Origin of the sequence: Terrimonas rubra, assembly GCF_042686025.1 — a bacterium.
Taxonomy (GTDB): Bacteria; Bacteroidota; Bacteroidia; order Chitinophagales; family Chitinophagaceae; genus Terrimonas; species Terrimonas rubra.
In genome coordinates this window covers 1,545,142-1,602,812 of the sequence record NZ_JBHUOZ010000001.1, presented here as the reverse complement: position 1 = coordinate 1,602,812, position 57,671 = coordinate 1,545,142, and the positions used below count along the sequence as shown (strand labels likewise).

53 protein-coding genes and 12 tRNA genes (1 of these 65 running past the window's edge) are annotated in these 57,671 nt (G+C 40.7%); 39 read left to right on the top strand and 26 right to left on the bottom strand.

The window, feature by feature from the left end; genetic code table 11:
• The 20 genes from ACFS6H_RS06845 to ACFS6H_RS06750 form a co-directional block, all read left to right on the top strand.
• Window positions 1-395, top strand: the final stretch of a protein-coding gene (locus ACFS6H_RS06845; protein WP_386096577.1) for a LegC family aminotransferase. It extends 775 nt beyond the left edge of the window; only the last 395 of its 1,170 coding nucleotides appear in the window; its start codon lies off the left edge, out of view; it ends in the stop codon at window positions 393-395.
• Window positions 395-1,039, top strand: coding sequence for an acetyltransferase (locus ACFS6H_RS06840; RefSeq protein ID WP_386096575.1), 645 nt, complete (start codon window positions 395-397; stop codon window positions 1,037-1,039). Before ACFS6H_RS06845 ends, ACFS6H_RS06840 begins: the two co-directional genes overlap by 1 nt.
• Window positions 1,032-2,051, top strand: a complete 1,020-nt coding sequence (gene neuB / locus ACFS6H_RS06835) for an N-acetylneuraminate synthase (protein ID WP_386096573.1) — start codon at window positions 1,032-1,034, stop codon at window positions 2,049-2,051. The genes ACFS6H_RS06840 and neuB overlap by 8 nt, the downstream gene beginning before the upstream one ends.
• Before the next feature lie 152 nt (window positions 2,052-2,203).
• Window positions 2,204-3,325: a UDP-N-acetylglucosamine 2-epimerase gene (gene neuC, locus ACFS6H_RS06830; RefSeq protein WP_386096571.1), complete on the top strand. Its 1,122-nt coding sequence runs from the start codon at window positions 2,204-2,206 to the stop codon at window positions 3,323-3,325.
• A 14-nt stretch (window positions 3,326-3,339) separates the two neighbouring features.
• Window positions 3,340-4,389 carry a nucleotidyltransferase family protein gene (locus tag ACFS6H_RS06825; RefSeq protein ID WP_386096569.1) on the top strand — a complete coding sequence of 350 codons (1,050 nt, stop codon included), beginning with the start codon at window positions 3,340-3,342 and terminating at the stop codon, window positions 4,387-4,389.
• Window position 4,390: 1 nt separating this feature from the next.
• Window positions 4,391-5,116 carry an acylneuraminate cytidylyltransferase family protein gene (locus ACFS6H_RS06820; protein WP_386096567.1) on the top strand — a complete coding sequence of 242 codons (726 nt, stop codon included), beginning with the start codon at window positions 4,391-4,393 and terminating at the stop codon, window positions 5,114-5,116.
• A complete protein-coding gene (locus ACFS6H_RS06815) occupies window positions 5,113-6,024 on the top strand; it encodes a Gfo/Idh/MocA family protein (protein WP_386096565.1) in 912 nt (303 codons plus the stop codon). Before ACFS6H_RS06820 ends, ACFS6H_RS06815 begins: the two co-directional genes overlap by 4 nt.
• A complete protein-coding gene (locus ACFS6H_RS06810; protein WP_386096563.1) occupies window positions 6,006-6,752 on the top strand; it encodes an SDR family oxidoreductase in 747 nt (248 codons plus the stop codon). Before ACFS6H_RS06815 ends, ACFS6H_RS06810 begins: the two co-directional genes overlap by 19 nt.
• Before the next feature lie 83 nt (window positions 6,753-6,835).
• Window positions 6,836-7,435 carry a hypothetical protein gene (locus ACFS6H_RS06805; RefSeq protein WP_386096561.1) on the top strand — a complete coding sequence of 200 codons (600 nt, stop codon included), beginning with the start codon at window positions 6,836-6,838 and terminating at the stop codon, window positions 7,433-7,435.
• Window positions 7,435-8,664 carry a polysialyltransferase family glycosyltransferase gene (locus ACFS6H_RS06800; protein ID WP_386096559.1) on the top strand — a complete coding sequence of 410 codons (1,230 nt, stop codon included), beginning with the start codon at window positions 7,435-7,437 and terminating at the stop codon, window positions 8,662-8,664. Before ACFS6H_RS06805 ends, ACFS6H_RS06800 begins: the two co-directional genes overlap by 1 nt.
• 125 nt (window positions 8,665-8,789) lie before the next feature.
• Complete coding sequence (locus ACFS6H_RS06795) at window positions 8,790-10,076, top strand: lipopolysaccharide biosynthesis protein (RefSeq protein WP_386096557.1); 1,287 nt, start codon at window positions 8,790-8,792, stop codon at window positions 10,074-10,076.
• A gap of 51 nt (window positions 10,077-10,127) precedes the next feature.
• The gene (gene hisH / locus ACFS6H_RS06790) at window positions 10,128-10,754 is read left to right on the top strand and encodes an imidazole glycerol phosphate synthase subunit HisH (protein WP_386096555.1); all 627 of its coding nucleotides are present in this window, start codon (window positions 10,128-10,130) and stop codon (window positions 10,752-10,754) included.
• A 1-nt stretch (window position 10,755) separates the two neighbouring features.
• The gene (locus ACFS6H_RS06785) at window positions 10,756-11,511 is read left to right on the top strand and encodes an AglZ/HisF2 family acetamidino modification protein (RefSeq protein ID WP_386096553.1); all 756 of its coding nucleotides are present in this window, start codon (window positions 10,756-10,758) and stop codon (window positions 11,509-11,511) included.
• A complete protein-coding gene (locus ACFS6H_RS06780; RefSeq protein ID WP_386096551.1) occupies window positions 11,504-12,622 on the top strand; it encodes an N-acetyl sugar amidotransferase in 1,119 nt (372 codons plus the stop codon). The genes ACFS6H_RS06785 and ACFS6H_RS06780 overlap by 8 nt, the downstream gene beginning before the upstream one ends.
• Window positions 12,622-13,668 carry a glycosyltransferase gene (locus tag ACFS6H_RS06775; RefSeq protein ID WP_386096549.1) on the top strand — a complete coding sequence of 349 codons (1,047 nt, stop codon included), beginning with the start codon at window positions 12,622-12,624 and terminating at the stop codon, window positions 13,666-13,668. Before ACFS6H_RS06780 ends, ACFS6H_RS06775 begins: the two co-directional genes overlap by 1 nt.
• Before the next feature lie 86 nt (window positions 13,669-13,754).
• A complete protein-coding gene (asnB, locus tag ACFS6H_RS06770) occupies window positions 13,755-15,659 on the top strand; it encodes an asparagine synthase (glutamine-hydrolyzing) (RefSeq protein WP_386096547.1) in 1,905 nt (634 codons plus the stop codon).
• A 2-nt stretch (window positions 15,660-15,661) separates the two neighbouring features.
• Window positions 15,662-18,013, top strand: a complete 2,352-nt coding sequence (locus ACFS6H_RS06765) for a DUF4838 domain-containing protein (RefSeq protein WP_386096545.1) — start codon at window positions 15,662-15,664, stop codon at window positions 18,011-18,013.
• A 50-nt stretch (window positions 18,014-18,063) separates the two neighbouring features.
• A complete protein-coding gene (locus ACFS6H_RS06760) occupies window positions 18,064-19,293 on the top strand; it encodes a glycosyltransferase (RefSeq protein ID WP_386096543.1) in 1,230 nt (409 codons plus the stop codon).
• Between the two features lie 269 nt (window positions 19,294-19,562).
• Window positions 19,563-20,456: a glycosyltransferase gene (locus ACFS6H_RS06755; protein ID WP_386096541.1), complete on the top strand. Its 894-nt coding sequence runs from the start codon at window positions 19,563-19,565 to the stop codon at window positions 20,454-20,456.
• Window positions 20,457-20,466: 10 nt separating this feature from the next.
• Window positions 20,467-21,375, top strand: a complete 909-nt coding sequence (locus ACFS6H_RS06750) for an SDR family oxidoreductase (RefSeq protein ID WP_386096539.1) — start codon at window positions 20,467-20,469, stop codon at window positions 21,373-21,375.
• 153 nt (window positions 21,376-21,528) lie between these two features.
• Here ACFS6H_RS06750 and ACFS6H_RS06745 read toward each other — a convergent pair whose 3' ends face one another.
• Complete coding sequence (locus ACFS6H_RS06745; RefSeq protein WP_386096537.1) at window positions 21,529-22,884, bottom strand: hypothetical protein; 1,356 nt, start codon at window positions 22,882-22,884, stop codon at window positions 21,529-21,531.
• Between the two features lie 62 nt (window positions 22,885-22,946).
• Between ACFS6H_RS06745 and ACFS6H_RS06740 the strand changes: the two genes are divergently transcribed.
• From ACFS6H_RS06740 to ACFS6H_RS06705, 8 genes are all read left to right on the top strand, one after another.
• On the top strand, window positions 22,947-24,155 hold the full coding sequence (locus ACFS6H_RS06740; RefSeq protein ID WP_386096535.1) for a glycosyltransferase: 1,209 nt from the start codon (window positions 22,947-22,949) through the stop codon (window positions 24,153-24,155).
• A 104-nt stretch (window positions 24,156-24,259) separates the two neighbouring features.
• Complete coding sequence (locus tag ACFS6H_RS06735; RefSeq protein WP_386096533.1) at window positions 24,260-25,000, top strand: tyrosine-protein phosphatase; 741 nt, start codon at window positions 24,260-24,262, stop codon at window positions 24,998-25,000.
• 105 nt (window positions 25,001-25,105) lie between these two features.
• Window positions 25,106-25,609 carry an RNA polymerase sigma factor gene (locus ACFS6H_RS06730; RefSeq protein WP_386096531.1) on the top strand — a complete coding sequence of 168 codons (504 nt, stop codon included), beginning with the start codon at window positions 25,106-25,108 and terminating at the stop codon, window positions 25,607-25,609.
• Window positions 25,610-25,889: 280 nt separating this feature from the next.
• Complete coding sequence (locus ACFS6H_RS06725; RefSeq protein WP_386096529.1) at window positions 25,890-26,627, top strand: (Fe-S)-binding protein; 738 nt, start codon at window positions 25,890-25,892, stop codon at window positions 26,625-26,627.
• A 137-nt stretch (window positions 26,628-26,764) separates the two neighbouring features.
• A complete protein-coding gene (locus ACFS6H_RS06720) occupies window positions 26,765-28,147 on the top strand; it encodes a lactate utilization protein B (RefSeq protein WP_386096527.1) in 1,383 nt (460 codons plus the stop codon).
• Window positions 28,147-28,758: a LutC/YkgG family protein gene (locus ACFS6H_RS06715; protein WP_386096525.1), complete on the top strand. Its 612-nt coding sequence runs from the start codon at window positions 28,147-28,149 to the stop codon at window positions 28,756-28,758. The genes ACFS6H_RS06720 and ACFS6H_RS06715 overlap by 1 nt, the downstream gene beginning before the upstream one ends.
• A 97-nt stretch (window positions 28,759-28,855) precedes the next feature.
• Window positions 28,856-30,457, top strand: coding sequence for a WG repeat-containing protein (locus ACFS6H_RS06710; protein WP_386096523.1), 1,602 nt, complete (start codon window positions 28,856-28,858; stop codon window positions 30,455-30,457).
• A 637-nt stretch (window positions 30,458-31,094) separates the two neighbouring features.
• Window positions 31,095-32,564, top strand: coding sequence for an MATE family efflux transporter (locus tag ACFS6H_RS06705; protein ID WP_386096521.1), 1,470 nt, complete (start codon window positions 31,095-31,097; stop codon window positions 32,562-32,564).
• Between the two features lie 37 nt (window positions 32,565-32,601).
• Here ACFS6H_RS06705 and ACFS6H_RS06700 read toward each other — a convergent pair whose 3' ends face one another.
• The 6 genes from ACFS6H_RS06700 to ACFS6H_RS06675 form a co-directional block, all read right to left on the bottom strand.
• Window positions 32,602-33,561: an MBL fold metallo-hydrolase gene (locus tag ACFS6H_RS06700; protein ID WP_386096519.1), complete on the bottom strand. Its 960-nt coding sequence runs from the start codon at window positions 33,559-33,561 to the stop codon at window positions 32,602-32,604.
• Between the two features lie 3 nt (window positions 33,562-33,564).
• Window positions 33,565-34,281, bottom strand: a complete 717-nt coding sequence (locus ACFS6H_RS06695; protein ID WP_386096517.1) for a hypothetical protein — start codon at window positions 34,279-34,281, stop codon at window positions 33,565-33,567.
• A 119-nt stretch (window positions 34,282-34,400) separates the two neighbouring features.
• Entirely contained in the window at window positions 34,401-34,775 is a 375-nt protein-coding gene (locus ACFS6H_RS06690) for an iron chaperone (RefSeq protein ID WP_386096515.1), read from the bottom strand.
• Window positions 34,776-34,854: 79 nt separating this feature from the next.
• On the bottom strand, window positions 34,855-36,309 hold the full coding sequence (locus ACFS6H_RS06685) for an RtcB family protein (protein ID WP_386096513.1): 1,455 nt from the start codon (window positions 36,307-36,309) through the stop codon (window positions 34,855-34,857).
• A 216-nt stretch (window positions 36,310-36,525) separates the two neighbouring features.
• Window positions 36,526-37,071 carry a hypothetical protein gene (locus ACFS6H_RS06680; protein ID WP_386096511.1) on the bottom strand — a complete coding sequence of 182 codons (546 nt, stop codon included), beginning with the start codon at window positions 37,069-37,071 and terminating at the stop codon, window positions 36,526-36,528.
• Between the two features lie 100 nt (window positions 37,072-37,171).
• Window positions 37,172-38,272 (bottom strand): slipin family protein, encoded by a 1,101-nt coding sequence (locus ACFS6H_RS06675; protein WP_386096509.1) that lies wholly within the window; start codon window positions 38,270-38,272, stop codon window positions 37,172-37,174.
• A gap of 880 nt (window positions 38,273-39,152) precedes the next feature.
• Here ACFS6H_RS06675 and ACFS6H_RS06670 point away from each other — a divergent pair.
• The 3 genes from ACFS6H_RS06670 (at window position 39,153) to ACFS6H_RS06660 (ending at window position 41,698) form a co-directional block, all read left to right on the top strand.
• Window positions 39,153-39,944, top strand: coding sequence for a glucose 1-dehydrogenase (locus tag ACFS6H_RS06670; RefSeq protein WP_386096507.1), 792 nt, complete (start codon window positions 39,153-39,155; stop codon window positions 39,942-39,944).
• Window positions 39,883-41,070: a helix-turn-helix transcriptional regulator gene (locus ACFS6H_RS06665; protein ID WP_386096505.1), complete on the top strand. Its 1,188-nt coding sequence runs from the start codon at window positions 39,883-39,885 to the stop codon at window positions 41,068-41,070. Before ACFS6H_RS06670 ends, ACFS6H_RS06665 begins: the two co-directional genes overlap by 62 nt.
• A 91-nt stretch (window positions 41,071-41,161) precedes the next feature.
• Complete coding sequence (locus ACFS6H_RS06660) at window positions 41,162-41,698, top strand: DUF6799 domain-containing protein (protein ID WP_386096503.1); 537 nt, start codon at window positions 41,162-41,164, stop codon at window positions 41,696-41,698.
• A 63-nt stretch (window positions 41,699-41,761) separates the two neighbouring features.
• Here the strand turns inward: ACFS6H_RS06660 and ACFS6H_RS06655 are convergent, their stop codons facing one another.
• The 16 genes from ACFS6H_RS06655 to ACFS6H_RS06580 all read right to left on the bottom strand — a co-directional run bounded on the left by ACFS6H_RS06655 (window position 41,762) and on the right by ACFS6H_RS06580 (window position 46,258).
• The gene (locus ACFS6H_RS06655; protein ID WP_386096501.1) at window positions 41,762-42,838 is read right to left on the bottom strand and encodes an AAA family ATPase; all 1,077 of its coding nucleotides are present in this window, start codon (window positions 42,836-42,838) and stop codon (window positions 41,762-41,764) included.
• Between the two features lie 94 nt (window positions 42,839-42,932).
• Window positions 42,933-43,418 (bottom strand): ribonuclease H-like YkuK family protein, encoded by a 486-nt coding sequence (locus ACFS6H_RS06650; protein ID WP_386096499.1) that lies wholly within the window; start codon window positions 43,416-43,418, stop codon window positions 42,933-42,935.
• Between the two features lie 10 nt (window positions 43,419-43,428).
• Window positions 43,429-44,163: a hypothetical protein gene (locus ACFS6H_RS06645; protein ID WP_386096497.1), complete on the bottom strand. Its 735-nt coding sequence runs from the start codon at window positions 44,161-44,163 to the stop codon at window positions 43,429-43,431.
• Between the two features lie 105 nt (window positions 44,164-44,268).
• A tRNA-Trp gene (locus tag ACFS6H_RS06640) sits at window positions 44,269-44,339 on the bottom strand.
• A 3-nt stretch (window positions 44,340-44,342) separates the two neighbouring features.
• Window positions 44,343-44,418 (bottom strand) — tRNA-Phe (locus tag ACFS6H_RS06635).
• Between the two features lie 162 nt (window positions 44,419-44,580).
• Window positions 44,581-44,664: transfer RNA gene (locus ACFS6H_RS06630), tRNA-Ser, on the bottom strand.
• A 94-nt stretch (window positions 44,665-44,758) separates the two neighbouring features.
• A tRNA-Asn gene (locus ACFS6H_RS06625) sits at window positions 44,759-44,830 on the bottom strand.
• 91 nt (window positions 44,831-44,921) lie between these two features.
• A tRNA-Lys gene (locus ACFS6H_RS06620) sits at window positions 44,922-44,995 on the bottom strand.
• A 46-nt stretch (window positions 44,996-45,041) separates the two neighbouring features.
• Window positions 45,042-45,114: transfer RNA gene (locus ACFS6H_RS06615), tRNA-Arg, on the bottom strand.
• 5 nt (window positions 45,115-45,119) lie between these two features.
• Window positions 45,120-45,190, bottom strand: a tRNA-Met gene (locus ACFS6H_RS06610).
• A 7-nt stretch (window positions 45,191-45,197) separates the two neighbouring features.
• Window positions 45,198-45,270 (bottom strand) — tRNA-Ile (locus tag ACFS6H_RS06605).
• 355 nt (window positions 45,271-45,625) lie between these two features.
• Window positions 45,626-45,697 (bottom strand) — tRNA-Asp (locus tag ACFS6H_RS06600).
• Window positions 45,698-45,705: 8 nt separating this feature from the next.
• A tRNA-Gln gene (locus tag ACFS6H_RS06595) sits at window positions 45,706-45,777 on the bottom strand.
• A gap of 75 nt (window positions 45,778-45,852) precedes the next feature.
• Window positions 45,853-45,924 (bottom strand) — tRNA-Glu (locus tag ACFS6H_RS06590).
• Window positions 45,925-45,930: 6 nt separating this feature from the next.
• Window positions 45,931-46,003, bottom strand: a tRNA-Pro gene (locus ACFS6H_RS06585).
• 117 nt (window positions 46,004-46,120) lie between these two features.
• Complete coding sequence (locus ACFS6H_RS06580) at window positions 46,121-46,258, bottom strand: hypothetical protein (RefSeq protein WP_386096495.1); 138 nt, start codon at window positions 46,256-46,258, stop codon at window positions 46,121-46,123.
• A 1,188-nt stretch (window positions 46,259-47,446) separates the two neighbouring features.
• On the opposite strand from ACFS6H_RS06580, the gene ACFS6H_RS06575 reads away from it, so the two are divergent.
• Window positions 47,447-47,872 carry an META domain-containing protein gene (locus ACFS6H_RS06575; protein WP_386096493.1) on the top strand — a complete coding sequence of 142 codons (426 nt, stop codon included), beginning with the start codon at window positions 47,447-47,449 and terminating at the stop codon, window positions 47,870-47,872.
• Window positions 47,873-47,920: 48 nt separating this feature from the next.
• Here the strand turns inward: ACFS6H_RS06575 and ACFS6H_RS06570 are convergent, their stop codons facing one another.
• From ACFS6H_RS06570 to ACFS6H_RS06560, 3 genes are all read right to left on the bottom strand, one after another.
• Window positions 47,921-49,057 (bottom strand): PA0069 family radical SAM protein, encoded by a 1,137-nt coding sequence (locus tag ACFS6H_RS06570; RefSeq protein ID WP_386096491.1) that lies wholly within the window; start codon window positions 49,055-49,057, stop codon window positions 47,921-47,923.
• A gap of 169 nt (window positions 49,058-49,226) precedes the next feature.
• Window positions 49,227-50,813: an FMN-binding glutamate synthase family protein gene (locus ACFS6H_RS06565; protein WP_386096488.1), complete on the bottom strand. Its 1,587-nt coding sequence runs from the start codon at window positions 50,811-50,813 to the stop codon at window positions 49,227-49,229.
• Between the two features lie 222 nt (window positions 50,814-51,035).
• Entirely contained in the window at window positions 51,036-51,650 is a 615-nt protein-coding gene (locus tag ACFS6H_RS06560) for a 2'-5' RNA ligase family protein (RefSeq protein ID WP_386096486.1), read from the bottom strand.
• A 200-nt stretch (window positions 51,651-51,850) separates the two neighbouring features.
• On the opposite strand from ACFS6H_RS06560, the gene ACFS6H_RS06555 reads away from it, so the two are divergent.
• The 7 genes from ACFS6H_RS06555 to ACFS6H_RS06525 all read left to right on the top strand — a co-directional run bounded on the left by ACFS6H_RS06555 (window position 51,851) and on the right by ACFS6H_RS06525 (window position 57,542).
• Window positions 51,851-52,282 (top strand): LexA family protein, encoded by a 432-nt coding sequence (locus ACFS6H_RS06555; protein ID WP_386096484.1) that lies wholly within the window; start codon window positions 51,851-51,853, stop codon window positions 52,280-52,282.
• 138 nt (window positions 52,283-52,420) lie between these two features.
• The gene (locus ACFS6H_RS06550; RefSeq protein ID WP_386096482.1) at window positions 52,421-53,704 is read left to right on the top strand and encodes a Y-family DNA polymerase; all 1,284 of its coding nucleotides are present in this window, start codon (window positions 52,421-52,423) and stop codon (window positions 53,702-53,704) included.
• A gap of 164 nt (window positions 53,705-53,868) precedes the next feature.
• Entirely contained in the window at window positions 53,869-53,997 is a 129-nt protein-coding gene (locus ACFS6H_RS06545) for a hypothetical protein (RefSeq protein WP_386096480.1), read from the top strand.
• A 79-nt stretch (window positions 53,998-54,076) separates the two neighbouring features.
• Window positions 54,077-54,604, top strand: coding sequence for a hypothetical protein (locus tag ACFS6H_RS06540; protein ID WP_386096478.1), 528 nt, complete (start codon window positions 54,077-54,079; stop codon window positions 54,602-54,604).
• 354 nt (window positions 54,605-54,958) lie between these two features.
• The gene (locus ACFS6H_RS06535) at window positions 54,959-55,795 is read left to right on the top strand and encodes a penicillin-binding transpeptidase domain-containing protein (protein WP_386096476.1); all 837 of its coding nucleotides are present in this window, start codon (window positions 54,959-54,961) and stop codon (window positions 55,793-55,795) included.
• A gap of 119 nt (window positions 55,796-55,914) precedes the next feature.
• On the top strand, window positions 55,915-56,913 hold the full coding sequence (locus tag ACFS6H_RS06530; protein ID WP_386096474.1) for a VWA domain-containing protein: 999 nt from the start codon (window positions 55,915-55,917) through the stop codon (window positions 56,911-56,913).
• Complete coding sequence (locus ACFS6H_RS06525; protein ID WP_386096472.1) at window positions 56,910-57,542, top strand: tetratricopeptide repeat protein; 633 nt, start codon at window positions 56,910-56,912, stop codon at window positions 57,540-57,542. The genes ACFS6H_RS06530 and ACFS6H_RS06525 overlap by 4 nt, the downstream gene beginning before the upstream one ends.
• Window positions 57,543-57,671 lie beyond the last annotated feature (129 nt).

Genomic DNA, 57,671 nt, shown 5'->3' with positions numbered 1-57,671 from the left:
TCAAGCATGATATGATTGGCTACAATTACCGGATGCCCAACCTGAATGCAGCATTGGCATGTGCCCAGTTGGAACAATTAGACAATATGCTGGAGAATAAAAGAGAACTGGCAGAAAAGTATAAGCTCTTTTTTTCTGGTAGAAATAAAGAGCAGTTTGTAACCGAAGCTCCTGGCACAACAGCTAACTATTGGCTTAATACCATCATCTTTAACAGCCCCCAGGAACAGCAGGACTTTTTACAATACAGTAATGTAAACCAGGTGATGACACGTCCCATATGGCAGCTGATGAATAAACTGCCAATGTACCAGCATTGTGTAAGCGGTTTATTACCCAATGCAAGCTGGTTAGAAGAACGAGTGGTTAATATCCCTAGTAGCTACCGCCCATAATGCAAAAAAAACCTATTATATTAATCGGAGGCGGAGGCCATTGCCGGTCTTGTATTGATGTTATTGAACAGGAGAATGTGTACCAGGTGGAAGGCATTTTGGATAGTTCATTAAATGCAGGGGAATTAATAGATGGCTACCCTGTTATTGGAAATGATAGTTTAATAGAAGAATTGGTTTTAGCAAAAAAAAGTTTTTTAATTACTGTCGGACAAATTAAAACAGCCCGTATACGTTTAAATATTTACCAAAATCTTTTACAACTAGGAGCCAACATGGCCACTATTGTTTCTCCCAAAGCATATGTTTCATCCAGGGCAACAATAGGTAATGGCTCCATTATTATGCATGGCGCCTGTATTAATGCCGGTGCAACTACTGGTGTTAACGCCATTATTAATACAAATGCCCTTATTGAACATGATGCAACAATAGGTGACCACTGTCATTTATCAACAGGCAGCATTGTTAATGGAACCTGCGTGATTAATGATCAGGTTTTTATCGGCAGTGGTGCTGTTATTGCGAATAATATAACTATAGCCCCCGAAACGATCATTGGAGCTGGTACCATTGTTATAAAAAATATTACAGATGCCGGTATTTATGCCGGAAGTCCTCATAAAAAAATTGCAGATGGCTAAAGTTTTGATAATTGCAGAAGCCGGGGTAAACCATAACGGCAGTATGGATAATGCCCGCAAGCTGATTGACGCTGCTGTTGAAGCCGGAGTGGATATTGTAAAGTTTCAATCTTTCAAGGCCGATAAGATAGCCAGTAAAAACGCAACAAAAGCCACTTATCAGCAAGAAACAACTGACAAAAAAGAAAGCCAGCTGGAGATGCTTAAAAAACTGGAACTTTCTGAAGCCGATCATGATACCTTATTGAACTATTGTAAGCAAAAAGGCATAACCTTTCTTTCTACGCCCTTCGACAATGAAAGTATCGGGTTGTTGCATTCCAAAGGCATTACTATCGGAAAAATTCCTTCAGGTGAAATTACCAACCTGCCCTATTTACTGCAGATGGCACAAACCTTTCCGCATATCATATTATCAACAGGAATGTGCACCATGCAGGAAATAAAAGATGCTTATCTTTTGCTTGTAAACGCCGGCACCTTACCGGGCAATATCACCATATTACATTGTAATACTGAGTACCCAACCCCCATGCAGGATGTTAATCTTTTGGCAATGAACGCTATCAGCAGGGAATTAAATGTGCCGGTTGGTTATTCCGATCATACACTTGGTATTGAAGTGCCAATTGCAGCCGTCGCATTAGGTGCTACTGTTATAGAAAAACATTTTACGCTTGACCGGACAATGGAAGGCCCGGACCATCGTGCATCCCTGGAACCGGATGAACTTAAAGCCATGGTGAGAGCCATACGTAATATCGAGTTGGCCATATCCGGTAACGGTATCAAACAGCCAAGCGCTTCTGAAGCGAAAAATATGGCCATTGCCCGTAAAAGCATCCATCTTAAACATGCATTACAGGCAGGACATATCCTTACAGAAAACGATCTTATAATGAAAAGGCCGGGTACAGGTATTTCTCCCATGCAGTCAGCAAATATAGTGGGCAGGAAACTGGTCGCCGGTTTACCTGCTGAACATTTATTACAATTAACAGACCTGGCATAACTATTATTACCAGGAGTGTTGCCACGGTTTGGCTTTGTTATGTGAAACTTGTTATGAGACATAAATACTTTTAACATTTTACAGTATTCCGAATTATTCGCGAAAGCTTTACCCCAAACTCAATAAAGCCAGCTTTAAAAACAATCTTCATTTTGCACGCTGTTACCGTACTTACCAGTTCCCGGGCCGATTATAGTATATACAAACCCTTGTTGCAGTTACTGCAGCAGGATCCAGATATAAACTTACAAATTGTTGTCTTTGGCACTCATACCAGTAAAGCATACGGTTATACAGCCGATGCTATACGTAAAGATGGTTTTACCATAACGCGGGAACTTGCGTTTGTACTGGACAGTGCCTCCCCTGCCACTATTGCCCTTTCCATGGCAAAAACAGTGGAACAATTTAGCCAGGTTTGGCAACAACTGCACACCAACCTGATCCTTTGTTTAGGAGATCGTTATGAGATGTTTGCCGCCGTTGCAGCGAGCATCCCGTTCTCCATTCCGGTTGCACATATCCATGGTGGTGAAACAACACTTGGCGCTATGGATAATGTATTCCGTCATAGTCTGACACATATGGCCAGTATTCACTTTGCCGGTACAGAAGTGTACAAGCAACGTATTATTGAGTTAACAGGTAATAACAATAATGTATACAACACTGGCGCATTAAGCATTGATAATCTGGTTCATCTTCAATTGCTCTCATTAGCCGAGTTTGAACAACGGTTTGCTGTAAACATGAGCATTCCCACTATCCTTACTACTTTTCATCCGGAAACTGTTTCATATGAAAAGAACGAATTGTATGCCCGGGAACTGGCCGCCAGCTTTAAGACACTTGCAAAAGATTTTCAAATAATTATTACAATGCCCAATGCCGACACAATGGGAAATGTAATAAGGGAAAAATTACAAACCGTAGCCCGGGAGATCCCGGACCGGATTTTTGCTTTTGAAAATTTGGGAACCTTAGGTTATTTAAGCGCAATAAAACATTGTGTTTTATTATTAGGTAATACCTCAAGCGGCTTTGCCGAAGCTTCTTATTTTCCCAAATGGGTAATTAACCTGGGCAATAGGCAGGACGGAAGGTTAATTACAGATAATATTAAAACAATTGCAGTTGAAAAAGAACTGATTGTTGCTACAGCGAACCTGTTGCATCAGCAAGCTGTTCCGGCAATACACCATCCTTATGGCGATGGCAATGCTGCAGTGTATATGCATAACCATATCAAACAATACTTACAGGTTTTATCTTAAATTTTACGCATACCATGCAACAATTAGATAAACATATCATTCATAAAAGTGAAAAAGTAAGAGGCGCCCTTGCCAAGCTGGATAAACTTGCATCAGACGCCATCTTATTTGTCGTAGATGATAACCATAAATTAATCGGGTCTTTAACTGATGGCGATTTAAGAAGAGGATTCATAAAAAACCTGGGCTTTGATGATTCTATATTGGAGTTTATACAGAAAAATCCAATATCCATTACCCGAACTAAGTACACCTTACAGGAACTGGAAGAATATAAGAACAAAAACTTCAGAATAATCCCCATTTTAAATGAAAATGGCGTGATCATCGATATTCTTAATTTCCGGTTACAACAAACAATCATACCTGCTGATGCGGTACTGATGGCAGGTGGCAAAGGCAAACGGCTACTGCCCCTTACAGCCAATACACCCAAGCCTTTGTTAAAAGTTGGCGATAAGCCTATTATTGAATATAATATCGACAGGCTAATAAACGTTGGTATAAAGAAGATAAATATCAGCATCAATTATTTAGGCGAGCAACTGGTAAGTTATTTTGGTGACGGCGCAAATAAAGGTGCAGAAATCAGTTATGCAAAAGAAAAAGAACCGCTTGGAACTGTCGGCTCTATACATCTGGTAGAATCATTTGATCATGATGATATTTTAATTATGAACAGTGATTTATTAACTAATATTGACTTGGCAGGCTTTTATAACACATTCAAAGAGTCAGGAGCAGATATGGCAGTGGCAGCTACTTCCTATCACGTAGATGTACCGTACGCTGTGCTGGAAATATGCGACAATAACTTTGTTACCTCACTAAAAGAAAAACCCCGCTACACCTACTATTCCAATGCAGGCATTTATTTCATTAAAAAAGAAGTGCTAGACCTCATTCCCAAAAACAGGCCTTATGATGTACCAGAGTTGATGGAAACCATACTCAGTAACAACAAAAAATTAGTTACCTATCCCATTACCGGTTATTGGCTGGATATTGGCAAACATGAAGATTTTAAACAGGCCCAGGAAGATATTAAACATTTGAAACTTTAGCATGAGTACATTAATAACCCTGTGCGCCAGAGGCGGATCAAAAGGTATTCCGGGAAAGAATATTAAACCAATTGCGGGTAATCCGCTGATCTTCTATTCAGCCAGGTTAGCAAAGCAATACCAGGAATCTAACCCGGATGTTGATATTGTATTGTCAACAGACGCGGACGAAATAAAAACTGTGGTCAATAGCTTCGGCTTTAATATAGACACCAATTATACCAGGCCAACCGATCTGGCCTCCGATAAAGCAGGAAAGATTGGTGCTATTAACGATACACTATTATACAGTGAAAGAGTACACAAAAAAAAATACGATTTCATTCTTGATCTGGATATAACATCTCCGTTAAGAAACCAGGAAGATATCCAGGGGGCTTTTTCTTTATTGCTTGAAAATCATGATGCCTATAATATATTTTCCGTAAGTCCGGCAAACCGGAACCCGTATTTCAATATGGTTGAGGAAAATGCAAACGGCTTCTTTTCATTGTGTAAACAGGGAACTTTCCTGAGCCGGCAAACAGCACCAAAAGTTTATGACATGAATGCATCCTTTTATTTTTACAGAAGAAGTTTTTTTGAAAAAGGTTTTGCCACTGTTTTTACAGAAAAAACCCTGGTGTATGAAGTACCTCATTTATGTTTTGACCTGGATCATCCTATTGATTTTGAGTTTATGTCTTTTTTATTAACCTCAGGTAAACTTGATTTTGATTTTCGATGAAGGTATTAATAATCGGCTTAGGGTCAATTGCACAAAAACATATTCAGGCAATAAAAAATATTCGCCCTGATTCAGAAATTTATGCCCTAAGATCGACAATTAATGCGGCTGTAATTTCAGATGTTACAAATATTTATAATGCTGACGAAATAGCAAACAGGAAGTTCGATTTTATTGTAATATCTAATCCAACCGCCTTACACTATCAAACTATAAGCGGGTTATTACAATATAATATTCCTCTTTTTATTGAAAAACCCATTTTCGATAAATTACAGGCCGATGAGCTGATCGAAGCTATTAAACAAAACAACATCCCGACATACGTAGCTTGTAACCTGAGGTTTTTAGAATGTCTTATTTTTACAAAGCTTTTTCTGGAAGGAAAAAGAATTAATGAAGTAAATATATATTGCGGCTCCTATTTGCCAGACTGGCGGCCTGGTACAAACTTCAGGGAATCGTACAGTGCAAATAAAGAATTGGGAGGGGGGGCACACATCGACCTGATCCATGAGATTGATTATGCCTATTGGCTTTTCGGACATCCGTCGCAGATAAAAAAGACTTTTCGATCCGTATCCTCATTGACTATTAATGCAACTGATTATGCCAACTATTTATTGGCTTACGATCAATTTACCGCGAATGTAATTTTAAATTATTATAGAAAGGATTCTAAAAGAGAGCTGGAAATAGTATTTGAAGAGGGCACCTGTTTAGTTAATTTATTAAATAATACGGTTACGTGGAACGAAGAAATAGTGTTTGAATCGGCACAAAAAATTGCCCATACCTATACCCTTCAAATGAAATATTTTATTGAGGGTATCACTAATAACAATTTAAGTTTAAATACTGCTGCAGAAGCTTATCAAGTTTTAAAAATATGCCTAGAGGAAGAGTAGAAGGAAAAGTAATTATTGTTACGGGCGGCAGTGGATTAATCGGCACCGCCATTGTTGATCACCTGAAACAGCATAATGCCATTGTTATCAATGCAGAAATAAATGCTGAGACAGATATCGATTCCGGTAACATTAAATGTGATATAACTGATGAGGCATCCATCAATAACTTACTTGAACTCGTTCTTACCAAATTTGGAAGGATTGACGGACTGGTAAACAACGCATACCCAAGAACAAGTGATTGGGGCGCAAAATTTGAAGATATACCCATAGAATCATGGAAGCAAAATATTGATATGCAGCTTAACAGCACATTTGTTTTATGTCAGAAAGTTTTAAAACAAATGCAACTGCAACATACCGGTTCTATTGTGAACATAGCATCCATATATGGTGTAGTAGGCAACGATTTTACCATTTACGAAGGCTATGGAGGTACTTCTCCGGCTGCATATGCAGCAATAAAAGGTGGTATTATAAATTTTAGCCGGTACCTGGCGTCCTATTACGGCAAATATAATATAAGAGTAAACTGTGTTTCACCTGGTGGAATAAAAGACAAACAACATCCGTCTTTTATTGAACGCTACGAAAACAAATCGCCGTTAAAAAGAATGGGAGAAGCACATGAAATAGCACCGGCTGTTACTTTTTTACTATCAGAGGAAGCTTCTTTTATAACAGGACATAACTTAATGGTAGATGGAGGATGGACAGCAATATGAATACAATCTATAAAAGAGGCTTCAGGAGCAGTATTAGCGTGAATGACCTTACCCGGCTGGTAACCAAACAGCTTAATACTTTTGTGCCCGACCCGGATCATATTAATGATAATACTTTAACACCATTTGTATATACAGCATTAGAGCGCATACGTACCTGTTTTGAGGGAATAAATAACAAGTATTATAATGATGGTGAGGATGTTTACTTCAACCATCTTCATTCAGATCATTATTGTTCATTTGTTTACCTGTTGAGTAACGAATGTTATAAAAACGCTAACATACCGGTGGCCACCAAATTATTTTTACTTAACAAATACCTCCACGGATTAGACCTGTATTTTAGTGTAACGCTTCCCGAAATTTTTATGCTTGTGCATCCGGTAGGGGCAGTTATTGGTAATGCCAGCTACGGAAATAAAATAGTTATTTATCAGAATTGCACCATAGGGTCCGTTTATAAAGACGGGAAATATATCTACCCAACATTCGGTGAAAATGTAGTCTTATATTCCCGTGTTTCTGTTTTAGGAGAGTGTTCAATAGGCAGTAATGTAATTTTTGGAGCCAATACTTTTGCTCTTAAAGCAACCATACCGGATTCCTGTATTGTAACAGGCTTCAGTCCCGCATTATCTATTAGTACAAAAGATAAAATACAGGTTCAATTTTTTGTATAATGGATAAGCAAAGCCTTATAATTGTTGGAGACTTTAATCGTACTGATTTTTTGTATGTGGCAAAAATTCTGAAGGATAACTACAAGATCTATTTCCTGGAATATACATTAAAATCGGAAGTAGAAAGAGATGAATATAAACAGTACGGAGAGGCCATTTTCTGGAGCGATTTTATCAGCGCCCAGGACCTGATTAATAAGATTAAACCTGTAAAAGTTTTATTTTACTTTATAGAGACATTTAACCATGTTGCAGTAAATGTTGCCTGTAAAGTAGCCGGGATAAAAACATACCACATTGAACACGGCATAAGAAGTCATGAGTTTTTAAAGATGGACTTTTCAATACCACCGTTGAGTCTGACGGATAGACTAAAAAACTATGCGGCAATAATCAGTACAATCAGGACAAGATTTAAGGGACGCCAATTTTTTAAAAATACTGTCAAAAATCTTCCATCAGTATATGCCGACTTCCTTATTCACTATTTTAATATCCGGAAGAAAGAATCCATAGCAAAAACTTTTGAACTCGTAAAAAGTGAATACAGGCTGGCGGATGAGTATATATCATTTAGTCCAAAAATATTTGATTTTCATATACTAAACGATCATTTACCGGCAACTTATCCGGTTAAGTTTATTGGGTGCCCTTCTTTCGATTACCTGGCCGAATTAAAGATTGAAAACCCGGGTAATGAAACTATCCTGTTCATTGACAGCGGGTTTGAGACGCAACTACTTTTTGGCTGGAACGAAGAAAATAAAAAGGAATTTTTACAACATTTGCTCGGTTTTTCTGAGTCTACAGGTAAAAAACTCCTGATCAAGATACATCCATATGGTAACATTGAACTTTATAAAGAACTTATCCATAATAGAAATGCTTCCATCATTACTAATGCTCAATTTATCGACAGCATACAGAGTTCGACCATAATTATTGGTTTTTACTCTACATTACTGATGCCTTTAATGGCCATGAAGCATACTGTTTGTTTTTCTTTAGAAATGCATCCGGCTTCTGTTGCCAAGCCCCTTTCTGATTTTCTGACAAAAACAGGAGCTTCATTGCAAATTAAGAAGTGGGAGGAATTATATATCGCCTACCAGGATATTGATACATTATATCAACAGCAACTAATGAAGAAAGATGAATTTATTAAAAACTGGTTATATAAATTTGATGGTAATTCGTCAGAAAGGTTCATCCAGGCAATACAGTCTTAATTTGCAGGAACACTTTTATAAGTTTAACAAAAGATATTTTTTCAGGTTAGCATATTACCCAAACACCGATCATTCAATCGTTATTAAATAATTTTAATTTTTATGCTAAATATTTCATTTATCAAATGAGTCTTTTCCGGTTTAAAGGATTGATCAATATCTCAATTTATCTGATTGTCAGTGTTATATCAGCAGGAATCAACTTTTTTTTACTTCCGGTTTTGTCATATCACTTATTACCGGCTGATTATGCCATTATTTCACTTTTAAATACTTATGTTCTCCTGCTTATGCCCCTCGTCAGCTTGTTAAGCTATGGGATTTTAGGCGTAGAATATTATAAGATGAAAGATAAAAGGGAGTATGCACGGCTGTTTTCGTCGGCCCTTTTTGTTCCGGTTGTCCCAACTCTGTTATTACTTCTACTGTTGTTGGCAGGGTTCCGGTCTTTAGCAGTAATCATGGAATTGCCGGCCACCGGATGGTTGTATGTGTATATGGCTGTCTTTTGCTTTGTACTAAACGTGGTGGAGGTAGCCAACCTTTATCTGGTCACCGCAAAAAAAGCAAAACTGTTTGCCATATTTAATTTAAGCAAGGTAATCCTGGAAGCCTTGCTTACCCTGTACTTTGTAGTATATCTGAAACATGGCTGGGAGGGAAGAATCCATTCCTGGTTTATCGTTTCAGTCCTTTTTTCTTTTATTTCATTCTTAATTTTTTATAAAGAAGAGCTTTTATCAATTCGTATTTCCCGTAAATATATGTGGCTGGCTATCACTTTTGGAACGCCGCTTATCGCTCATACAATTGGAAAATTTATTGTAAACCAAAGTGACCGTCTGTTTATTGCCAAAATGATAACGCTGGAAGAAGCAGGTATTTACAATGTTGGTTATACCATTGGGGCTATGATAATGATACTTATAAACGCGTTATCAAATTATTATTCGCCGGTTGTAATGGAAAACCTCCATAAACAGGAAGAGGGAGGTTTGATACGGATTGTAAAAGCTAATTATCAGTTTCTGATCATAATGGTATTGGGTTTTATTGCACTCAACCTGGCATCGCCATTTATTTTTAACTGGTTCATTAGTAGTAATTACGGGTCGGCCACACCTTACGTTTTTTGGATAAGTCTCGGTTACCTTTTCTGGGGAGGATATATGTTGTTTGCTCCCGTTATTTACTATCGGCATAAAACCAAATTCTTAGGTTATCTATCGGTAATTAATGTAGTTTTAAATATTGCCTTAAACTTTGTTCTCATTCCAATTTGGGGAGGAATAGGTGCCGCAATAGCCACTTTAATATCCTTTTTAATCTTATTTATCATCATAAGCGCCAAAAGTAATTCGCTTATCAGGTTACCGTGGGCCGCGGTTAAATTTAAAGATGCCTTTAAATAACTGTCCGCACCTGGTATATTTCGCTATTTCCAAAACAATTTTACTATAACCATGTCAACCCCGCAAAAAATCGCCATTGTTAATTACGGAATGGGGAATATCCACACCGTATATAAAAAAATTCAGCAAACCAATTCCGCCCCAACCATTGTCTCTACAGCCGAGGAATTACTGAATGCCGATAAAATTGTATTGCCGGGTGTAGGGCATTTTGCCAAAGCCATGGAAAACCTGCAACGGAACGGCCTGCTGGATGCGCTTAACGATCTCGTACTTCACAAAAAAAAACCTGTATTGGGCATATGCCTGGGGATGCAATTAATGTCAAAATTTAGCGAGGAAGGAGATGTGGAAGGTCTGGGATGGATTGATGCAAAAGTAATGCGCTTTCAAATTAAAGATCAGCTAACCCATAAAATCCCGCAGACCGGATGGAATTCAATACAAAAGCACGGTGACAGTCCCTTACTGAAAAAAATTGATGATAACGCTGAGTTTTATTTTCTTCATTCCTACCATTATCATGCACCTTCGTACACGAATGTTATAGCCAGTACGGTGTTTGAATATGAATATATTTCAGCTGTACAAAAAGAAAATATTTTCGGTACACAATTTCATCCTGAAAAAAGTCATGATACAGGTCTGCAACTGCTTAATAATTTTATAGCCTTATAATATGTTTCGACCAAGAATTATACCGGTACTACTCCTGAACCAGGATCACCTTGTAAAGTCTACCCGTTTCAAGAATTATAATTACATAGGAGATCCTATTAACGCCGTAAAAATATTCAATGAATTCAAAGCAGATGAGCTTGTCTTTTTGGATATATCAGCGTCAAAAAATAAACGTTTAATAAATATCCAACTTGTACAGGAAATAGGTGAAGAGGCCAATATGCCCTTTTGTGTAGGAGGAGGCATTACAAAACTTTCCGATATAGCACAACTTATTGCAGCCGGTGCAGAAAAAGTGATCATAGGTTCTGAAGCAGCTATAAATCCGGGGTTTATCAAAGAAGCGACAAATGAATTTGGCACTTCCACTATCGCCGTATGTATGGATGTAAAATCAAGCTTTCTTAAAAAGCAAAAAGTTTGGTATTTAAATGCGACAGAAAGTACTAAGTATACACCACTGGACTTCGCTAAGTTAATGGAAGACAATGGAGCCGGCGAATTGATCATTCAATCGGTAGACAATGATGGCCGAATGGCTGGTTATGATCTACCTCTTGTTAATGAGATATCGAGCCAGGTAAAAATACCAACAATAGCACTGGGGGGGGCAGGAAATATACAACACCTCAAAGAGGGATATTTAAAGGGACATGCTACCGGACTGGCAGCAGGAAGCATGTTTGTTTATATCGGATCTCACAAAGGTGTATTAATAAATTATCTGGAAAATCGTGTAAATTTTTATGACTAAGCAAAGAGATTATCAGCAATGTACCCGTTGTGTGATGGATACAACCGATCCTGAAATTGTTTTCAGTGAAGAAGGAATATGTAATCACTGTACTGATTTTATACAAAAAAAGGAAGAGGTTCGCCAACTCAAGAAATTGGGCCAGGAATACCTTGATACAATTATCAGCAAAATAAAAGAGAAAGGTAAAGGCAAGAAATATGATGCATTACTGGGTATTAGCGGAGGAGTAGACAGTTGTTATGCTGCCTATTTACTGAAACAGTATGGCATCAGAACATTGCTGGTACATTTAGATAACGGATGGAATACCAATGACGCTGCTATTAACATCAAACAAATTGCAACACGTCTTGGATTTGATTACATGAGTTATGTACTGGACTGGGAAGAGTTTAAGGATATACAACTATCCTTTTTAAAGGCTTCGGTTGTAGAAGCTGAAACACCAACGGACGTCGCTATACCCGGGTCCCTGCATAAAGTAGCCGCGAGCCATGGTATAAAATATATAATCAGTGGGGGAAACCTCGCCACAGAAGGTATATTACCCAAACTTTGGCACTATAATGCAAAAGACACTAAATACTTCAATTATATTCAAAAAACGTATGGTAAGCTGAAGCCCAAAAAGTTCCCAAATTTCAGTTTCGAAAAAGAGTTTTATTATAAAATGATCAAAGGCATAAAGATCATTTATTTATTAAACTATGTTGCCTATGATAAAGACGAGGCTAAACAATTATTAATAGATGAGCTGGGGTGGAAAGATTACGGTGGTAAACACCATGAGTCCGTTTTTACTAAATTTATTCAATCCTATTTATTGGTTAAAAAGTTCAATTTAGATTATAGAAAAGCTACTTTGAGCAGTCAAATAATCAATAATGCCATTACCAGGGATGAAGCGTTAGCAATTCTGAAAACGCCTGCTTACAACGAAGAAGAGATAGCAAAAGACAAAATATATATTGCCAAAAAACTTTCCATATCAATGGATGAACTAGAGCAGATAATTGAAAAGCCCGGAAAATACTATTATGAATATCCGAACGATGAAAAGCGGCTTACAATGATATATAATTTGTACCGAAAATTCTTTTCCAAATAATGAAGATATTACACTTTATTGATAGCTTAGGATATGGAGGAGCGGAAACCTTATTGACAAATTATATTCCGGAGTTGAAAGAACACGACCATGTAATTGTAACTTTCTCTGATACAAATTTTTACCGGGAGATCACCAATCAATATGCCTGTTATAACTTAGACGGCAACCCCGTAAAGAATCTCTTTAAAATAGTAAGCAGGTTAAAAAAAATAATTGCAAAAGAAAATATAGATATTGTTCATAGTCACTCCTACTGGACCAATATAATTTCTAGGTTAGCAACGCCAAAGAGAAAAAAACTCATCAATCATTATCATTTTGCCGATTTTGATACTATGTTGAGTAATTATAAGGTGCGGCTTCAATTAATTATTGACAAAACTATTGGTCACCGGAACCTTCGGCGGGTTGCAGTTTCAGACTATGTGTATGGTATTCTGAAACAACATTTCCCTAAAGGGCAAAACAGTTGTTTACCTAATTTTGTAAATACACCGGCCAATAGTGAGCTAAAGTTATACCCCTATACAAAGGGTACACCCTTAAAAATTGTTGCGGTAGGCAATATTATTCACGAAAAGGGATATGATGTGTTGTTACCAGCTTTTGAAAAGCTGAAACAATATCCCATTAAAATGGATGTTTTTGGTGAAGGTGATAGCATGGAAATATATATCAATGAACTGCACAGGAGAGGCATTACGGCTCTAAAGTTTTGCGGTAAACAAAAAAGCACACCTGCATTATTACAACAGTATGACCTGTACTGCTCCTGTTCTACTTCCGAGACATTTGGCATAGCTTTAATTGAAGCAGTTGCAGCAGGTTTACCGGTTTTAATTTCTGATATTCCGGCGTTTAAAGAAATAGCACCAGATTCAGCGTATTTCTTTAAAAAGGCTGACAGCGATGATTTTTTTAATAAGGTTACAGACATATATCAAAACGGTATTACAGCAGTTGCAAGCGAATATAAATATTTGTTACAAAAATACTCTAAACCCGTTTTTTTAGAAGGGCTGCGGGATATATATCAGCATTGATATACACTCACCTAAATATTTTAGGAACTTATTTGTAGTTACTTAACCCTTGAGTTACAATATTTAATTAATAAGAAAGACGAAATATGTGTGGGATTACAGGGCTTATCGATTTTAAAAATAAAAGTACATTAGCGAATATTAAAGCAATGACTGCCAGTATGCCCCACCGGGGTCCTGATGGCAATTCAGAACACTTTATTGAAAAGGGCAGCTATTCAATAGGCTTAGGGCATCGTCGTTTATCTATTATTGACTTAAGCCACGCGGCGGACCAACCGATGTTTTATGAAGATCTTACCATCGTGTTTAATGGCGAAATATACAATTACCAGGAAATAAGGGCGGAGCTCATTCAATTGGGTCATACGTTTGTTACACATTCCGATACAGAAGTGATTTTACATAGCTGGAAAGAATGGGGTGAAACATGCATTCAGAAATGGCACGGTATGTTTGCCATCGCTATCTATGACAGCTCAAAAGAACAAATCATTTGCATTCGTGACAGGGCAGGCGTTAAGCCTTTTAATTATTATTTTAACAATGATCTTTTCTTATTCGGATCAGAGCTAAAGTGTTTAATGGCACATCCCGCATTTGAAAAAAACATCAATGCGGCGGCAGTTGGATCCTATTTACAATATGGCTATGTATCGGGTCCTTATACAATTTTCGAACACACGCATAAGCTGCCCCCCGGGCATTTAATGAAATTTAATCTCAAGAGCAAAGAGATTGAACTAAAACAATACTGGAACGTATACACTTATTACAACCAGCCCAAGCTGGATATCAGTTTAAACGAGGCGATCACTGAAACTGAAAAGATATTAGAAAAAGCATTCCAGTACAGGATGGTAGCCGATGTTCCGGTAGGTGTTTTTTTAAGTGGCGGGTATGACAGCTCCTGTGTCACTGCACTTTTGCAGAAAAACAGTACAGAGAAGTTAAAAACTTTTACCATTGGCAGTACCGATGACAAACTAAACGAGGCCCCTTTTGCCAAGCAAATAGCACAACACTTAGGAACAGACCACACTGAGTATTTTTGCACTTCCAAAGAAGCCCTGGATATTATACCGGAGCTGCCGTTCTATTATGATGAGCCCTTTGCGGACAGCAGTGCCATACCTACTATACTCGTAAGCCGTCTTGCACGCCGGGAAGTGACGGTAGCCCTTTCGGCAGACGCGGGAGATGAAATTTTTGCCGGTTATAACCGGTACGACTATGTTAGCCGCTATGGTAACAAATTAAGAAAAATTCCTGCTTTTTTACGGAAAACCATGGCCACAGGAATGAACCTGGTATCCTCCGAACAAATCCCTGTTTTAAAAAACAAACCTAATTTTCATAGCCGCTATGACAAATTAAAGAACCTGCTACTCGATCCGTCGCCAAATGAACTATTGAAAAATTTAAGTATAGTTTTCAGTGATAAGGAAATTGAAAACATCATGAATAAGCCCACTAAAAGTTTAATTACCGCACATACCAGTGATGAGTTAAAGGAGGCTTTTTATGATGAAGTATCATACATGATGGCCATCGACTACAAGACCTATATGGTGGATGATATTTTACAAAAGGTGGACCGGGCAACGATGAGTGCAAGCCTGGAAGGCAGAGAACCCTTCCTGGATCAGTCTATCATAGAATGGGCAGCCAGATTGCCTATCTCGTATAAATATCATAACGGATCCAAAAAATATATTCTCAAACAAATTGTTCATAAGTACATACCACAGTTCATTATGGAGCGTCCCAAAATGGGTTTTGGCATCCCGGTACAAAAATGGTTAAGTGCCGAACTAAAACCCCTGGTTGAAACATACCTGGGCGAAAAGAATCTACAAAAACACGGCCTGTTTAATACAGCTACAACCAATAAACTGGTTAAGGACTTTTTTAATGGCCGAACTGAAAAATACCTGCAGATATGGTATTTATTAATGTTCCAAATGTGGTATGAAAAATGGGTGGATTAAAAATGTTAAAATACCTGAAGCAGTTCGCAGCTTTAATATTATTATTCGTCAATATAGTTTTTAACTGGCAGTGCGCATCTGCCCAGAAAAAAATTACACTGACCAATAAAACAAAAATTGTTTATTCCGGTACAACAACAGATGCCATATCTGATTTACAAAACTGTTTAAACAATTATGATGTGGGGGAAATAAGCATTGCTTCTACCGAAATGGAGAACAGGACAGGGCAGGAATTTTATCTATCGGTACAGGATAAACGTACTGTGATACAGTATACAACCCAACAAAGCCTTGAAAATGCCATTTATACCTACCTCGACCTGTTAGGATTCAGGTGGTATGGTCCGGGAGATAACTGGTTCATTAAACCCGCCAAATTACCCGCGATCAATGTACAGGGCGCCTGGATTAAACCATCGTTCAGAAACAGGGATTTTTTTGGCACAGGCGGCCTGGACTTTAACGAAAAACCCTTTTTTGATCCTCAGAACAATTATAAAACCAAATGGCTGGCCTGGAAAAGAAGGAATAGGTTTAATGTGGATTTTAATACAGAAGGACATACGGGCCATGCATTTTACTTACAAAATAAAGCATTGCTAACGGCTAACCCCAATTGGTTTACCAATACAAACGGATTACAAAACGGGCGGATAAAGATTGAAAACCCGGCAGCCGTTCAGGCCTATAAAAACTGGGTACATACTGTTTATAAACAGGCAAAAACTCCCTTTATCGCGTTAAGTGTTGATCCCGAAGATGGCAGAGGCGGCAGTGACGACCCCTTACCACAAAACATGAAAGGTATTAAAAATCACGCTGACAAATGGTGGTGGCTGGCCAATGAAGTGGCAAAAGATTATACCAATAATAATAAAGTAGTTATTACCGCCTATGCTTACGGCGACGGAGCAACCAATGCGCTGGTACCCTCCTTTAAGTTACGTAAAAATGTATACCCGGTAATAATCCCCTACGCTTTTCAAAAAGCATACTTACCCGATGAGATGGTAAGAGTATGGGCAAATTCTGTAGAAGGCAATATGGGCATATATGACTATTGGAATATCACCCAATGGAGCCTGGGCATGCCACAGTTCAATATTTACGATATACCACGCAAACTGAAATTCTGGAACAAAAATAAAATAGACGGTATATACCTGGAAACAACAGATGCCGCCGGCCCTATGGGTCATGCTTTGTGGTTAGCCGGACAACTACAATGGAACAGTAACGCTGACTTTGAAAAATTGTACCGCCAATATTTAACGGATTGTTTTGGGAAAGCCTCAGACATTATGAAAAAAATGTTTGACCGGTGGAGTTTAAACTATCAAGGCGCCGGAGAAGTATCATTAACCTTTCATGACTTAAACGAGGCTGCTGCCAAAGCTGGCGAAAATACACCAGAATGGAAACGTATTAATGAGTTAAAAGCTTATGCACTTTTTATTAAACTTTATTACGAACATGATGGTTCACAGGCCAGCAGGGATAAAATATTCAACTATTTATACAGTATTCACCATTTAATGATGGTACAGACCGCTGCGTTTGTTGGCCAAAATTACATTGCCCCGTTTAACCTGAACAAGATAGAAGGCAGGGCCGCAGCTATTAACAGCAGCCAGATCGAAAAAGAGTTTAGCACTACCCTGAAAAAAGTTCCGGCAAAATTTGCCATCAGTGAAAAAAAGTTTGACCCTTCAAAAGTCGGGTTTATAGAACCCATTCCTGATATGGCCTGGCGTTTTGGCCGCATCTCAGCGAATTTTTATTTTGTGGCACCCTTCTCTGGAAAAGTTCAGCTGGATGCCGGTGCACAGGGAGAAACAAGCCTGCGAATATTTACAGATGATCAATCTATCAGCAATGAAAAAATTGGAAAAGAAAATTACAGTCATACTGAAATAATTAATAACGAGACCTATTACCTGAAAAAAATAACGTTCACGGTTGAGAAGAATAAAAAGTATTATGTGCAGTTAAGTAATGGTTTTAACCGGCTCAAGGTAAACACACAGGGAATTGTTTTGCTTAAAGTACCCGGTCAGGAAGATTTTGACAATTTTGCTTACCCGGCACAATACTTTTATGTGCCTTCTGATGTAACCGAAATTATTTTTTTTGATGCACAGCCGGAGGGCACAAATGGCAGGGGCTACCTGATTGCCCCCAATGGTGAGCAGTTGAAGAGAGTAGCTACAGGAGTAAAAGATATTTATAAAGTTCAGGTACAGCCAGCATGGAGAGGTAAAATATGGACCGCCTTTTTCGGACACCCGACCTGGAGTTTCAAAAATATTCCTAACATCACCAGTTTGCAACGTTTTTCCTACCAGGAATAACCACAGCCCGTTTAACAAAAAATACTAATAATTTTTACAACAAATATTCAATGAGTGTTCCGGTATTATACCTCTCATACGACGGCATGACAGATCCGCTGGGTCAATCGCAGGTTTTACCATATATATGCGGTCTAACCCAACAGGGATATAAGTTTACACTTATCAGTTTTGAAAAAAAAGAAAGATATGCCACTGACAAAGCTATCATTGAAGCAATTTGTCAAAAAAACAATATTGAATGGCACCCGTTAATGTATACCAAAAAACCGCCCGTTTTATCAACCATAAATGATATACGACAAATGAGACGGTTAACTACCCTGCTGCATAAAAAGACTAACTTTTCCATTGTTCACTGCAGAAGTTATATAGCGTCCCTGGTTGGTTTAAGGATGAAAGAAAGATATGGAACCCGGTTCATCTTTGATATGCGGGGGCTTTGGGCCGATGAACGGGTGGATGGCGGCCTTTGGCCTCAATCAAATTTTTTATACAAAACAGTTTATCGCTTTTTTAAGAAAAAGGAGATCGCTTTTTTAAATAATGCCGATCATACGATCTCGTTAACGCATAATGCAAAAAAAGAAATTCTTAGCTGGCCACAATTAAAGTCATCTGCAATTCCCCTGACCGTTATCCCCTGCTGTGTTGACACTGAACATTTTAATCCCGGGAAAATCAGTGAAAACGATATCCTAAGCTTAAAAGACAGATTGCAGATAAAAAGCGGGCAAACCATCATTGCCTATTATGGGTCTATTGGTACCTGGTATTTATTAAACGAAATGCTTGCCTACTATCAACAACTGTTACAAAACAACGCTGATACAATATTTCTTTTTGTAACGCCGGATCCTCCTGAATCCATATTTAAAGTTTCCAGGCTATTGGGCATACCCGATAATCATCTCCGGATCGTTTCTGCCAAACGAAATGAAATGCCGGGTTATATAGCCATATGCGACTACTCCATATTTTTTATTAAACCTTCTTATTCAAAAAGAGCTTCCTCCCCAACGAAACAGGGCGAGATCATGTCAATGGGTAAACCTATTATCTGTAACAGCAATATGGGAGACACTGATTTAATTGTTGAAGAGTACGCTTCGGGCTATGCAATTGATCATTTTACCAATTCTGAATACAATAAAGGGATTGACAAGATGAAAGACCATCATTCTTTCGATCCAGAACATATACGTGCCGGAGCATTGAGCTACTTTTCACTCGCCAAAGGCGTGGAACAATATGCAGCTATTTATAAAGGACTTTTATAAAAGGCTTCCTTTCAATAAAAAAGTTTGATCATTAGCAATACTGCAAACAGATTTAGATCATAAAAATGCACAATCGGAAAAAAAAGGTTTTAGTTCTCTGCCCCAGTCCTCGCGGAACTGCTGCTACGCAAAGATTAAAATATGAACAATATATACCGGACCTGGAAAAATCGGGGTACCAGTTTACCATCTCTAACTTTCAATCCAGCAGGTTCTGGAAAATTATTTATAAACCCGGCCATACCTTAGAAAAAATTTTCTGGGTTGTTATGGGCTATTTACGCAGGACCTTTGATTTGATGCGGGCCCCGTTTTACGATATTATTTTTGTGAACTTATGGATTACCCCACTTGGTCCGCCCCTGTTTGAAAGACTCTTTTGTGTTTTTAGAAAGAAAATAATATATGATATAGATGATATGTTATTTAAAACAGGTTCAGGTCATGGGAAACAAAGTTTTATTCAAAAACTAAAAGGCACCAAAAAGCCGGTCGTTTTAATGAAAAATGCAACCTATGTAATCGTATGTACACCCAAACTTGAAGAAATTGCCCTCAGCCTTAATAAGCATAAAAATGTGGTAGACATCTCCTCTACTTTTGACACCCGGAGATTTGTTCCTGTTAATAAAGAAGCTTCCGGTAAACCCTTAGTTATAGGCTGGACAGGTACACATAGCACCCTTCCTTTCCTGGATCTTATTCAACCGGCATTATCTAAACTGGCGCAGGAACGTTCCTTCACGTTAAAAGTTATTGCCAATAAATACTATCAAATGGAGGGCGTTCCTACAGAATATATTGACTGGAACGCAAATACAGAAGTCATGGATTTACATACTTTTGATATTGGTTTATATCCTATACCCGCTAATGAATGGAGCCTGGGAAAAAGTAGTTTAAAAGCACTTACCTACATGGCGATAGGCATTCCGTTTGTGGCAACGGCATATGGAACTAATTACAGGATCATGGAGGACGGAGTACAAGGATTTATGGCTCTGGAACAAGACGAATGGGTTGAAAAATTAAAACAACTGATAGACGATTTTGAGTTAAGAAAGAAAATGGGAGAAATGGGACGCAAACGTGTGGTAGAACAATATTCAACTGAAGCAAACTTACCCAAATATTTAAACGCATTTAAAACAATTACCAGTTAATTCAACAAATATGAGTACAAAAAAGAGAATCTACATGGCCGGTGTAGGAGGCATGTTAGGCGAAGCATTTTATATGAAATTCAAGGATGAATATGATATTAAATGCACAGATATTGATGTAAACGAAAGTTGGCTTTCATACCTCGATTTCAGGGATTATGAGACTTACAAAAAAGATGTATTGGATTTCAAACCCGATTACCTTTTTCATATAGGTGCTTTTACAAGCCTTGAGTATTGCGAACAAAATGTAGACGAAACTTACAGAACCAATACCATTGCTGTTGAAAACGCAGTGTACATTGCCAACGAGCTGGATATTCCCTTATTGTATATATGCACGGCTGGTATATTTGACGGGGGCAAGGATGTTTATGATGACTGGGATTTACCTAATCCGCTGGGACATTATGCACGCAGCAAATATGCAGGCGAGTTGTTTGTAAAGGAAAATTGTAAGCGATACCTGGTTTGCCGTGCCGGATGGATGATGGGAGCTGGTCCTAAAAAAGACAAAAAGTTTATCCAAAAACTTATGGCACAAATCAAAAACGGCCAGAAAGAATTGTTTGTTGTGGATGACAAATTAGGCACACCTACCTATACGCATGACTTTGCCAATAATGTGAAACTATTGATCCAAAAAGAATACTGGGGTTTATATAATATGGTATGCGGGGGTATTACCGGCAGGTTTGAAGTAGCACAGGAACTGGTTAAGATGCTGAACCTTGATAGTGAAATAAAAGTTACCGCGGTAAATTCCGATTACTTTAAAGACACTTATTTTGCAGCTAGGCCACCTTCTGAAAGACTATTGGATAAAAAACTTGACTTAAGAGGGGTTAACATCATGCGAGACTGGAAGGTCTGCCTGAAAGAATACCTCGAAAATTATTATACTGGTTATTTAGATTAGATTAAACGCACAGGAGCCTTCTTTATGAAGGCTCTTTTTTTATAATAAAATCATTACGCAGGATAGTATAGCTATGCTCGTACTTATGCTGCTCCGCTAAGTTTATAGTATTCTATTGCGCTGAATATAACAGGAAATGGTTCACCGGGTAAATTACAAACCCAGTTTAGGCATTAACCTTTTACCTCTGGGTACTCCCTTGTAGTAAGTAAGCATAAGGAATAACAGGTAAAATGGCAGGCATGGGATTTTATACCTCGATAATGCACCGAAATTATAGGATGTAACCCCAACCGCAAAAGCAAATATCAGGGCAAAAATGATACAAAACTGGATAGTTGGATCTGTTACTGTGATCCTGTACACTTTAGCCAATCCTACCGCGAACAATACTTTTAAAGTAAGAAGCAAAAACAAAAACGCCTCCAGGGCCGAAAGAAGAACAATAACTTTCCCCGACTCCCATAGATACGGCCTGAATAAAGTAACATTAACAGCCAAAGGGAACTTTGTCAGCATCCCAGTAAACGAATTATCAAACTCTCCCAGCGAATAACCTGAACCCTCATCACCCGACGAGTATAATATCCAATCACGGGTTGTAGCCGCCGTAGCCTCCAGATTATCCAGTGAGTATTTACCTAAGGCCTCCTCGCCTAAAGACTGCATAATCAGCATTGCCCCTCCTGCCATTAAAACAACACTGGTTAACCGTAAAAAAAAGCGACTTCCTCTATTATTTATTTTACTGGTATATATAAATAATATCCACAACAATACCGCCGGTAAAAATGCCAATAAAATATAAATCTTAATGGTGGCCACCAATAAGATACTTACCCCTCCTAATAACAGGTTCGATAACCTGAAGTCGTATTTAACTAAGATCCGGAATACACTATATGTAAGCCAGCCTAAGGCAAATAAACAGATCGTATCTTTAAAAACACCGGACCCCCAGATAAAAGTAGAGGGTATAAATAAAGTGGCAATAGCTATCTGACCAGTTAAATGTTTATACAGCGTTGCAAAGGTTCTGAACAAAGCCCATACGCCCGTGAAGGATATAGCTGCAAACAGAACTGCGGCCGGCAGGTAAGTACCCAATAAAAAAAGGCTGAAAAATGCCGTTACTGAACAAACTGCATAACTTCCCGGATCACCATACCATACCAGCCTGGAAGTATAAGCATAGTATTCGGGATCTAATGCATCCGGGATTCTGAAAACCAGCTTCATCCATTTGACAAATGATTCATCAAAAGCTGAATTAATAATTTTTGACTGTAAATAATATTCTGTCGTATCCCCTCCCCCATAATAATACACATACACCATGGAAATAAATAAGGCACCAAAAATCTTCACCGTTAAACCCGGTATAAAATATTTACGCCAGGGATGGTTTACGGGATAATGCTTATTCCGATATTTGTAGGCAATTCCATAGACAATTGCCAGTACAAATGGTAAAATTGCATAATCTAATAAAGTAATGTATTCCGTCACTAAGGCCTTATTATTTTGGCAATATTAGGAACATTTGAGTAATAAGTAATCTATAAAATAACATGCCCCGTATTTTACGTATACATAACCGCATTGTAATCGGAGGCCCGACGCTTAACGTGCTTAACCTGACCAAGTATCTGGCACCCGGGTATGAAACCATGCTCGTGGCCGGAGAAAAGGAAGACCATGAAAAAGACGCCTCTTCCCTGGCCCATGCTATGAATATTGAACCGGTACTGGTTTCAGAAATGGGACGCTCCGTATCAGCCAAAAATGATGTTGCCGCCTATAACCGTATAAAAAAGCTGATCAAGGAATTTAAACCCGATATTGTACACACCCACGCGGCAAAACCCGGACTGATAGGCCGGCTGGCAGCCGCCAGCTGTAAAGTGCCAGTTATTGTACACACGTTTCACGGACATGTATTTCACTCCTATTTCAGTAAAACCAAGACAAGGTTAATTATTAATACAGAAAGATACCTGGCCACCAAGGCCAATGCCATAGTGGCCATCAGTGAACAACAGAAAAAAGAACTGGCCCTGGATTTTAAGATCGCCAGGGAAAAAAAATTCAGGATCATCCCACTGGGCTTTGAGCTGGACCGTTTTACCCTGGACCAGGACGAAAAAAGACACCGCTTCAGGAGCGAATTCCAGGTAGCGGACGATGAAATTGCCATTGGTATTACCGGCAGACTGGTGCCGGTAAAGAACCATGAGGTATTCCTGAAAGGCTTAAGTCATGTTTTACAAAATACCAGTAAAAAAGTCCGGGCCTTTATAGTCGGAGATGGTGAAACCCGCCAGCAACTGGAAGCCTGGGCCACCGCGCTCAATATACCCTATACCGCTGCCGGCGATAGCTTTGATGTGACCAAACCACTGGTTTTTACCTCCTGGAGAGGTGATATTGATGTGATCAATGCCGGACTGGATATTGTTACCCTTACCTCCCTGAACGAAGGAACTCCGGTGAGCCTGATTGAAGCACAAGCCTCCAACAAGCCCATTGTTTCCACCCGGGTGGGTGGCATCCAGGATATTGTGATAGAAAATGAAACGGCCCTCCTATCCGGTATCCATGACCAACAGCTGTTTTCGGATAACCTGTTACAATTAGTAAACAATGACGACCTGAGATATAACCTGGGTCGTAAAGGCAGCGACTGGGTAATGAAAAAATTCAGCGCCCAGCGCCTGGCAAATGATATGGACCATTTATACCAGGCCTTGCTCCGTAAAAAAAGAATTCACGGCCGGTAACAATTTCTTCATCCGCAATCCCGTTCAACCCGTTACAATATTGTAAATTTGTTATAATTGTTATTGCAATAACAACAGCTTAAACGCTCTGGCAATCCATCAACATGTTCAACTTATTTGGTAAAAAAAAGCCTGCAACTCCTTTCGATTTTTCCCAGTTGGGTACCGACATGCATTCACACCTGTTACCGGGTATTGATGACGGGGCCACCGATATTGAAAACAGCCTGGAACTCATAAAAGGTTTACACGCCCTGGGCTATAAAAAATTTATTACCACCCCTCATATCATGGCTGGCATGTATCATAATACGCCAGCCATCATTAATGACAGGCTGGCCCTGGTAAGGCAGGCGCTGGAACAACACAATATCCCCGTTACCATACACGCCGCAGCAGAGTATTTTTTAGATGAACATGTGGAAGAGTTACTGCAAAAAAAGGAGCCGCTCCTGACCTTAAGCGAGAACCTGGTACTGACGGAGTTTTCTATGGCCCAGCCGCCGATGAATATAAAAGATATCCTTTTTGAGATGCAAATGCAAGGTTATCAACCTGTTATTGCCCATCCGGAACGTTATACCTACCTTATTCAAAATAAAAACTTTTACCACGAACTAAAAGATACCGGCTGTTATTTCCAGCTGAATATTCTTTCACTTACCGGGGGCTATGGGAAAGTGGTAACCGAACTGGCCCAATACCTGCTTAAAAACAATTTTTACAACCTTTTGGGTACTGATCTGCACCATTTGCGCCATTTAGATGCCCTGCATAACCCCGCATTAGCTGAACCCATAAACAAAATACTCAGTACCAACCAGTTACTAAACCAGTCATTATAAATGACTTGGGCAATGTGAACAGGACGTTAAACCTTACAAAATACTCAACCTTTCCTTGCCGGTAATATAAAAAGTTGTAAATTTGGTCAACTAAATTGACGATATATGGCAGATAAGAAGTTTAACGAGATGTTGGTTGATAATGCGGATTTCTTAAAACCTTTTGCTGTTAATCTGACCAAAGACACAGAAACTGCAAACGATTTATACCAGGAAACATTATATAAGGCATTAGCCAATCATGAAAAATACAATTCGGGTACCAATATTAAAGCATGGTTATTTACCATCATGCGTAATATTTTTATTAACGATTACAGGCGTAAAGCCAAACGCAAGACTATTTTCGACAACACGGCCGAAGATTACCTGATCAATATGAAACAGGTATCTGTTGCCAATGGCGCCGAAAGCAGTATACGTGAAAAAGAAATTAAACAGGCTATCAACGAGCTCCCTGAAATTTTTAAAACACCCTTTATGTTATACTTTGAGGGTTACAAATACCAGGAAATAGCCGAATACCTGCACGAACCGCTGGGTACTATTAAAAGCCGTATCCACTTTGCCCGTAAATTATTAAAAGAGCAGTTGCACCGTTTCGCTTAAAGAAACGTTCGACTAAGGATAAGAGATATGAAAGATTTTTCATATCTCTTTTTTATACCCCTACCTATTGCTTTCCCTACTTTACAGGTATTTGATTATGGCGGCCGGAATTACTCTTCCGGTACACATTACCCAATTTTCAAATTACCAAATTCCCTAATTTGCTCCATCCCATCCCGGAATAATCCATCCCACCACAGCAAAGCCCATGATACTTAACCCATGAGATTATAGTATATTTCCATTTTATTTATGTACCCCGGGTACCAGTATCATCATCATGAACGTAGCATTATTTATTCCCTGTTATATTGACCAGTTTTATCCACAGGTGGGTATTGCCACATTACAGCTTTTGGAAAAACTGGGAGTGAATGTCAGCTTCCCGTTAAACCAGACCTGTTGCGGCCAGCCAATGGCCAACAGCGGTTTTGCCAGCCTCAGCGGTAAATGTGACCAGAATTTTGTCAGCAATTTTGCGGATGCCGATTATATTGTGTCTCCTTCCGGAAGCTGTGTGTTACACGTAAAGGAACATTTGCATGATGACAAGCGCAAAGTTGCAGCGGAAAAAATAAGGAATAACGTATATGAGTTGTCGGAGTTTTTGGTAGATGTATTAAAGGTTGAAAACATCAGGGCCAGCTTTCCGCATAAAGTAGGTTTTCATACCAGCTGTCACGGCCAAAGAGGTTTACATCTATCCTCCATGACCGAGCTCGTAGCACCCAGCTTTTCCAAACCGGAACAGTTATTAAAACAGGTGAAAGGCCTGGAACTATTACCTCCTACCCGACCCGATGAATGCTGTGGCTTTGGTGGCACTTTCTGTGTATTTGAAGAAGCGGTAAGCGTAAAAATGGGCAAGGACCGTGTAACGGATCATGCACAGAATGATGTGGAATATATTACCGGCGGTGATGTGAGCTGCCTGATGCACCTGGAAGGGATTTTAAAAAGGCAGGGCAGCAAAGTAAAAACAATACACCTGGCAGAAATACTGAACAGTGAAGTGTAATTTGATAATTTGAAAATGAAGAGCCGATACCCGAGCTCTTCAAAAACTGTAGTGTAGCAGACTGATTTTATTGCCTCCGCACTATTAAGGTGGAGGAAAAACTGAGCAGGAAAACAAAAAACAAAATTCTTTAGGCCATGGGGCAGACAGGAAATACATTAACACATGCGCAGGCTTCAGAAAAGTTTATAGCCAATGAAGCCCGTACCGACTGGCACGATGCCACCCTGTGGTTTGTACGCCAGAAAAGAGATCGCATGGCACATACCCTGCCTGAATGGGAGCATCTGAGGGAATGGGCTTCGCAAATAAAAATGCATACCTTATCCAAATTGGATGAGTACCTTATTGCCTTTGAAGAGAATGCCCTGGCTAATGGTGTACAGGTACACTGGGCAGCCGATGCTGAAGAGCATAACCAGATTATTTTAAAGATTGCGCAGGAGAACGCGGTAAAGAAAATTGTAAAGAGCAAAAGTATGCTCACCGAAGAATGCCACCTGAACCCCTACCTGATGCAGCATGGCATATCGGTGATTGATACCGACCTGGGTGAACGTATTGTACAATTACGCAACGAGCCACCCAGCCATATTGTATTACCCGCTATACATTTAAAGAAACAGGATGTAAGCGATACCTTTCATGAACACCTGGGTACCGAACAGGGTAACTACGATCCGCAGTACCTGACCCATGCTGCCCGTAAATCATTACGCAATGATTTTTTAACGGCTGATATGGCCATCACAGGCGTAAACTTCGCCGTGGCCGAAACCGGTGGTTTTGTGGTATGTACCAACGAAGGAAATGCGGATATGGGCGCGCATGCCAATAAAATACATATTGCCTGTATGGGTATTGAAAAACTGATCCCCACCAGTAATGACCTTTCTGTTTTTCTGAGACTGCTGGCACGCAGTGCCACCGGTCAACCCGTTACCACTTATTCAACCCATTATTACAAGCCACGTCCCAACCAGCAAATGCATATTGTGATCGTGGATAACGGACGTAGCCGGCAATTGGGTCGTGAAGATTTCCGTAATTCCTTAAAATGTATCCGCTGTGCCGCCTGCTTTAATACCTGCCCCGTATATCGCCGTAGCGGCGGACATAGTTATCATACAGCGGTAGCCGGCCCCATCGGCTCTATCCTTAATCCAAATATGGATATGGAGGCCAATGCGGATCTCCCCTTTGCCTCTACCCTTTGCGGATCCTGCAGTAATGTATGCCCCGTAAAAATTGATATACATAACCAGCTATGGAAATGGCGGCAAAAATTAAGCGCCGAAGGTTATGTAGCAACAGGCAAAAAAGTAGGCATGAAAGGGATGGCCTTTGTGTTGGGTAAACCAGGCTTATACCGTTTCTCCGGCAAAATAGCCCGGATGGTATTAAGATTATTTCCCGGCCTGGCGAAAAGTAAAAAAATGAATCCCTGGTACAAACAGAGAGAAATGCCGGAAGCGCCCAAACAAAGCTTCAGGGAATGGTACCTCAAAAATAAAAAGTAATGAGCAGCAGAGCATCCATATTAGCAGCAGTGAAAGCCAATAAACCGGAAGCGACACCCGCCCCGCCGGTAATGCAGCTGCATAACAGCACGGCCATTCAATATGCTAATGCCATAGAACAGTTTAGCACTGTTGCCGGCTCTATCGGTGCTGTAGTTCATCATGTACCCGATCTCACAACCATACAAAAAACATGGCAACAACAGTTACAGGATGGACAGCGTGTTGTTAACACGATTGCGGCTATAGGCCCTGTTGATAATACGGTTGATATAGATACACCAGCGGCCCGGTTAGAAACGGTGGATACAGCCTATATCACCGGCAGCCTGGCAGTAGCTGAAAATGCGGCCATCTGGGTAAGCGAAAAAAACATGGTGAACCGCGCCCTGCCATTTATTTGTAAACAACTGGTATTGGTAGTATACGAAAAACAGGTAGTGCATAATATGCATGAAGCCTATAGCATATTACCCGTAGCCGAGGATGGTTATGGCGCTTTTATAGCCGGTCCTTCTAAAACGGCAGATATTGAGCAATCCCTGGTGATCGGCGCACACGGCCCCCTCGGTTTAACCATTTATATTGTAGCCAATACCGGCCAGGTATAAGCAACCAAAGAAAGACCGTATCACCCTTTTTGAGTATTGGCTGTACCAATAGCCTGTTATACTTTTGTTCGTTTGTACAAGTACCAAATCAAAACGAATGAAACAGGCCACCCTCTTAATCAGCATCTTATTATTATTTACCGGATCTTATGCCCAGCGCAGCAGCGACAACCCCTACGACCAGGTAGAAGATTATTCAGAAGGACTGGCACGGGTAAAACTCGACGGTAAATACGGTTATATCAACCTGTCCAAAAGGGAAGTGATTGAAGTAAAGTATACCCAGGCAAATGATTTTAGTAATGGCCTTGCAGCCGTAAGCGAGAATGGTAAAACCTGGGGGTATATCAATACATCCGGCAAAAAAGTGATCGACTTTAAACTGGACGATGCCAAAGATTTTGACAGCAAATATGCCTGCGCCAAAAAAAACGGGAAATGGGGCATTGTAGATAAATACGGTAATACCGTGGTTCCCTTTAAATACGATGAAAGTTTTTACCTGAATGAAGATGGCTACGGACGGATCGTTGAGAACAAAAAATACGGCGTAGTGAAAGACAATGGGAAAGTTGTTGTTACACCGATATATGATGACATGGGTTATTTTTTTGCACTGGAAGACAATATTATACATGCCAAAAAAGACGGAAAATGGGGCTTTATCAATATTGCAAAAGGTAAAACGGTGATCCCGTTTGAATATGACCAGGCCAGTATTTTCTCCGAAGGATTATTCCCCGTAAAGAAAAACGGTAAGTGGGGTTATGTTGATGCCGATAATAAGGTAGTAATACCTATGATGTATTATAGTGCCGAGCGGTTCAAAGGCGGCGAGGCCAAAGTGGCCATACGGGATGGTTATTACCTGGACAGTGATGATTACATTTTTATCAATAAGAATAATGAAAAACTGGGGCCCGGAAACTGGTTATTCCTCTATCATAAAGGCAGCTACAACAGTACCCAGTTCTGGAGCAGCAATAAAAGTTTTCCTTCCGATGATATTAAAAAGAAATGGGACGAAGGCTTTTATATTACCTCTCTGCGATACGGCTTTGATAATAACTTTTTCCTGGTAATGAGCAAAAACACCACGTACAAGGGACAAAGATGGGCCACCCGCGAAACCTTTGATGAGCTGAATACAGAATTGAGTAAAATGTGGAACGGTGATAAAGCCACGCACCCCAAATACAGGATCACCTACCTGAGTTATATTAACAACAAATGGTTAATGATAGCCAGTGAAGGAACCTATACCAATACCAACCAGCACCTGTTCCGTAAAAAAAGTTCCGGCGGGCTGTATTTTGGTAACTATATATCCTTTCCTATTACTACTATTGAAGAAGAATGGAAAAAGGGACGATATGTAGACGCTATTGCCCTCAATCCTAAGGACCTTGAATATGTATTTACCGTAAGCGATGCCTCCTATTATGTAGACCAGAAATACGAAAGTTATTCGCACCTGAAAGAGGACGAATTAAAGGCCTGGGCCAAGAAGGATTATTTTCCTTCGCAGATCGTAAAACACGATGGAACATACCACGTGATTTATACAAAATATACCAAAGGTTATAAATACAGCGACCAGGAAGTAATTGTATCGGAAACCCTGCCTACCCGAAACGTTAAAGGTTTTTGGGACAAGGGTTTTACCATTACCGATATCCACAGCTTTGAACGCAAATAAACCCAGAAGCCATACTCCTTATTCCTTAGCCTGCAGCTATTGTTGCAGGCTTTTTCATGCCCCTGTAAATTTCTGATACCGTAAGGTTTTTTCTATTAATCGGAACCCTGATAGCGCTATGCCGAAGTACATTTATCCTGTCAAAAAATTAATATAAAAATATTAGTCTATTATTTTAGTAGACTAATATTTTACCACTATATTTGCAGTCAATTATTAACACAATTCTCAGCCCCCAAAGGGTAAAGATTTTCCATAGCAAACAGTTGTTTTTACGGCCGGTGTGTCTACACCGGCTTTCTTTTTAATCACAGCGCACATACACAAAGCCAGCTAATTTACCCCTTAGATTACGCAGAAAAGACACTGCTGATTGTCGCAAATCCTCCTTTACATTTGTAAAAATGCTCGCAGAAACGGAGTATTTACTGTTAGCCAATTATTTTAACCGGTATTGCCTGTATAAAAAATATGGCGGTTTCGGGAACAAGCAGTAGTTTTGCAGCATCAAATCAGAAACCATGAAAGTTTTTTAGGGTTCGCTCCATTGTAAACCAGGACCCGTTTTATATTGCTTGTTTGTTATTGGGTAACAGCCCCGTTACCTGCTTTATTTACGTTTAATTTATTGATCATTATGTTAGCAGAGAAACCCGCTACCAATAAGGTATCCCGTTTGGTGTCGGTAATTATAAAGGCCTTAAAAGGCGAAGAAATGGATTATACCCAGGGCAACCTGCGTAAAGCCGTTATTTTACTGGCCATCCCCATGACACTGGAGATGGTGATGGAATCGATATTTGCACTTGTAGACACCTATTTTGTAGGCCATTTGCCCAATGCCAGCCAGGCCTTGCAAATTGTTGGCCTGACCGAGTCGGTGATCACGATCATTTACTCTATTGCCATGGGCATGAGCATGGCTGCTACGGCTATGGTGGCCCGCCGTATTGGGGAGAAGGATAATGAAGGCGCCACGAAAACCGCGGCCCAGATATTATTACTGGCCAGCAGCATCACCATCCTGCTCAGTGCCATGGGTATGATCTATGCCAAAGATATCCTGTTGGCCATGGGAGCCAGTGAAGCAAATGCCACAGCCGGCAAACAGTTCGTACAGATCATGATGGGCAGCGGTATCATCATTATGTTACTGTTCCTGATCAATGGTATTTTCCGGGGCGCTGGTAATGCGGCCATGGCCATGAAAAGTTTAATGCTGGCCAATATCTGTAATATCATTCTATGTCCCATACTCATAAACGGTTTAGGCCCTATACCCGCACTGGGTTTGAATGGGGCGGCATGGGCTACTACTATCGGACGCGGTATTGGTGTATGTTACCAGTTATACCATATGTTTGGCGGCAAACATAATATCAGGATCAGACCACATCACTGGAAAATACATTTGCCTATTATACGGTCACTGGTAAAATTATCGGCCCCTGCTACTTTACAGTTTATTATTGCCTCCTGCAGCTGGCTGGTTTTGGCCCGGCTGGTAGCCACTACCAGCACTGCCGGCCAGGTAATGATCGAGCATGGCGGAGAGCTGATTACCACCGATGCCGGATCGGCCGGTTACCAGACAGCCTTACGTTTAATGATGTTCTTTATTTTACCGGCCTGGGGCTTAAGCAATGCAGCTGCAACCCTGGTTGGTCAGAATTTGGGTGCCAAACAAATTGACCGTGCCCAGCAGTCTGTAATGATCACCATGAAATACAATGTTATTTTTATGGCCATTGTTACCGTCCTGTTTTTTGTAGGTGGCAACTGGTATGTATCGCTGTTTACCGAAGATGCAGGCGTAAGGGCTTATGCTACCGAGGCCGTGCATATTGTAAGTGTGGGCTATGTTTTTTATGGTATAGGGATGGTTTTACTCAACAGCTTTAATGGCGCCGGAGATACCTGGACACCCACCATTGTGAACTTCTTCGGCTTCTGGATATTCCAGATACCCTTTGCCTATTTTATGGCGGTGACCATGAAACTCGGCCCCACCGGTGTTTTTATTGCTATACCGGTGGCAGAAACCTTAATTACTATTGCCTCCTTTATTTTATTCAGAAGGGGTAAATGGAAAACGGTGAAGGTATAATAACCATGTAACGGGAACTACAACAATGAGGATAGGTTTAGAACTGTAAGGCTTTGCCCTGCTGCGGGTAAATAAGTTTAACACCCGGCTTGTTCTGCTGTTGTAGTTCCTTTTTTATTACCTGTTCATTATTGCTTTTAGGCTTCATGTGGGTAATAACTACCGGTAAATCTTTTAAAGCATTATTACGTTTACACATTTTTGAAAGAACGGTCAACTCCTGCATCAACAGTTGTGGGGTTAAATGACCGAATAATAAATTTTCGGGCTGGCTATCGGGGAAAGATACTTCAATCAGTATCCCTTTTAATTTACGCTGATCAATTAAAGGCGCTATGTTTTGCCACAACTGGTATAATTTATCTGATTGTTCTACCCGGTCAGCACCGGTATCGCCCAGGTACAGTATGTATTGTTCTTTATGCCGTATAAGCGCTGCCGTACTTTTCTGCGGATTTACATGTGATAACTCAAAAGCTTTTAACTGCATGTCAGTCCCCTCAATATCTATTTCATTGATAGAATCCAGGCGTTTATAACTGTATTTCTTTAACAAAGGTGGTTCCCCTTCATTGGTAAAATTAGCCCAGCTATCCCAGGTAAAATATTTCTCCCGTAATACTTTTATTACTTCCGGTAAAGCATAAATGGGTTTGGCAGTATCTTCCGGCGAATTAATGATAAGGCCCGCTACATGGTCCAGGTGACCATGTGAAATAAAATATCCTTTGATATTATTCTTTAGTACTGCGGCAGTATTAGAACCGGCTATTTGTTTATTAGCAACCGCTTTCTGTAAACCATAATAAACAGTACCTGCATCCAGGCACAAAAAATTTTGCTGTCCTTTCGGTGCAACCAGGTAGGCCGATAAGTTACTCTCGTCGCTACCGCCTTTTGTTCCTAACGGAATAACGGTAAAAGCCGTTTGTGCCAATAAAAAATGGGCATGTAAACTCAATACAGTTAACAGTACCCATCTTCTAATTAAGATCATATATTACCTGATATTAAAATTAATACCAAAAGTAATGAAAGAGTTCTCCTGAAAAAAATCGTCATTCGTTAAGTTAAGTGATCCGCCAAACTGTAGCTGCAGTTTTAATCTTTCCAAACCACCCCTTATTGTTAAGGCCGGCTCAAACAAAAAGTTACTTTTATTATCTTTTAAATAAGCCACCTGGTTTTCACCTCCGTAGATCAGGTCACCTTTTATATTGTTGTATAAAAGATTGAGAAATCTTGCAGAAACAGCGGCTTCAAAGTATTTTGTCTTATAGCCGAAATTAGCCTGTAAGCCATAGCGGAAAATATTGGCGGATATATCCCCTTTTGTTCCGGGATTTGCATCCACTGTAGAGGGAAAACGGTTTTCCATACTACCAAACCCTAATAAGCCAAAGGTTTCCAACGCCAGGTTATTGTTGAATGGTTTATAATACCCTCCTCCCAGTTCAACAAAATTCCCCGAACCCCGGTCACCGTTATCCATTTCGGCCGGTTTAAATAAACCGCCATTTGCCATAATACTGATGCTGTTGGACACAGCATGTGCGGCATGCAGTTCATACTGTCCTTCGGCACCGGAGGCAGTAATATTTGTTTCGCCTTTCTGCGTGAGTAAGGGAACGTTGTGGGTATTAGGCATGTAATAACGGGGGTTGCAGCTAAAGAGGAGTATGCTGCCGGCGAGCATAACAAGCAATGTGTGTTTCATATCACGGGTTTTAGTGAACAAAATTGTTTTCAACTATTTAACTCGTGGTGGTTATCCTGTATACCAAATATACAATAATTAATACTATTGCTTTTACCCGTTATTTTTTACATGGTTGGTTACTTCTTTTTAGCTTTCAATTGTGCTTTTACTTCTTTTACCCGAAACCTGGTAATATCTGCGATCAGCTCTAATGGCATAGGCTCACTTAGCGGAAACTGTACTGAGCCCTTACTCTGTTTATACTTTGCCAGTTTTTTTTCAAAAGCAGCATGGCCGGTTGGTGTGGCGTAAAAGCCGATATGTGTTTTATAACCGGCAAAATAAACAACCGGTTTACCACCTATTTTATAAGCGGGCATGGCATAACTTATTTCTTCTGTTGCGTCAGCTGCAGCAGCTTTTACCACACCCCTCACCTGTTGTAAAACCGCTTGTATAGTTGCTGTAAAGCTTTCAATATAGGCATCTACTGATGCTGGTACAGGCTTCATCATTTCCGTTTTTGGTATTGCTAATGTATTAAAATACATGCACAAAAAAAGCAGCATACTATTGTATACTGCTTTTGTACTACTCGCCCACTATATCAGGACGTTCTTTCTTACTCCAGTTTCTATGCTTGGCCCCATCCATCTTTACAATTTTCGGGGTAAACCTACCCACTACATCCACCAGGGCAGTCTGCGATTGCATCACCACATTAATATCCTTATAGGCAAAGGGTGATTCATCCAATCCGCCACCTAATAATGTAACGCCAAACTTTTTCAGTTCTTCTTTAAACTGTTTATCGGTAACAGAGGCAATGGCACGGGTACGGCTCATTTTACGCCCGGCACCATGCGATGCTGAGTTCACGGAAGCCGACTCACCTTTACCTTTTACAATAAAGCCGTCAGCAGTCATCGAGCCCGGTATAATACCCAGCACATCTTTACCCGCCGGTGTAGCCCCTTTACGGTGTACGATCACTTCGCGTCCTTCCCATATTTCTTTCCAGGCAAAATTGTGGTGGTTCTCCACCATCTTTACCGGCTTACGGCCTAACTGTTTCGCTATCTTATCATGTATCACATGGTGACAGGCTGAAGCATAATCACCGGCCAGGTTCATGGCATTCCAGTATTCAATACCTTCCTGCTCGTCCAGTGACAGCCAGGCCAGGTTTTTGGCATCCTGTGGCAAACGGCGTTTGCTGATGGCAATTTTAGTGTAATGGTTGGCAATATTGGCACCCAGCGCACGGCTTCCGGAATGGGTTAAAAATCCCACGTAGTGGCCGGCAGGTACGCCTAATACCGCATCCTTTTCTTTTACTTCAATAATACCAAACTCAGCAAAGTGATTACCCGAGCCGGATGTACCCAGTTGTTTCCATACACGGCCATGCAGGTGTTTCAGCAACGGCAAAGTATAAAATAATGCATGGTCCATAATATCGTGGTTAGCTGCACGGTCAAACTGGGCACCGCTACCAAATAAAGTAGCTTCTCCTAATTCCCTGGCAAAATAGGATTCCTTATCGGTCAACTCTTTCGGATTAATATCAAAAATGCTCAAACACATACGGCACCCGATATCCACGCCCACACCATAGGGTATAACCGCGTTATCAGTAGCCAGTACACCACCAATAGGTAAGCCATAACCGCTATGCGCATCGGGCATTAAAGCCCCGGCCACCGATACAGGTAATTTAGCTGCCTGGTACATCTGGTGCATGGCTCCTTCTTCAATATGTTCCTGTCCGAATACATTAAATTGTATCCCGCTTTGGTTCAGCGAAATACTTTCGCCATCCAGTAAATCTTTCTTCGGAATTAATTTTTCGGCAATTAATCCCAGCACCGCATCGTTTTCATACTCTACCGGTGCAGCCAATATTTTTTGTAATAATGCCATCACATCCTCCTTCGCTTCATGTTTATAATGCTTTTGCATCACCGTCATGGCAACGCTTATCACCGGCCCTTCCGGGTACCCGATGCCTCTTAAATCCTTTCCTGTTAACTTTAACTTGCTCATATCATTTTCTTTAACAACACAAATCTCTTACCTAACTGTGTAATCTTTTTGCACAGCATAAATATTTTTTATTTACCGGCTTTTATACCTTGATTGGGCTGATGTTGCAACGTCCGTTCGGGGTTCGGTTCGCTAATTAACTGACTTAGCAGCAGAGTTTACATCCTACACACTCTAAAGAGAAATGAATAAACCTGATAAAACACCAATATTTTTTTACAGATGTTTCCTCATCATTTGCTCATAAAAATGCTGATCCGTTGGATTCTTAATAAAAAACTTTGCCATTCCAATATTATCGCGTACAAGTTTGTCATGAATAATTCGATGTGCCTTTTTAATTCTTAAGTAAATATTAATATACTGCTGGGCAGTTCGAATAACTTCACTTGTTTTAATATCGCTTATCAGATAACGATGAACAATGACGTTCCTTTTATTATAAAGGATATTTAATTTGTATTCTACCTCCTTTGAGATTATTTTAATATTTCTTGCCTTTTTGTAAATGTCTCTTTCAGATATGTATTTCTTCTGCCTTTTTCCTTGAAACAAAAGCATTGGGTCTACGATTGCACTCCCTGTTTCTATTTGATTCTTCATCACAAGTGATAGTCGAAGAAGCCCATCAATTAAAGTTGCAGATAAACAAACTTGTTCAATGAAAGATGTTTTTGATTCGATTACATCTGCTAGTAAATTATGAGCGGCAGTTACGCCGCTTAGAAAATTCGAAACTAAAAAATGTCTTGATCTTGCCATCCTAAAGAATTATTATTTTGACTATCTCCAATATACTACTAGTTATTAGTTTTTAACCAAAGAAAAAACATCCGGCACTATAACCGTACCGGATGTAAGACTATTTATCGCGTACAAACAGCTGTTTCAACTGGTCGACCAGCATACCATTTCCGCTTACGCTGATATTGCTGATCTTATCGGCAATTTTCTCTACATATTCCATTTCCTTCAGTTTCCATAACATGGCATTGTCTTCCATCAGTTTGGCAGTGTTTAACAGGCTGCGGGTGCTGGCAGTTTCTTCACGACGCATGATACTATTGGCCTGTGCTTTTTTCTCCGCTACCAAAACCTGGCTCATAATATCTTTCACATCGCCTGGCAATATGATATCACGGATACCAAAATCACTTACCTGTACTCCTAATTGTGCCGCCTGTTCCTTTACTTTCTCCATTACAAAAGGGGCAATGCTTTCTTTTTTATCCAGTAACTCATCAAAAGCATAGCCGGCAATATACTCCCTCATGGCTAATTGAAAAGCTACGTATAATTGTTTGTCATACTCCTTGTTATACAACAAAGCCTGTTCAATATCCACCACTTTGTATTGGGCCCATGCATTAATACGTAAAGCCGCTTTATCCCTGGTCAGTATTTCCTGGCCATTTATTTCCAGCTGCTGCTGACGGGTATCCACTTTTCCTACCTGGATAGAAATACTATTCTTCCACCAGTAATACGTACCTGGCTCCAGTTGCTGTACAAACTTACCATCCACAAATAACAAGGCTTTTTCAAAGCTCTGAACTTCGCTGTTACGTACCCAGCCACTTAGCGGAGCTTTACTTAATAAAGCACGGTCTATAGTATCCGGGATAACAGGCTTACTGATATCCGCAACAATATAGGAACGGTTGATCACTGATTTCCAGTAAGCATAACGTCCGGCAGTCAATACCGCTTTCAATAATCCATTTTCATACTGTAAGGCAATTTCATTATCTTTTACCTCTATAATATCCAGCATAGCTGCCAAAGCTTCATCCTGCAATAATATATCCAGCTCTACCGGCGCTATAAATGGTTTGGTAATATCAAATAATTGTACCTTTTCTCTTTTCCAGAACCAATAATTGCCTTCTGTTACCACACGCTGGTATACATCATTTTTAAAAACCAAACCTACCTGGTAGGCATTTACTTTTACCTTTCTCATATTACTTGTTTTTGATCTTAATTAATAATAAAGCCTGTTTAACACACCGCTATCCTTTAGCGGAACCGGGTATACGTTTATGTAAGCTATATGTTGTAAAACAAGCTGTATTATCCAACGACAATAGAGTATTGTTTGTTAACTAAAAGCCGCTATAAACGGAACACCAGGTTGCAGGCTGTAAAATAGCTGCAGCTCAACCCAACTGGTGCATTACGGCCCCCGTTGTTATACCTCCGTATGTTTCACCGGTAGGTATAGTCTGCTGCAGGCATGTTAAACCCGGCTTTATTGGAATGTCGCCATTTGAGAAGCGGCGTACTTCTTAACGATACATTATCAGTGTATTGCTCTACCCATTGAGCTACCCGGTTTTACCCGGGGCGGGACTCGAACCCGCAGCTTGTCTGTTGCTCTGACCCCTGAGCTATCCCACTAATGAGAGAGGGAATCGAACCCCCGACCGACAGGTTATGGCGATATATGTACTCTTGTAATAACAGCATACAGGTAGTTACTACGCCTGCACTGTCATGATTCTCGGAAACATTAACCTGGTTTATGTACAACAGGCATATATCGTCTTGCCGTTAAGCAAGCTTTTTATTCCAATAAGGAAAATATGTTTAAGAACTGTTTTTGTGTTTGACAATACAAACTTCAGAAACAACTGTGCAATCTTTATGCACAGTAAAAAATATTTTTCACTTTTTTGAAAAACCTCTCTTACTAAGGCTTTTTATGTAAGAGTAATAGCAGGATCATGTATAGTTTCCAACTAGGGCAGATCAACCTAAACATTGACTTACATCATTATTTAGGTGCCGGAAATGTGTTTACTTTAAGTATTGAAATAAATTATTCATCAAATATTGCAATTATGAAAAAGTTAGCGAACAAAGTGGTAGTTATTACCGGTGCAGGTATGGGATTAGGTTTGGCTACTGCTATTGAAGCAGCAAAAGAGGGAGCTTCCCTGATGCTGGTAGATTATAATGAAGAAAAATTATCAGAAGCGGTTACCGCGGTTAAAAAAGCAGCGGCAGATGTAAAAGTGATCAGTTTTGCAGCCGACGTATCCGACGAAAGCAAGGTAAAAGCCTATGTGGCCAAAACGGTAGAAACTTTCGGTACTATTGACGGGTTTTATAATAATGCAGGCATTGAAGGCCGCCAGGCACCATTGGACAGTTACGACCTGGACGTATTTAAAAAAGTGATTGATATTAACCTGATGGGGGTTTACTATGGCCTGCGTTATATTATACCAATCATGCAGCAAAAAAATTATGGCCGTATTGTGAATGTGGCTTCCGTTGGCGGCATCCGTGGTGTACTGAACCAGACACCTTATGTGGCCAGTAAACATGCCGTATCGGGCATGACCAAAAACGTGGCCCTGGAGTACGGACGGTATGGCATTACCGCCAATGCCATAGCACCGGGTGCTATCTTAACACCGATGGTAGCTGAGGCATTTAAACAGATCAACCCGGATGATCCTAAAACTGCGGAGACCGAGTACGCCAAAGCCAACCCTACCAAACGCCTGGGCCTGCCGGAGGAAGTGGCCAAAGTGGTGGTATTTTTATTAAGTGATGACGCTTCCTATGTCAGCGGGCAGACCATCGCTATTGACGGTGGCCAGTCCGAGGTATACGGAAATGTATAAACCTGTTAGCCGTTCAATTAAGCCCGTATCCCTGAGGGATACGGGCTTTTTGTTACCCTTTAATTTAAAATATTGTCCTAATTTCCGCCAAAAGAAAAATCCCATGCCGGTAAACAGGAACGCATTGATCCGCTATCGTACCATTGACAAGTGCTTACAGAACAGGCGACGTAAATGGACCATCGACGACCTGATAGACGCCTGTACCGAAGCCCTGTATGAATATGAGGGTATTGATAAACCGATCAGCCTGCGTACCATCCGCCTGGACCTGAATGCTATGCGCAGCGAACAATTAGGTTATAATGCGCCCATTGTTGTAATCGATAAAAAGTATTATACCTATGAAGACCCGGATTATACCATCACCAATATCCCCCTTACCTCACAGGACCTGAATACCCTGCAGGAAGTATCGCACCTGCTTCGCCAGTTCAAAGGTTTCAATCATTTTACGGAGGTAAATGAAATGATCAGTAAACTGGAGGACAAGATATACAGTGAACAGCATCACCAGAACCCCGTGATAGATTTTGAGAAAAACGAATTGTTAACCGGGCTGCAATGGCTGGACGTACTGTATAAACATATCATTGAGAAGAATACGCTCCTTCTTACCTATCAATCTTTTAAAGCCAGGCAGGCGGGCGAGCTGGTTTTTTATCCCTACCTGTTGAAAGAATACCGCAACCGCTGGTTTTTACTGGGAATGCATAAAAAAGATAAACAATTACTTACCCTGGCCCTTGACCGTATACAAAAAATTGAACCCAGGCCGGATGAAAAATTCAGGACCAGCACTGATTTTGATGCCCAGACACATTTTGATGATATTATTGGCGTATCCCGCAGCCCGGGTCAAAAGCCGGTAACGGTAAAGTTTTTTACCGATCATCACCAGGCGCCCTATATTATTACCAAACCCCTGCACCATTCCCAGGAAATACTGGAAAAGAATAAGGAGGGGGTGCTTTTCCAGTTAAAAGTGATCCCCAACCTGGAGCTGGAAAGAGAATTACTCGGCTTTGGAAATGGACTGAAAATACTCAGTCCTGCCTCGCTGGTGCGCAGTGTAAGTAAGAAGATAAGGCTGATGAACCTGATGTACGGTGCTGAATACCCATAAAACCGGAGTTTGGCATTCTTTTCGCTGTACAACAGCGCAAATTAAAAAACACTAGATTTGCATTCAATATTTAAAACACAAAAAGCTACAAATGAAAAAGATTCTTGCAATTGCTGTATTTGCCACCGTATTTACAGCCTGTAACAATGAGGCAGAAAACAAAACAACTGCTGACGATACCCTGAAAGCAAAAGAGGTAACCGCTACTTACACCAGTGCCGATGGCGATTTAACCTGGAAAGAAAGCAAATTATACATTTATAAAAACGGCGAATGGGTATTGGTAGAAAAAGATATTACCCTGGCCGACGGAACGGTGATCACTGTAAACGGTGAAGTGAAAAAAGGTGATAAAACCATTCAATTAAAAGAAGGCGAGAAAGTAACCACTGTAGGTGAGTTCATCGACAATACCGGCAAAAAAGTGGCCAATGCCTGGGAGGCTACTAAAGAAGGCGTAAGTGATGCCGCCGATAAAGTGAAAGAAGGCGCTGAAAAAACAGGTGAGAAAATTAAAGACGGTGTAAAAGAGACCGGCGAAAAAATTAAAGATGGTGCGGAGAAAACTGCTGAGAAAGTAGACGCCGGTGTACAAAAAGCAAAAGAAGATCTGAAGAAAAAATTATAACCTTCTTAGTGATAACAATAAAAGATCCGGCCAAAGGCCGGATCTTTTATTTTACGCCGTCTGTTAATTTGTCAATTGCTCCATAATCCTGAACCCGATTATTTCAGCCTGTTTAACAGGTTCTGTTTGTTCGTTCGGATTAGCCAGCTCGGCAATGGTCATCGGGTTAGTGATAACCCTGCTATGCCCCAGGTGTTTACTTAAGGCCTGCGATTTCGCAATACCAAGTTTACCAAATTCGTACCGGGCAATTAACCGGCCCTTTCGCAGCAGGGCTTTATCCACCAATGTAAGTTCACTGTTAAAAGTACAGATCAGCTGTACATTTAAAAAATCGGCTAACAGGCCATCCGAAATATTCAACAGGTTAGAAACGGAGGAACTGCTGTTATGTTTACGATCCATGATGATATTTTCGGCATCTTCAATGATCAAAACCGTATTCGGATTGTCAATCAACAATTCAATAAAGTCGGGATTCATTAAATTACCCGCCACCGAAGGAGAAAGAAACAATACCCTTTTTTTTAACCGGCCTACCAGGTAACGCAGGTAAGTTGTTTTACCTGTTCCGGGTAACCCGTGTAACAGCACTATACCTTTATCATTATTCTTTTTTAACCGCTGCTGGATGGTCGTATCCACCGCTTTAAAATCGTCCTCGTAAAACAGGTCCAGATCTAGCTTTGTACGTTTTATTTCCATTGCCTTTAATTCCAGCCTGTTACGGCTTTGTACAATCAGGTTGATCTCCAACGGCTGTCTCCGCTGTTTTTCCTTGAACTGTAAAACCAGTGTGGCTATTTCCTCTACTAATTCCGCCCGGCAACCGTCGTGCAGAATTTCGCAATAGTCATCGTCCAGCTCCACCAGTATGTTTTGTTTAAAAATAAGAATTGTTTTATCAAACTGGAATTTCCTTTTATTCCGTTTATACCACCTGGTGGTATGAATATTCTGGATGCTGCCTGCATATTTTTCTCTTATTGCTGCAAACGCTTTTTCCCCGTCTACATAATTGACAAAATTGATGCTGGGCAAGGTATTAAAGCAATACAGGAACAATGTTTTCGAATCAATAAATGAATCTGAAAACAGTTCATTGGCATTCATTACCTTTTGTGTAAATAAATTGTCCATGATTAATTTTTTAAAATAGTAAATAACATTTGTTGTCAGTATTTACTATTTCATTACACGAGTTACCATAATATTCCTTTTTTACTTTTATTAATTATTGCACCACTTTATTGGCACAGCTGCTACTGGCAAAGGCATCAGGTTTAGCTTTAAAGGCAAAACCCATTCCCATGATATAACCCATCGCTTCTTTTAAAGCATCGTTACTTTTAAAGTTTGGATTGGTATTAATGTCCACGTGTAATTCCAGGTCCACATTAAACCGGGAAAAGACACCTGACAATTCATACGCCACCGCCACACTCTTATTCACTTCCATCAACATACGTTCTTTCACCGGCATGTGCCTGTGCTCGTATTCGTTGTGTATATACATAAAACCACCTTTACCTTTACGCACAAATACAATAACAGTAGCAAATTCTACCAGCCGGCCCTTTACCTGGCTATCGGTGCCTATACATACTTTTAACGCATGACCTGCTTCGTGCTCGCGTTGCAAGGCATTTGTAATTTCTGCTGTAATCGGTATCCTGATACGCTGGCCATTTAATTTCCGCCACTGTTGCTGCTGTTCCATTGTTTTAGTTTTATGTTTCTTTGATCATGTCTATTATCCTTGTAACCGGTTTGTTTTTAAAATCATTATTCGGAATATCTTTATCAACAAAATGATAATACCTATATTTCCCGCCTATAATTTTTTGTTGCCGTTTTTCGTAGTCATTTCGCTTTAAATAATTATCTATCTCCGCAATCCGTTTATTGATGGCTGCATCCATTTTTCTAACCTTGTAAATGATATGCGGCTTTACTACCAGTACAAAACGCCAGGGTTCAACAAAGGCATAGCGTAAGTATGATTTACCGCTACTATCCATACAGAAATAAGCATAAAACATTTGTTTCTCTGCTTCAGTAAAACCCAGCCTGTTAAAATGTAGCTCATCCGGCTCTAATAGTCCTTGTTGCCTGACCACATATACTTTACGGCCAAACTTTTTACGTTTTACAGTGAAATCTTTTTTCCAGCTGTAATGCACTGTATTTATCTTTTTTAAAATCGATGTAAAAAACTCAGCATGTTTATTATTCATCACATCTTCCCGCAGTACAAAATACCGTTTCCAACCCTGTTGCACCGGAGGGTTTAATAATTCCCAACCGAGCTGCCAACGTTGCAGATACAATGCTTTTTGCTCCTTATGTAACTGAATTAAGTATTTATCAAAATCCTCGTACTGCATTCTCTTTTTTTGCCGGGCAGTACGTAACCGGTATTGAAGAATGTCTTCTCCAAATGTTTTAATAAGTTTTGTGTCCATAATGCTTTAATTGGTTCCGTTCGAAAACTGTAATGCCATGATGGCATTTTCCTATTGCTCATTATGAACTGTAAATTCCTTTTCATGTTTATTATTTTATTGTTGCACGGGTTGCAGGAATCGAACCTGCATCAGCGGTTTTGGAATCCGCCGTAATACCATTATACCAAACCCATCTGTGGTGCTCCAAGGAATCGAACCCTGATCTTTAGCTCTTCAGACCAATGCAAATAGAACCATCTCTGCCAAAGCACCATTTGTTTGCCATAAATATTGACTGATCACTAATCCTCATCATCGAATTCATTTATTGCAAACTGCGGAGAGCGCAGGATTCGAACCTGCCTGGGTGTTATCCCAACCTCAGCTTAGCAAGCCAGTGCCATACCACTCTGCCAGCTCTCCCTATTATTATTGCGGAGAGGAAGGGAATCGAACCCCTGAGCCTGATAAGGACCCACTGTTTTCAAGACAGCTTCCTCGACCAACCGGACCCTCTCCTTTGTGTGAGTAGTAAGATTCGAACTTACTATGCCGTTAAGCACCCGATTTACAGTCGGGCCCAAACCTCCGGCTTTGGTGTACTCACCTGTTGCGGATGAAGAAAGATTCGAACTTTCAACCTGTTGCTTAACAGGCAACTGCTCTGCCATTGAGCTATTCATCCGTTTCTGAGTCGCGCAGAAGAATCGAACTTCTTTCTCCCGGTTTGCAGCCGGGTGCATACAGCCAGTCTGCCAGCGCGACATTCATGTTAGTTGGCCCGGTGAGACTCGAACTCACAACCCTCCGGTTAAAAGCCGGATACTCTGCACAATTAAGCTACGAGCCAGTATATGTAATTAATAATTAGTAGTTAAGAATTAATAATTTACCTGTTGGTTCAGAGAGATTCGAACTCCCGTTTCTTCATTCGTAGTGAAGTGTGCTGCTCCATTGCACCATGAACCATTTTGTCGCGGCTACAGGATTCGAACCTGTAACTGAAGCGTATGAGACTTCCGGGTTACCATTACCCCAAACCACATTGCCTGTTAACCTGAACAGATTTGAACTGTTAACCTTGAACGTATAAGGTTCCTGCTCTGACCATTGAGCTACAGGTTATTTTTAATTAATAATGAATAATTAAGAATTAATAATTCATTATTAAATTACTACTGTACGACCTTCAGAATTGAACTGAATACCTTCACCCGCTACTTACCTCTCAGAAAGAAAGGGGAGTGAACATGTTACCATTACACCAGGCCGTATTAAGTTTCTGCCGTTTATATGCTCACCATTTGCTGAACAGCGAACAGGAAGCACAAGTGTGCGACGCAACAAAAGCTGATAGCAGTACTGCAGCTGACTACATTATCAATTTTGTTATTTAATCACTGGTTGACACCGGGGATCGAACCCTGTTCCCCACATTCACCCTGTGGTACTTTACCAGATAAGCTAATGCCAACGTATGCGGTTTGTACGGGAATTGAACCCGTAGCAACAGATCGACAATCTGTGATGTTAACCATTACACCAACAAACCATTTATTGTTACCAGACCCGGATTTGAACCGGGAATACCAGCCTCAGAAACTGGTGTGTTGCCTGTTACACTATCCGGCAGTTTGCGGCCCGTGTGAGCTGTACACTCTTTGTGCCACCAGGTTATTATACCCGGTAACATTAACGAACCGTACGCAGTTTGTATGGGGATCGAACCCATATTACAAGAATGAAAATCTTGTGTCCTGACCATTAGACGAACAAACCATTTAGTATAGGAGACAGGATTCGAACCTGCAGCCTCTTCATTCCAGGTGAAGTATCCGGCCAATCGGAATGCTCCTATAAGTGAGTGAAGCTTACGCTTCACTACTGTTTTCATATTGGGTTTAATGGTACGTCGTTTTAAAGTATCCCCGCTGCATCTCACGGGGTATACTCATTCCTCCTCTGCAAATTATTTTCAGCGTAACAGGAATTCAGCCGGATGCACACCTGATCCGTATGCGTTACTGTTAGCCATTGTTTCTTTTTTTTGTTTTACTTCATTCAGCTTGCTGACGATTAAATGCACCAGCAATACCATTAATAAAAACTGCATATTTACCTGCCTTTTTAAACGGGCATAAAAAAAGCCCGGTCTTTTTTACGACCGGGCTTTCAAACAGGTATAACTATACCTATGCTCGAATATACTCCGGCCAGTCAATGAATTTATTTTCACGGTCACCTATGGGCATACTACTGCCATTTGATGTGATACACCATGATAACAGTGAACAAGTATGCTTCACCTCTTTTTTAAACTGATATTGTTGTTCGATCATTTTCATTTTATATTAAGCAACAATACTACCCATCTTTTCCACGATCATTATCATGAAAAACCAATAAAAAACCCCGCAATCGCTTGCGGGGTCTGTATTTGAATGATGTAGTAGTTACATTTTATCCAGCAGCATACATGCCCCGCTTATCATACAATAGTCACCTATGGGACTAAAGCGATTTGCCGATTCAATATGTAATTTTACCTGTAGCATGTTGCTGTTTTAATTTGTTTTGCCCTGCAAAGATGAAAACTTTTTCCTGATGTGTCCAAATTTTTGTGAAAGTTTTTTTAAAATTATTTTTCGGGGTTAGCAAAATTGTAATTATAAATTTATCTTAACCCAGTACTGTCATAACAAAAATTTATTATTCAGCCAATACATATACGTAATAATATTTTTTGATAAAAACAAGCCCGCGACACACTCTTATTGAAACTATGCAAATAGGTTACACAGGTAAAGCGATACAGGAGATGGCATGGGATATAATCCCGAAGTATTTAGTAAAGTAATTAATGGAAGCCCCCGGACTAAAGCCAGGCAAAAAGAAAAAAAAGAATAATTGTAACCGATTGTGAGAAAAAAATTAAAAACTTTTCCCCATTTCCACGTTACAACATTAAAAAATAGGACCTGAGCCAAATGCAATACCAGCAAAGGTTTCAGCTTACTTTTTAAAAAAATTATAAAACTATTGGAGAACAGTTAAAAAAAATACCTCATTCGTGGTATTGCATATTAATAAAATTAAGAGTAATCTTGTACTGGTTTTTCATAGGATATTGGATTTTAAAACGGGGCAGCATATCTATGCAAGCCCTTTTTTTATGCCCTTCCTCTTTGAATGATAAAAGATACCAATTGCCGAATTGTTAAAGGAAATACAATAGTTAATTTTACACGGAAACTACCTGTGTAATTTCTTTTCTTCCTTCATCTTTTAAAAAAATAATTTTATGCGTACTTATTTATCCATGCTTTTAGCAGTTTTATTAGTGATTACTTCATGTGCAACCGGGAAAAAAGCAGGCGGTACGGCCCAGCCGCTGACCAGTACCAAATGGGTATTGACCAGCTTTACGGATAACGGGAAAGACAACAAGGTAAGTAATAGCCGTGCGTTTATAAAGTTTGATGACAGCAAACAAAGTGTAGGCGGTAACGGTAGTTGTAATAATTTCGGAGGCAGTTATACCCTCGACGGGAATAAACTGTCGGTAAGCAAGGTTTTTTCAACGAAGATGTTTTGCCAGGACGTACAAAAAACGGAAGACAGTTTTTTACGCTTGCTGGAAACCGCTACGCGTTACGAGATCAAAGGCGATCACCTGACCATTTATAATGCCCAGGGTGCTATATTACATTTTACTGCTGCAGTATAACCGGCAAAATCATAATGCAGGCTGATCAGATGATCAGCCTGCATTATTTTAAAACAGGGAGGTCTGCTGCCCCGGCCTTCTGAATTTGGACTGATCCAGGCTCCATTCCTCGGCATTCATACCATAAAGTTTACCGTATTTCTTATACTGCTGCGCTACAATCTGTGCAATGGCCCCTTCGCCGCGCATGCGCACACCCCAGCGGGTATCGTTTACCTTTCCATCATGGCTTTGCTCTATCAGGTGCCATACTTTATCGGCCCTGTCCGGAAAATTTTTATACAACCAGTCGCGAAATAAGAACTGGATAGCGCCGTTTAAACGAATAAAAGTATAGGCCGTAAATGTAGCGCCGTTATCAGCGGCTGCTTTCATTATACGCTGCATTTCATGTTCGTTTAAACCGGGTATCATAGGGCCCATCATAATACCCATACGTACACCTGCACTGCTTAACTCGTTGATCACTTTCAGTTTTTGCTTCGCAGTTGTGGTACGTGGCTCCATGGCACGGCGCAGGTCTTCGTTAAAGGAAGTGATAGAGACCATGGCCGAGACAATTTGTTTTTTTGCCATTTCCTGTAATACATCCTTATCCTTGAGAATCCAGGAATTTTTGGTCAGTATACCTACGGGCTGGTTAAAGTCGTTACACACTTCCAGCAAACCACGGGTCAAACGATATTTCTGCTCAGCCGGCTGGTAACAATCGGTATTACCGCTTAACATAATAGGCGTAGCATCCCATTTGGGATGCATTAAAAATTTACGCAGTAATTCGGGAGCGTTTTTTTTCACAATGATCTTTTGCTCAAAATCGAGCCCGGCGCTGTAACCCCAGTATTCATGCACATTTCGGGCATAACAGTAGATACAGCCATGTTCGCATCCTGCATAGGGATTCATGCTATACCCCATGCCTACATCCTTGCTCTCTACTTTATTGACAATGGTTTTTGATTGTTGTTCGATGTATTGAGTAGGCAGGTTAGCTTCCTCCCAGTCATCTATTCCTTCAATATGTTCGCGGGTCCGTTCATCTTTTAAAAAACGGTTCTTCGTGTTGAATTGAGCGCCCCTGCCCAGCTTATAGACATCAGCCTCTGAAGGGTTGGCCACTTTTACTTTATAATGATCCTGTTGTAAGGGTTTATTCGGGGATTGATCTGCTTCGTTTACCGGCATAACAAAAAATTAAAAGGTGAAAAATAAAAACACGCTGAGCCAGGCCACAAAGAATGCAGCCAAACTACAGGTAGTTAAAGTAAACGAGGAGGAAGTAAGATGAGATCTAAGATCTTAGATCTGAGATCTGAGATTTAGGATTTTAGGATAGTAGTGAGTATTCAGTTTGCTATGCCCATTTATCGGCTGAGGCATTTTGGTAGTCGCGCTGGTATTTTTCGGGAATATTGCCCTGTAACATAGAACCCGGTTCTACGGATGGGAATATTTCTTCAAAAGTATGCATCTGGTTCAATGATATACGCCTGTAAATATGCGACCGGGTGATCTGGCTCATATGATCGATACCCGCAGCGCCCATTAATTCTACAAAGTTTTTAATGGTCAGTTGCTGGTAGTTGGCCACCCTTTGTTTTTTATCGCTTACCACCAGTCCAACGGATAATGACGGATCCTGTGTAGCCACACCTGTAGGGCATTTATTGGTATTACATTGCAATGCCTGTATACAACCTAAAGCCAGCATCATGGCCCGGGCACTGTTACATATATCGGCCCCCAGTGCCATGGCACGTACCAGGTGAAAGCCGGTAATGATCTTGCCGCTGGCCACCAGCTTTATATGCTCCCTGATGCCCAGTCCCACCAGCATGTTCTGTGCAAAAGCCAGTCCATCCAGCAAAGGCGCTCCCACATAGTTGGAAAACTCCTGCGGAGCTGCACCGGTACCGCCTTCCGCACCATCAATGGTAATGAAGTCGGGGTAAATATCCAGTTCGATCATGGCCTTGCAGATAGCCAGAAACTCACTTTTAATACCTATACATAATTTAAAGCCCACGGGTTTACCACCGCTTAAGGTTCTTAGTTTATGAATGAACAGTATTAACTCACGCGGCGTTTTAAAGGCCGAATGAAAGGGAGGTGATGCCACGGTAGTATGCGGCTCTATGGCTCTTATCTTGGCAATTTCAGGGGTGTTTTTTGCTGCGGGTAATATACCGCCATGCCCAGGTTTGGCACCCTGCGAAATTTTCAATTCAATCATTTTTACATTGGGCAAAGTAGCACGCTCCGTAAACTTATCCGCATCAAAACCACCTTCATTGTTCCGGCAACCAAAATAACCGGTACCTATCTGCCAGATAATATCGCCCCCATGTTTTAAGTGTGCCGGGCTTAAGCCACCCTCACCTGTATTGTGGGCAAAGCCCCCGATCTGTGCCCCGGCATTTAAAGCTTCAATGGCATTACCGCTTAGTGATCCATAACTCATGGCCGATACATTCAAAATGCTGCAGGAATAAGGCTGGGTACAACCTTTATTGCCCACCAATACCCTTGGATCATGGTCCATTTTTTCAAAATCCTTCGGCGCAATGGAATGGCTTAACCACTCATATCCTTCCGCATACACATCCAGCTGGGTACCAAAAGGCATGGTATCGGTTTCTTTTTTTGCACGCTGGTATACGGTGCTCCTGTCTACCCTGTTTAAAGGGCGGCCATCAATATCCGATTCAATAAAATATTGGTATACTTTAGGCCGCAGTTCTTCCATTACATAACGTAAGCGCCCGAATAAGGGATAGATACGCATGATAGCATGCTTTTGCTGCGACATATCATAATAACCCAGCAAGGTTAAACCCAGTACAATGACAAAAAGCGGGTACCAAAAAGGACTCAGAAAGATCGATAGCAAAAGGGTTGCTACTAACAAAACGGCTGAAACAATGACAAACTGCTTTCTCATGTCTATCCTGTATAAAAATGTGGATCGGAATAAACGACAAAGATGGCGAATGTTTTGGTATAAACTAAAGTAAAAAACAAAATTATTACACCAGCCCTGTATTTACCGGTCTTTAACCCGTATTCCAGGGTATGCCGTTGACCATCACCCATTTTATTATTTCGTATTGTGTCATAGGGAATATATTAAAAAGTAAAAAAATAAATCATATGCCAGGGGTATTTATCCAAATAAACTACCCTGTTCCTGTGCCACCGTTGTATGTTCAAAAAGAAAAGTTTTTACCCGTTCGTATTGCTGGGTATGTAATGGTCGCCGCAATAATAACATACCCGTTGCTATAAACCGGCCGGTAAAGGTTTTATGACTGTATTCCAGCCAGCCTTTTTCGTATTGCCAGGGCTTGAGTTTACGGGCAATGGTAAGATGTGGCTCCATTATAAAATGGGGTTTGTTATCATCATTTAACTTCATTAAACGCTGGGCATTGGTCCTAATATTTTTTACCAGTGTTTGTACCGGCACTTTGGATGTTATATTTATATAGATGGTATGTGCGGGAAAGCTACCATAGTTTTTTAACTCAATTTTGATAGGTTCCTGTGCCATAGCAATGGCCTGTAACCTTTGTACCAGGCGCGGCTGCACCATTTCATATTGTAAAAAATTAACCAGGGTAAGATGCGGCTTTCCCCAGCGGGCATGAGCGGCCTCGTAGTTTTTGGCAAATGCCTCTTTCTCCTGCATGACCTGTTGCTGCAGGGCTTCGTGCGGGTGTAATACCAGCAGGTATTCATATACCTGGTAATTCAATAAACTTTCGCCTTCCAGTTGCATGATTTTTTGTTTTATGTTGCCGGCTGCTGTTTTTCATGGCATCTTCGTTGCGACGCTCCCTTCAGCTGCAGGAACAGGATGGTACAAAACCTTGACCAGCCGCGGCTTTGAGCCATTAGCTATTTTATTTAGTATAAAATTACTAAATATTTTAGTTTTTCAAAATATTTACGCACCTTTATGTATAAATATTTTTACCCATGGAAGGAGAAGATTTTTATGGTGCTGCCTATAAAGGCAGTAAACAATTTAACCAGCAACAGGTACCTACGGCCAATGCCACAGGTTTTACCGCAGCCGCTGATGATTATGCCGAACGGGGCATTGACCTGAACGAAGAACTGATCCGGAATAAACCGGCCACTTTTTTCTTTCGCATGAAAGGCGATGCCATGCAGGAAGCCGGCATTTTTGAAGGTGATATACTGATAGTGGACCGTTCATTGAAAATAGCCAACGGAAAAGTGATTGTGGCTATACTGAACGGTGAGTTATTGGTACGCCGCTTTCATAAAAACTTTTCATCGGCTTTTTTAATACCCGAGAATAAACGTTACAAACCGATCAACCTGGGTGAGTTTACCGATTTTTCGGTGTGGGGAGTGGTTACGTTCATCATTCACAAAGTATGAGAGCGGTTATAAGTGATGAGTTTTAAGTTAAGGTAGCTGAGCAGCAAACGGAACGATGCAGTGTGCGACGCAACGAAGATGCCATGAAAAACCACAGCTGGTAACACAAAAAAAGATACCGCTATAATACAGCGTAACATGAAAGCCATTGTTGATTGTAATAATTTTTATTGCTCCTGTGAAAGGTTGTTTCAACCGCACCTGGACCTTGAGCCTGTTGTTGTATTAAGCAATAACGACGGCTGTATTGTATCACGCAGTGATGAGGCAAAGCTCCTGGGCATACCCATGGCCGAACCTTATTTTATGGCCAAACCTATCATCAATAAACACAAAGTAGCGGTGTTTTCTTCCAATTATCATTTATATGGCGACCTCAGCTGGCGGGTGATGGAAACCCTGCGCCAACTGGTAGGCGCCCGTAATGTGGAAGTGTACTCGGTGGACGAATGTTTTGTGGAACTGGGCCATGTACCGGCACATGAACTGAGGGAAATGGCTCTTTACCTGCGGCACACTATTGAACAGTGGACGGGTATAAAAGTATCGATTGGTGTGGCCCCCACCAAAGTATTGTGTAAGATGGCCAATAACTGGGCTAAAAAAAACAAACAAAAAACAAATTGTGTAGTGGTGCTGGATACCCCGGAAAGGATACAGCATGTTTTACACCGTACCCCGGTGAAGGATATATGGGGTGTGGGCAGGCAATACGCCAAAAAACTGGTGGATACCTGGGGGATATATGATGCTTTTCAGCTGAGCCGGATGAGTGAAGCTTTTGCCCATAAACAGTTAGGAGGGGTGGTAGGTGTACGGCTGATAAAAGAACTGAACGCCATACCGGCCAAGGACCTGGAAGAGGAGCTGGTGAATAAAAGAATGATCGCTACCACCCGTATGTTTGGCACGCCTGTAAGCACTATCAGCGATATTAAGGAAGCCATTGCCACTTATACTTCGCGGGCAGCTGAGAAGTTACGCCGCCAGTATTGTGCCGCCAAAGGGCTGAGTATTTTTGTGGTGACCAAGGACCAGAGCCACCAGCAAAACTTCCGGCAAACAGGCACCATCAGTAAACATATTATGTTACCCACGGCCACATCGGCCACCAACGAGTTAATTAAACCGGCCGTACAGCTGGTAGATGACCTGTTTGAACAGGGCCAGGTATATAAAAAAGCCGGGGTAATGCTGAGCCATATTGTACCCGATAGTTCCATACAGGGTAATTTGTTTGTGACCGAACATAAAAACGGGGAACGTAAGCTGATGGATATGATTGATAATATTAATTTCAGCCAGCGCGACGATATATTAAAATTTGCGAGCAGTGGCACTACCCGCGACTGGAAGATGCGCCAGGAGCACCGGAGCCCGCGGTATACCACCCGCTGGGAGGAGTTATTTGAGATCAGTTAATCACACCAGCCATCGTAAACTTACGATACCCGGATGAGCAGTTATAAATAATGCCGATTTTTTAGTATCTATGCAATAGTTTGGCACTATTCTCGTTCTGCTAATACAACCAACTCTTCCTAAGAAATTACCCTAAATTTTATTGTACACTTTTAAACTTAGTTATGAAGAAGTTTTTTCTTTTGGCCACCCTTGTTGGTTCACTGGTGGTTATGTTCTCGTCCTGTGCTGCTACCAAGCGTGACTGCCAGGGAGTAAAACATACCCGTTTAAAAAATGGCATTTACCTGTAATTATATTACACCAATAATTTCCATTCGTATTGATCCCGGTTAATAAGCCGGGATTTGTTATTTTAGCGAAAATCTGCATATGTTACGTCCTGCTTTTTTGTTATTGTTTATCCTGTGTTTTTCTGTTATTGCCATGGCACAAACCCCGTCCTTCCCCCAATCCTGGGAGGGGCAATGGAAGGGTATATTAAGCTGGTATAAAACAGGAGCAGATACTGCCCGGCAGGTGAATATGGAGTTACATATTTTACCGGGCGACAGCGCCAATACCTGGAGCTGGAAGATCATTTACCAGGCCCCGCAAACCGATCAGCGTCCCTATACCTTAAAACTGAAAGATGCCGCTAAGAAACACTGGGTTATTGATGAGCACAACGGCATTATACTGGACCAGTTTTTTGTGGCCGATAAACTGTGCGGCAGCTTTTCTGTTGGCAGCAGTATTATTAATAATTGTTATCAGTTAAAGGGCGATAGTCTTGTGGTAGAGTTTTATACCATGGGCTTACAGCCACTCAATACCACCGGCAAGGGTACGGAGGATTCGCCGGCAGTGAATAATTATGCGGTGTATGCTTATCAGCAAGCAGTATTATACAGGAAGTAGTTTTATCATAAAAAATAGGTACTCAGGGGTAATCATTAAAAAGTTTGAGCGGCTAGACAACCGCTCATTCCCATTGCTATTTACTAGTCTAAGGCTCTTGAATCCATAGCAACTTATTTCAATATCATTTTATCCCCTGTATTCAATAGATGAGTTTGTTTAGTTTTCCTGTAGTTCGAAGCTATGTTAAACCGCCCGCAATTACTTTTCAATAAGTTGCTCTTTTTGTCTCATTTTTGGCTTTTTGAGAAAATAGTTACAGTAATAGCCGCCTGTATTAAAAAGGCTTTGCCAACCACATGTTTTACACCGTCATTCTGGCTGCTTAGTAGTACTTTTGCAAAAATTTTTGGAATGAAAAGGACTATCCTTGTCTGTCTCTTAGCCATCATGGCGTTTGCGTTTAATGCCTGTAGTCCCAATAATGTAAAGAAGGACGATACCCTTAAAAAATATTTTGATGAGTATAATGTGGACGGATGTTTCGGGATCATGAATAACGGCACCGGTGAGTTTACCGTATATAATTTATCCCGCTACCGCGACAGTACCTTTTTGCCGGCTTCCACTTTTAAAATTGTCAACTCCCTTATAGGCCTGCAAACCGGGGTTATCAGCAGCGATAGCATGGTTATTCCCTGGAACGGCGTTCCCAGCTGGAATGAAGAATGGAATAAGGACCTGAATATGTACCAGGCTTTCAGGGCATCATCCCTGCCCTATTACCAGGAAGTAGCCCGCCGTATTGGCCCGGAGCGTATGCAGGCCTGGTTAGATTCCTTACATTATGGTGCCGGGAAAAAAGATACCCTGTTCAAGATCAAATCGCCCATTGATTCTTTCTGGCTGGATAATACCCTGAAAGTTACGCCTGACGAACAACTGGGCCTTGTAAAAAAACTATATTTCAACCAGCTGCCTTTCTTTAACCTGTACCAGGAAAAAGTAAAGAATGCCATGTTATTTGAAAACAATGCCAATTACCGCCTGGCCTATAAAACCGGCTGGGGCTTTCCCGGTGAAAACCGCAGCATGGGCTGGGTAGTGGGCTGGATCGAAGAAAATAAACATCCTTACTTTTTTGTCTTAAATATCGAGTCGAAGGATAAGGATTTTAAAATGCACCAGAACCGGATGAAGATCTTAAACAATATATTAAAACACCTGGGCTTTTTTGAAGGGAATATGTAATCCTTACCAGGTAACTGATTACCTAAAAGAGAGCGGCCGGGAGGTCGCTTTCTTTTTTCGGTGCAATAATTGTATATTGTTTGCCAATATATTATCACTGTTTATTTAAGTTATTATCATTGGGATTCCAGTTTCAATACCAGCAATTTATCTGGCTTTTCGGCGGCATCATTTTGTTGCTGCTCCTTTTTACAGGATTACAGCGTTGGAAAAAACGCAGCATCAGGGCTATGGGTGAACCCGGCCTGGTGCGCTCCCTTATGTATAATTTTTCCAGGTCGCGGTACCTGTTAAAGTTTATACTGGTACTGCTGGCATTCGGAATTGGTGTACTGGCCGTTATGAATTTACGCAAACCCGGTGGCCCTGACGGCGTTAACCGTAAAGGCATTGATATCATTTTTGCCCTGGATGTAAGTAAAAGCATGCTGGCCTCCGACCTTGCTCCTTCGCGGCTGGAAAGGGCCAAACAGCTTATTTACCGTTTAATGAAAGAGATGCCCAATGACCGTATCGGGTTGATCCTTTTTGCGGGAAAAGCTTACCTGCAGATGCCCCTTACACATGACCATGGCTCGGCCCAGATGTTTGTAGCATCTGCTAATCCTAATGCGGTGGCTGCCCAGGGTACGGTAATAGGTGATGCTTTAAAACTATCCTATGAAGCTTTTGAAGCTTCGGAAACAAGGTATAAAGCTGTTATCCTTTTATCTGATGGAGAAGATCATGACCCCTCGGCCTTAACCCAGGCCACGGACCTTGCTACCCATGGCTTGATGGTGAACACCGTGGGCATTGGCTCGGCACAGGGCGCCCATATCACCGATGCAGCAACCGGCGATATTAAAAAAGACGAAATGGGCAACCCGGTCATTACCAAACTCAACGAAAAAGAATTATCCGATATAGCCCGTGTTACCAATGGCATTTATGTTCAATTGCAAAGCAGCGAACAGGCGGCCAAACAAATTCAGGCACAATTGGCCCAGATTGAACAAAAGGTAACCGGCGATATTTCACTGATGAGCTTTCAAACCTATTTCTGGTGGTTTGCCGGGGCCATGTTGTTGTTATTGATCGTTGAACTTTTTATACCTGAAACAAAAAAAAGAGCATGAGGCGGTTAAGCACCATATTATCAGGATTGATCATAACCGGTAGCTGTTTAGCACAAACCACCGGCACACAGGATATAAAAGACGGTAACCAGCTTTACCAGAGCCAGGAATATGCAAAGGCCGAAGAAATGTACACGAAAGTACCGGCAACCGATAAACACGCCCAGGTAGCTTTATACAATAAGGCCAATGCCCTCTACAAACAAAAAAAAGGGGATGAAGCCCTGCAATTGTATAACCAGCTTATTGCCGATAACAGTATTAAAAAAGAGTTGCTGGCCAAAATATATTATAACAAAGGGGTGATCTTTTCTGCCGGCCAAAAACTACCTGAAAGTATTGAAGCCTACAAACAGGCTTTAAGGCTTAACCCCGACGATACAGAGGCCCGGGAGAACCTGCAAAAAGCATTACTGGAGCTAAAAGCAAAACAACCTCCCCCGGAAAAGAAAAAGGAAGAAAACAAGAAACAGCAAAAGGAACAACAAACGCCGCAACCATCCAAGTTAAAGCAAAAACAGGCCCAGCAGCAACTGGAACTCCTGCGTCAAAAAGAAAAACAGATCCAGGAGCGTTTACAGAACCAGAAGTCAAAAGAAGGGACTGGCGGGGTGCAGAAGGATTGGTAGGGAGAGAGGGATTTAAGATTTAAGATTTCAAATTTCAGATTTGGGATTTTAGCATTATAAATTATGATATGAGCGGTGAGTGATGAATGCGATTACTGAAAGTTCAGGAGGTTTGGAAAGCCCGGAAAG

What these genes read in the sequence shown, in the direction of transcription:
- ACFS6H_RS06665 (WP_386096505.1), top strand. Translation starts at nt 39,883, where the DNA reads ATGTCAGCGGGCAGACCATCGCTATTGACGGTGGCCAGTCCGAGGTAT.
- ACFS6H_RS06750 (WP_386096539.1), top strand. Translation starts at nt 20,467, where the DNA reads ATGAGTACAAAAAAGAGAATCTACATGGCCGGTGTAGGAGGCATGTTA.
- ACFS6H_RS06670 (WP_386096507.1), top strand. Translation starts at nt 39,153, where the DNA reads ATGAAAAAGTTAGCGAACAAAGTGGTAGTTATTACCGGTGCAGGTATG.
- ACFS6H_RS06540 (WP_386096478.1), top strand. Translation starts at nt 54,077, where the DNA reads ATGTTACGTCCTGCTTTTTTGTTATTGTTTATCCTGTGTTTTTCTGTT.
- ACFS6H_RS06525 (WP_386096472.1), top strand. Translation starts at nt 56,910, where the DNA reads ATGAGGCGGTTAAGCACCATATTATCAGGATTGATCATAACCGGTAGC.
- ACFS6H_RS06720 (WP_386096527.1), top strand. Translation starts at nt 26,765, where the DNA reads ATGGGGCAGACAGGAAATACATTAACACATGCGCAGGCTTCAGAAAAG.
- ACFS6H_RS06675 (WP_386096509.1), bottom strand. Translation starts at nt 38,272, where the DNA reads ATGAGAAAGGTAAAAGTAAATGCCTACCAGGTAGGTTTGGTTTTTAAA.
- ACFS6H_RS06760 (WP_386096543.1), top strand. Translation starts at nt 18,064, where the DNA reads ATGAGTGTTCCGGTATTATACCTCTCATACGACGGCATGACAGATCCG.
- ACFS6H_RS06690 (WP_386096515.1), bottom strand. Translation starts at nt 34,775, where the DNA reads ATGAAGCCTGTACCAGCATCAGTAGATGCCTATATTGAAAGCTTTACA.
- ACFS6H_RS06775 (WP_386096549.1), top strand. Translation starts at nt 12,622, where the DNA reads ATGAAGATATTACACTTTATTGATAGCTTAGGATATGGAGGAGCGGAA.
- ACFS6H_RS06565 (WP_386096488.1), bottom strand. Translation starts at nt 50,813, where the DNA reads ATGAGAAAGCAGTTTGTCATTGTTTCAGCCGTTTTGTTAGTAGCAACC.
- ACFS6H_RS06555 (WP_386096484.1), top strand. Translation starts at nt 51,851, where the DNA reads ATGGAAGGAGAAGATTTTTATGGTGCTGCCTATAAAGGCAGTAAACAA.
- ACFS6H_RS06535 (WP_386096476.1), top strand. Translation starts at nt 54,959, where the DNA reads ATGAAAAGGACTATCCTTGTCTGTCTCTTAGCCATCATGGCGTTTGCG.
- ACFS6H_RS06730 (WP_386096531.1), top strand. Translation starts at nt 25,106, where the DNA reads ATGGCAGATAAGAAGTTTAACGAGATGTTGGTTGATAATGCGGATTTC.
- ACFS6H_RS06800 (WP_386096559.1), top strand. Translation starts at nt 7,435, where the DNA reads ATGGATAAGCAAAGCCTTATAATTGTTGGAGACTTTAATCGTACTGAT.
- asnB (WP_386096547.1), top strand. Translation starts at nt 13,755, where the DNA reads ATGTGTGGGATTACAGGGCTTATCGATTTTAAAAATAAAAGTACATTA.
- ACFS6H_RS06650 (WP_386096499.1), bottom strand. Translation starts at nt 43,418, where the DNA reads ATGGAACAGCAGCAACAGTGGCGGAAATTAAATGGCCAGCGTATCAGG.
- ACFS6H_RS06705 (WP_386096521.1), top strand. Translation starts at nt 31,095, where the DNA reads ATGTTAGCAGAGAAACCCGCTACCAATAAGGTATCCCGTTTGGTGTCG.
- ACFS6H_RS06685 (WP_386096513.1), bottom strand. Translation starts at nt 36,309, where the DNA reads ATGAGCAAGTTAAAGTTAACAGGAAAGGATTTAAGAGGCATCGGGTAC.
- hisH (WP_386096555.1), top strand. Translation starts at nt 10,128, where the DNA reads ATGTCAACCCCGCAAAAAATCGCCATTGTTAATTACGGAATGGGGAAT.
- ACFS6H_RS06700 (WP_386096519.1), bottom strand. Translation starts at nt 33,561, where the DNA reads ATGATCTTAATTAGAAGATGGGTACTGTTAACTGTATTGAGTTTACAT.
- ACFS6H_RS06785 (WP_386096553.1), top strand. Translation starts at nt 10,756, where the DNA reads ATGTTTCGACCAAGAATTATACCGGTACTACTCCTGAACCAGGATCAC.
- ACFS6H_RS06570 (WP_386096491.1), bottom strand. Translation starts at nt 49,057, where the DNA reads ATGCCGGTAAACGAAGCAGATCAATCCCCGAATAAACCCTTACAACAG.
- ACFS6H_RS06660 (WP_386096503.1), top strand. Translation starts at nt 41,162, where the DNA reads ATGAAAAAGATTCTTGCAATTGCTGTATTTGCCACCGTATTTACAGCC.
- ACFS6H_RS06740 (WP_386096535.1), top strand. Translation starts at nt 22,947, where the DNA reads ATGCCCCGTATTTTACGTATACATAACCGCATTGTAATCGGAGGCCCG.
- ACFS6H_RS06645 (WP_386096497.1), bottom strand. Translation starts at nt 44,163, where the DNA reads ATGGACACAAAACTTATTAAAACATTTGGAGAAGACATTCTTCAATAC.
- ACFS6H_RS06815 (WP_386096565.1), top strand. Translation starts at nt 5,113, where the DNA reads ATGAAGGTATTAATAATCGGCTTAGGGTCAATTGCACAAAAACATATT.
- neuB (WP_386096573.1), top strand. Translation starts at nt 1,032, where the DNA reads ATGGCTAAAGTTTTGATAATTGCAGAAGCCGGGGTAAACCATAACGGC.
- ACFS6H_RS06725 (WP_386096529.1), top strand. Translation starts at nt 25,890, where the DNA reads ATGAACGTAGCATTATTTATTCCCTGTTATATTGACCAGTTTTATCCA.
- ACFS6H_RS06825 (WP_386096569.1), top strand. Translation starts at nt 3,340, where the DNA reads ATGCAACAATTAGATAAACATATCATTCATAAAAGTGAAAAAGTAAGA.
- ACFS6H_RS06695 (WP_386096517.1), bottom strand. Translation starts at nt 34,281, where the DNA reads ATGAAACACACATTGCTTGTTATGCTCGCCGGCAGCATACTCCTCTTT.
- ACFS6H_RS06545 (WP_386096480.1), top strand. Translation starts at nt 53,869, where the DNA reads ATGAAGAAGTTTTTTCTTTTGGCCACCCTTGTTGGTTCACTGGTGGTT.
- ACFS6H_RS06755 (WP_386096541.1), top strand. Translation starts at nt 19,563, where the DNA reads ATGGGCTATTTACGCAGGACCTTTGATTTGATGCGGGCCCCGTTTTAC.
- ACFS6H_RS06780 (WP_386096551.1), top strand. Translation starts at nt 11,504, where the DNA reads ATGACTAAGCAAAGAGATTATCAGCAATGTACCCGTTGTGTGATGGAT.
- ACFS6H_RS06715 (WP_386096525.1), top strand. Translation starts at nt 28,147, where the DNA reads ATGAGCAGCAGAGCATCCATATTAGCAGCAGTGAAAGCCAATAAACCG.
- ACFS6H_RS06655 (WP_386096501.1), bottom strand. Translation starts at nt 42,838, where the DNA reads ATGGACAATTTATTTACACAAAAGGTAATGAATGCCAATGAACTGTTT.
- ACFS6H_RS06560 (WP_386096486.1), bottom strand. Translation starts at nt 51,650, where the DNA reads ATGCAACTGGAAGGCGAAAGTTTATTGAATTACCAGGTATATGAATAC.
- ACFS6H_RS06575 (WP_386096493.1), top strand. Translation starts at nt 47,447, where the DNA reads ATGCGTACTTATTTATCCATGCTTTTAGCAGTTTTATTAGTGATTACT.
- ACFS6H_RS06550 (WP_386096482.1), top strand. Translation starts at nt 52,421, where the DNA reads ATGAAAGCCATTGTTGATTGTAATAATTTTTATTGCTCCTGTGAAAGG.
- ACFS6H_RS06735 (WP_386096533.1), top strand. Translation starts at nt 24,260, where the DNA reads ATGTTCAACTTATTTGGTAAAAAAAAGCCTGCAACTCCTTTCGATTTT.
- ACFS6H_RS06810 (WP_386096563.1), top strand. Translation starts at nt 6,006, where the DNA reads ATGCCTAGAGGAAGAGTAGAAGGAAAAGTAATTATTGTTACGGGCGGC.
- ACFS6H_RS06795 (WP_386096557.1), top strand. Translation starts at nt 8,790, where the DNA reads ATGAGTCTTTTCCGGTTTAAAGGATTGATCAATATCTCAATTTATCTG.
- ACFS6H_RS06580 (WP_386096495.1), bottom strand. Translation starts at nt 46,258, where the DNA reads ATGCAGTTTTTATTAATGGTATTGCTGGTGCATTTAATCGTCAGCAAG.
- ACFS6H_RS06710 (WP_386096523.1), top strand. Translation starts at nt 28,856, where the DNA reads ATGAAACAGGCCACCCTCTTAATCAGCATCTTATTATTATTTACCGGA.
- ACFS6H_RS06820 (WP_386096567.1), top strand. Translation starts at nt 4,391, where the DNA reads ATGAGTACATTAATAACCCTGTGCGCCAGAGGCGGATCAAAAGGTATT.
- ACFS6H_RS06765 (WP_386096545.1), top strand. Translation starts at nt 15,662, where the DNA reads ATGTTAAAATACCTGAAGCAGTTCGCAGCTTTAATATTATTATTCGTC.
- ACFS6H_RS06840 (WP_386096575.1), top strand. Translation starts at nt 395, where the DNA reads ATGCAAAAAAAACCTATTATATTAATCGGAGGCGGAGGCCATTGCCGG.
- ACFS6H_RS06680 (WP_386096511.1), bottom strand. Translation starts at nt 37,071, where the DNA reads ATGGCAAGATCAAGACATTTTTTAGTTTCGAATTTTCTAAGCGGCGTA.